Annotated in this window: 54 protein-coding genes and 3 tRNA genes; 24 read left to right on the top strand and 33 right to left on the bottom strand. The window is 64.6% G+C overall.

Annotation, left to right across the window (positions count from 1 at the left end):
• Positions 1-68 precede the first annotated feature (68 nt).
• The gene (gene fliJ, locus AC1DEZ_RS04580; protein ID WP_441511925.1) at positions 69-473 is read left to right on the top strand and encodes a flagellar export protein FliJ; all 405 of its coding nucleotides are present in this window, start codon (positions 69-71) and stop codon (positions 471-473) included.
• A 124-nt stretch (positions 474-597) separates the two neighbouring features.
• Here fliJ and AC1DEZ_RS04575 read toward each other — a convergent pair whose 3' ends face one another.
• Positions 598-1,257, bottom strand: coding sequence for a GNAT family N-acetyltransferase (locus AC1DEZ_RS04575; protein ID WP_476778817.1), 660 nt, complete (start codon positions 1,255-1,257; stop codon positions 598-600).
• 28 nt (positions 1,258-1,285) lie between these two features.
• Here AC1DEZ_RS04575 and AC1DEZ_RS04570 point away from each other — a divergent pair, with 28 nt between their 5' ends.
• The 3 genes from AC1DEZ_RS04570 to AC1DEZ_RS04560 all read left to right on the top strand — a co-directional run bounded on the left by AC1DEZ_RS04570 (position 1,286) and on the right by AC1DEZ_RS04560 (position 3,339).
• Positions 1,286-1,711 (top strand): hypothetical protein, encoded by a 426-nt coding sequence (locus tag AC1DEZ_RS04570; protein WP_476778816.1) that lies wholly within the window; start codon positions 1,286-1,288, stop codon positions 1,709-1,711.
• A 73-nt stretch (positions 1,712-1,784) separates the two neighbouring features.
• Positions 1,785-2,159: a CopM family metallochaperone gene (copM, locus tag AC1DEZ_RS04565; RefSeq protein WP_476778815.1), complete on the top strand. Its 375-nt coding sequence runs from the start codon at positions 1,785-1,787 to the stop codon at positions 2,157-2,159.
• A gap of 142 nt (positions 2,160-2,301) precedes the next feature.
• Positions 2,302-3,339, top strand: a complete 1,038-nt coding sequence (locus AC1DEZ_RS04560; RefSeq protein ID WP_476778814.1) for a lysylphosphatidylglycerol synthase transmembrane domain-containing protein — start codon at positions 2,302-2,304, stop codon at positions 3,337-3,339.
• 1 nt (position 3,340) lies between these two features.
• Here AC1DEZ_RS04560 and AC1DEZ_RS04555 read toward each other — a convergent pair whose 3' ends face one another.
• Together AC1DEZ_RS04555 and flhA are read right to left on the bottom strand one after the other, a co-directional pair.
• Positions 3,341-4,261, bottom strand: a complete 921-nt coding sequence (locus AC1DEZ_RS04555) for a DMT family transporter (protein ID WP_476778813.1) — start codon at positions 4,259-4,261, stop codon at positions 3,341-3,343.
• A gap of 79 nt (positions 4,262-4,340) precedes the next feature.
• A complete protein-coding gene (gene flhA / locus AC1DEZ_RS04550) occupies positions 4,341-6,470 on the bottom strand; it encodes a flagellar biosynthesis protein FlhA (RefSeq protein WP_476778812.1) in 2,130 nt (709 codons plus the stop codon).
• A 294-nt stretch (positions 6,471-6,764) separates the two neighbouring features.
• Here flhA and AC1DEZ_RS04545 point away from each other — a divergent pair, with 294 nt between their 5' ends.
• Positions 6,765-8,213 (top strand): MFS transporter, encoded by a 1,449-nt coding sequence (locus AC1DEZ_RS04545; RefSeq protein WP_476778811.1) that lies wholly within the window; start codon positions 6,765-6,767, stop codon positions 8,211-8,213.
• Between the two features lie 122 nt (positions 8,214-8,335).
• The gene (locus tag AC1DEZ_RS04540; RefSeq protein WP_476778810.1) at positions 8,336-8,656 is read left to right on the top strand and encodes a hypothetical protein; all 321 of its coding nucleotides are present in this window, start codon (positions 8,336-8,338) and stop codon (positions 8,654-8,656) included.
• 12 nt (positions 8,657-8,668) lie between these two features.
• Here the strand turns inward: AC1DEZ_RS04540 and flbD are convergent, their stop codons facing one another.
• From flbD to AC1DEZ_RS04500, 8 genes are all read right to left on the bottom strand, one after another.
• Positions 8,669-10,033 carry a sigma-54-dependent transcriptional regulator FlbD gene (flbD, locus tag AC1DEZ_RS04535; RefSeq protein WP_476778809.1) on the bottom strand — a complete coding sequence of 455 codons (1,365 nt, stop codon included), beginning with the start codon at positions 10,031-10,033 and terminating at the stop codon, positions 8,669-8,671.
• A 146-nt stretch (positions 10,034-10,179) separates the two neighbouring features.
• Positions 10,180-10,530, bottom strand: coding sequence for a flagellar motor switch protein FliN (fliN, locus tag AC1DEZ_RS04530; protein WP_441511915.1), 351 nt, complete (start codon positions 10,528-10,530; stop codon positions 10,180-10,182).
• Positions 10,531-10,541: 11 nt separating this feature from the next.
• Positions 10,542-11,111 (bottom strand): FliH/SctL family protein, encoded by a 570-nt coding sequence (locus AC1DEZ_RS04525; protein WP_476778808.1) that lies wholly within the window; start codon positions 11,109-11,111, stop codon positions 10,542-10,544.
• Positions 11,112-11,133: 22 nt separating this feature from the next.
• A complete protein-coding gene (gene fliG, locus AC1DEZ_RS04520) occupies positions 11,134-12,123 on the bottom strand; it encodes a flagellar motor switch protein FliG (protein WP_441512213.1) in 990 nt (329 codons plus the stop codon).
• 104 nt (positions 12,124-12,227) lie between these two features.
• Positions 12,228-13,919 (bottom strand): flagellar basal-body MS-ring/collar protein FliF, encoded by a 1,692-nt coding sequence (gene fliF / locus AC1DEZ_RS04515; protein ID WP_441511913.1) that lies wholly within the window; start codon positions 13,917-13,919, stop codon positions 12,228-12,230.
• Positions 13,920-14,119: 200 nt separating this feature from the next.
• Positions 14,120-14,395 (bottom strand): CtrA inhibitor SciP, encoded by a 276-nt coding sequence (gene sciP / locus AC1DEZ_RS04510; protein WP_038359348.1) that lies wholly within the window; start codon positions 14,393-14,395, stop codon positions 14,120-14,122.
• 107 nt (positions 14,396-14,502) lie between these two features.
• Complete coding sequence (locus AC1DEZ_RS04505) at positions 14,503-15,174, bottom strand: flagellar hook assembly protein FlgD (protein WP_476778807.1); 672 nt, start codon at positions 15,172-15,174, stop codon at positions 14,503-14,505.
• A 15-nt stretch (positions 15,175-15,189) separates the two neighbouring features.
• Positions 15,190-16,659 carry a flagellar hook-length control protein FliK gene (locus AC1DEZ_RS04500; protein ID WP_476778806.1) on the bottom strand — a complete coding sequence of 490 codons (1,470 nt, stop codon included), beginning with the start codon at positions 16,657-16,659 and terminating at the stop codon, positions 15,190-15,192.
• Between the two features lie 246 nt (positions 16,660-16,905).
• On the opposite strand from AC1DEZ_RS04500, the gene mnmA reads away from it, so the two are divergent.
• The 4 genes from mnmA (at position 16,906) to AC1DEZ_RS04480 (ending at position 20,417) form a co-directional block, all read left to right on the top strand.
• Positions 16,906-18,090, top strand: a complete 1,185-nt coding sequence (gene mnmA / locus AC1DEZ_RS04495) for a tRNA 2-thiouridine(34) synthase MnmA (RefSeq protein ID WP_476778805.1) — start codon at positions 16,906-16,908, stop codon at positions 18,088-18,090.
• 31 nt (positions 18,091-18,121) lie between these two features.
• Positions 18,122-18,778 (top strand): class I SAM-dependent methyltransferase, encoded by a 657-nt coding sequence (locus tag AC1DEZ_RS04490; RefSeq protein ID WP_441511909.1) that lies wholly within the window; start codon positions 18,122-18,124, stop codon positions 18,776-18,778.
• Between the two features lie 68 nt (positions 18,779-18,846).
• Positions 18,847-18,923, top strand: a tRNA-Met gene (locus tag AC1DEZ_RS04485).
• 879 nt (positions 18,924-19,802) lie between these two features.
• On the top strand, positions 19,803-20,417 hold the full coding sequence (locus AC1DEZ_RS04480; protein ID WP_476778804.1) for a hypothetical protein: 615 nt from the start codon (positions 19,803-19,805) through the stop codon (positions 20,415-20,417).
• Between the two features lie 20 nt (positions 20,418-20,437).
• Here the strand turns inward: AC1DEZ_RS04480 and AC1DEZ_RS04475 are convergent, their stop codons facing one another.
• The 7 genes from AC1DEZ_RS04475 to AC1DEZ_RS04445 form a co-directional block, all read right to left on the bottom strand.
• Positions 20,438-20,629, bottom strand: a complete 192-nt coding sequence (locus AC1DEZ_RS04475; protein ID WP_372687814.1) for a hypothetical protein — start codon at positions 20,627-20,629, stop codon at positions 20,438-20,440.
• 1,716 nt (positions 20,630-22,345) lie between these two features.
• Positions 22,346-23,578 (bottom strand): HlyD family secretion protein, encoded by a 1,233-nt coding sequence (locus AC1DEZ_RS04470; protein ID WP_476778803.1) that lies wholly within the window; start codon positions 23,576-23,578, stop codon positions 22,346-22,348.
• Positions 23,571-24,023 carry a hypothetical protein gene (locus AC1DEZ_RS04465; protein ID WP_476778802.1) on the bottom strand — a complete coding sequence of 151 codons (453 nt, stop codon included), beginning with the start codon at positions 24,021-24,023 and terminating at the stop codon, positions 23,571-23,573. Before AC1DEZ_RS04465 ends, AC1DEZ_RS04470 begins: the two co-directional genes overlap by 8 nt.
• A gap of 20 nt (positions 24,024-24,043) precedes the next feature.
• Complete coding sequence (ppk2, locus tag AC1DEZ_RS04460) at positions 24,044-24,826, bottom strand: polyphosphate kinase 2 (RefSeq protein ID WP_476778801.1); 783 nt, start codon at positions 24,824-24,826, stop codon at positions 24,044-24,046.
• Between the two features lie 17 nt (positions 24,827-24,843).
• Complete coding sequence (locus AC1DEZ_RS04455; protein WP_441511903.1) at positions 24,844-25,332, bottom strand: hypothetical protein; 489 nt, start codon at positions 25,330-25,332, stop codon at positions 24,844-24,846.
• Between the two features lie 61 nt (positions 25,333-25,393).
• Positions 25,394-25,969, bottom strand: a complete 576-nt coding sequence (locus tag AC1DEZ_RS04450) for a hypothetical protein (protein ID WP_441511902.1) — start codon at positions 25,967-25,969, stop codon at positions 25,394-25,396.
• A 25-nt stretch (positions 25,970-25,994) separates the two neighbouring features.
• Positions 25,995-26,273, bottom strand: coding sequence for a hypothetical protein (locus AC1DEZ_RS04445; protein ID WP_476778800.1), 279 nt, complete (start codon positions 26,271-26,273; stop codon positions 25,995-25,997).
• Between the two features lie 138 nt (positions 26,274-26,411).
• Between AC1DEZ_RS04445 and AC1DEZ_RS04440 the strand changes: the two genes are divergently transcribed.
• The 4 genes from AC1DEZ_RS04440 (at position 26,412) to AC1DEZ_RS04425 (ending at position 30,342) form a co-directional block, all read left to right on the top strand.
• The gene (locus AC1DEZ_RS04440) at positions 26,412-28,286 is read left to right on the top strand and encodes an adenylate cyclase (protein WP_476778799.1); all 1,875 of its coding nucleotides are present in this window, start codon (positions 26,412-26,414) and stop codon (positions 28,284-28,286) included.
• A 197-nt stretch (positions 28,287-28,483) separates the two neighbouring features.
• On the top strand, positions 28,484-28,912 hold the full coding sequence (locus AC1DEZ_RS04435) for a hypothetical protein (RefSeq protein WP_476778798.1): 429 nt from the start codon (positions 28,484-28,486) through the stop codon (positions 28,910-28,912).
• A gap of 64 nt (positions 28,913-28,976) precedes the next feature.
• Positions 28,977-29,600, top strand: a complete 624-nt coding sequence (locus AC1DEZ_RS04430; protein ID WP_476778797.1) for a response regulator transcription factor — start codon at positions 28,977-28,979, stop codon at positions 29,598-29,600.
• A 79-nt stretch (positions 29,601-29,679) separates the two neighbouring features.
• Positions 29,680-30,342: a hypothetical protein gene (locus AC1DEZ_RS04425; protein ID WP_476778796.1), complete on the top strand. Its 663-nt coding sequence runs from the start codon at positions 29,680-29,682 to the stop codon at positions 30,340-30,342.
• Between the two features lie 5 nt (positions 30,343-30,347).
• Here the strand turns inward: AC1DEZ_RS04425 and AC1DEZ_RS04420 are convergent, their stop codons facing one another.
• From AC1DEZ_RS04420 to AC1DEZ_RS04400, 5 genes are all read right to left on the bottom strand, one after another.
• On the bottom strand, positions 30,348-32,021 hold the full coding sequence (locus AC1DEZ_RS04420; protein ID WP_476778795.1) for a SulP family inorganic anion transporter: 1,674 nt from the start codon (positions 32,019-32,021) through the stop codon (positions 30,348-30,350).
• Between the two features lie 81 nt (positions 32,022-32,102).
• Positions 32,103-33,041: a DUF2950 domain-containing protein gene (locus tag AC1DEZ_RS04415; RefSeq protein ID WP_476778794.1), complete on the bottom strand. Its 939-nt coding sequence runs from the start codon at positions 33,039-33,041 to the stop codon at positions 32,103-32,105.
• A 55-nt stretch (positions 33,042-33,096) separates the two neighbouring features.
• Positions 33,097-34,770 (bottom strand): DUF3300 domain-containing protein, encoded by a 1,674-nt coding sequence (locus AC1DEZ_RS04410; RefSeq protein WP_476778793.1) that lies wholly within the window; start codon positions 34,768-34,770, stop codon positions 33,097-33,099.
• 54 nt (positions 34,771-34,824) lie between these two features.
• Complete coding sequence (locus tag AC1DEZ_RS04405) at positions 34,825-34,965, bottom strand: hypothetical protein (RefSeq protein ID WP_441511893.1); 141 nt, start codon at positions 34,963-34,965, stop codon at positions 34,825-34,827.
• A 119-nt stretch (positions 34,966-35,084) separates the two neighbouring features.
• Positions 35,085-35,360, bottom strand: a complete 276-nt coding sequence (locus AC1DEZ_RS04400) for a hypothetical protein (protein ID WP_441511892.1) — start codon at positions 35,358-35,360, stop codon at positions 35,085-35,087.
• A gap of 321 nt (positions 35,361-35,681) precedes the next feature.
• Between AC1DEZ_RS04400 and AC1DEZ_RS04395 the strand changes: the two genes are divergently transcribed.
• Complete coding sequence (locus AC1DEZ_RS04395) at positions 35,682-36,542, top strand: DUF4118 domain-containing protein (protein ID WP_441511891.1); 861 nt, start codon at positions 35,682-35,684, stop codon at positions 36,540-36,542.
• 23 nt (positions 36,543-36,565) lie between these two features.
• Here AC1DEZ_RS04395 and AC1DEZ_RS04390 read toward each other — a convergent pair.
• Positions 36,566-36,640: transfer RNA gene (locus tag AC1DEZ_RS04390), tRNA-Gln, on the bottom strand.
• Positions 36,641-36,787: 147 nt separating this feature from the next.
• Here AC1DEZ_RS04390 and AC1DEZ_RS04385 point away from each other — a divergent pair.
• Positions 36,788-36,864: transfer RNA gene (locus AC1DEZ_RS04385), tRNA-Pro, on the top strand.
• Between the two features lie 137 nt (positions 36,865-37,001).
• On the opposite strand, the gene AC1DEZ_RS04380 is transcribed toward AC1DEZ_RS04385, so the two are convergent.
• From AC1DEZ_RS04380 to AC1DEZ_RS04365, 4 genes are all read right to left on the bottom strand, one after another.
• Positions 37,002-37,301: a peptidoglycan-binding domain-containing protein gene (locus tag AC1DEZ_RS04380; protein ID WP_476778792.1), complete on the bottom strand. Its 300-nt coding sequence runs from the start codon at positions 37,299-37,301 to the stop codon at positions 37,002-37,004.
• Between the two features lie 316 nt (positions 37,302-37,617).
• Positions 37,618-38,703, bottom strand: a complete 1,086-nt coding sequence (locus tag AC1DEZ_RS04375; RefSeq protein ID WP_476778791.1) for an acyltransferase family protein — start codon at positions 38,701-38,703, stop codon at positions 37,618-37,620.
• A 52-nt stretch (positions 38,704-38,755) separates the two neighbouring features.
• Positions 38,756-38,950 (bottom strand): DUF4376 domain-containing protein, encoded by a 195-nt coding sequence (locus AC1DEZ_RS04370; protein WP_441511889.1) that lies wholly within the window; start codon positions 38,948-38,950, stop codon positions 38,756-38,758.
• Between the two features lie 312 nt (positions 38,951-39,262).
• The gene (locus AC1DEZ_RS04365; protein ID WP_476778790.1) at positions 39,263-40,213 is read right to left on the bottom strand and encodes a methyltransferase domain-containing protein; all 951 of its coding nucleotides are present in this window, start codon (positions 40,211-40,213) and stop codon (positions 39,263-39,265) included.
• A gap of 446 nt (positions 40,214-40,659) precedes the next feature.
• Here AC1DEZ_RS04365 and AC1DEZ_RS04360 point away from each other — a divergent pair, with 446 nt between their 5' ends.
• Positions 40,660-40,884: a hypothetical protein gene (locus AC1DEZ_RS04360; RefSeq protein ID WP_476778789.1), complete on the top strand. Its 225-nt coding sequence runs from the start codon at positions 40,660-40,662 to the stop codon at positions 40,882-40,884.
• Between the two features lie 735 nt (positions 40,885-41,619).
• Here the strand turns inward: AC1DEZ_RS04360 and AC1DEZ_RS04355 are convergent.
• The 3 genes from AC1DEZ_RS04355 to AC1DEZ_RS04345 all read right to left on the bottom strand — a co-directional run bounded on the left by AC1DEZ_RS04355 (position 41,620) and on the right by AC1DEZ_RS04345 (position 43,428).
• Positions 41,620-42,198, bottom strand: coding sequence for a hypothetical protein (locus AC1DEZ_RS04355; protein ID WP_476778788.1), 579 nt, complete (start codon positions 42,196-42,198; stop codon positions 41,620-41,622).
• Positions 42,199-42,210: 12 nt separating this feature from the next.
• Positions 42,211-42,660: a hypothetical protein gene (locus tag AC1DEZ_RS04350; protein WP_476778787.1), complete on the bottom strand. Its 450-nt coding sequence runs from the start codon at positions 42,658-42,660 to the stop codon at positions 42,211-42,213.
• Positions 42,661-42,747: 87 nt separating this feature from the next.
• Positions 42,748-43,428 carry a transposase gene (locus tag AC1DEZ_RS04345; protein ID WP_476778786.1) on the bottom strand — a complete coding sequence of 227 codons (681 nt, stop codon included), beginning with the start codon at positions 43,426-43,428 and terminating at the stop codon, positions 42,748-42,750.
• 563 nt (positions 43,429-43,991) lie between these two features.
• On the opposite strand from AC1DEZ_RS04345, the gene AC1DEZ_RS04340 reads away from it, so the two are divergent.
• From AC1DEZ_RS04340 to AC1DEZ_RS04320, 5 genes are all read left to right on the top strand, one after another.
• Positions 43,992-44,816, top strand: coding sequence for a hypothetical protein (locus AC1DEZ_RS04340; RefSeq protein ID WP_476778785.1), 825 nt, complete (start codon positions 43,992-43,994; stop codon positions 44,814-44,816).
• A gap of 135 nt (positions 44,817-44,951) precedes the next feature.
• Positions 44,952-46,940 carry a hypothetical protein gene (locus AC1DEZ_RS04335; RefSeq protein WP_476778784.1) on the top strand — a complete coding sequence of 663 codons (1,989 nt, stop codon included), beginning with the start codon at positions 44,952-44,954 and terminating at the stop codon, positions 46,938-46,940.
• A gap of 30 nt (positions 46,941-46,970) precedes the next feature.
• Positions 46,971-49,040: a type I secretion system permease/ATPase gene (locus AC1DEZ_RS04330; RefSeq protein ID WP_476778783.1), complete on the top strand. Its 2,070-nt coding sequence runs from the start codon at positions 46,971-46,973 to the stop codon at positions 49,038-49,040.
• A gap of 153 nt (positions 49,041-49,193) precedes the next feature.
• On the top strand, positions 49,194-50,534 hold the full coding sequence (locus tag AC1DEZ_RS04325; RefSeq protein ID WP_476778782.1) for an HlyD family type I secretion periplasmic adaptor subunit: 1,341 nt from the start codon (positions 49,194-49,196) through the stop codon (positions 50,532-50,534).
• A gap of 323 nt (positions 50,535-50,857) precedes the next feature.
• Positions 50,858-50,995, top strand: coding sequence for a hypothetical protein (locus tag AC1DEZ_RS04320; protein WP_441511880.1), 138 nt, complete (start codon positions 50,858-50,860; stop codon positions 50,993-50,995).
• Between the two features lie 94 nt (positions 50,996-51,089).
• Here AC1DEZ_RS04320 and AC1DEZ_RS04315 read toward each other — a convergent pair whose 3' ends face one another.
• Entirely contained in the window at positions 51,090-51,713 is a 624-nt protein-coding gene (locus AC1DEZ_RS04315; RefSeq protein WP_476778781.1) for a biotin transporter BioY, read from the bottom strand.
• Positions 51,714-51,863: 150 nt separating this feature from the next.
• On the opposite strand from AC1DEZ_RS04315, the gene AC1DEZ_RS04310 reads away from it, so the two are divergent.
• The gene (locus tag AC1DEZ_RS04310; RefSeq protein ID WP_476778780.1) at positions 51,864-52,778 is read left to right on the top strand and encodes an MBL fold metallo-hydrolase; all 915 of its coding nucleotides are present in this window, start codon (positions 51,864-51,866) and stop codon (positions 52,776-52,778) included.
• A 1-nt stretch (position 52,779) separates the two neighbouring features.
• On the opposite strand, the gene AC1DEZ_RS04305 is transcribed toward AC1DEZ_RS04310, so the two are convergent.
• On the bottom strand, positions 52,780-53,556 hold the full coding sequence (locus tag AC1DEZ_RS04305; protein ID WP_476778779.1) for a DUF1499 domain-containing protein: 777 nt from the start codon (positions 53,554-53,556) through the stop codon (positions 52,780-52,782).
• Between the two features lie 172 nt (positions 53,557-53,728).
• Here AC1DEZ_RS04305 and AC1DEZ_RS04300 point away from each other — a divergent pair.
• A partial coding sequence (locus AC1DEZ_RS04300) for a methyl-accepting chemotaxis protein (protein WP_476778778.1) occupies positions 53,729-55,631 on the top strand: 1,903 nt, incomplete at its 3' end.

The following is a 55,631-nucleotide window of genomic DNA, read 5'->3' as shown; positions in this document are numbered from 1 at the left end:
CGGATAGAGTTCAGGCCCGCGCCGAGGGGTCGGCAGAGGCCAATGCGTAATCAGGAGTTGGAAACGACATGAAGTCGCGAGAGACCCTTCTGCGGTTGAAGCGCTTTCAGGTGGACGAGAAACGTCGCCGGGTGAGCCAGATCGAGATGATGATCGCCGACTTCCACAGGATGGCGAACGATCTCGATCGGGAGATCCAGTCCGAGGAAGCCCGCGCCGGCATCACCGACTCGTCTCACTTCGCCTATCCGACCTATGCCAAGGCGGCTCTGGGCCGCCGCGACAACCTGCGCCAGTCGGCCGACAATCTGAAGGGCCAGCTCGACGAGGCCAAGGCCGAGCTGCAGGAAGCCTTCGAGGACATGAAGAAGGTCGAGATTCTCGACGATCGCGAGCGCGCGACCGAGCGTGCCGCGGAAGCCGCCCGCGACCAGGCGACGATGGACGCGATCGGGCTGCGTTCTCGCGCCTGACCCGCTTCAAGAGTTCGAGCGAAGTGGACACCGGTTCGCGTCGGGAAAATGCGATAGAATAAAGATCCTGTAGTTCCCAGGGATTCAGTGAAAAGGGCGGCGTCCTCGCGGACGCTGCCTTTTTTCATGCGATGACGGGATGGTGCTCGACGGCGTCCCTGCGCAGCTTGCCGGTCAGGCGCGGATCATCGTCGACCTCGACCCCGCGCTTGAACACCGTGAAGCCCGAGCGCTGATAGAAAGCGAGCGCGGCCGGGTGATCGAGCGTGCAGGTATGCACCCAGAAGCGCGAGATCGGCCGGGCCCAGGCCAGTTCAAGCGCCCGGTTCATCAGCCAGCGACCCGCCCCCTTCCCGACCACGGGCTCATCGAGCCCGAAGAAGGCGAGCTCCCCCTCCCCCGGCACACGGAAATCCAGTTCCAGCAACCCCGCATCCTGCCCGTCGAAGCGGACGGCAAAGACCGTGACAGCCGGATCGCCGAAGATCGCTTCGAGTTCGGCGCGCGGCTTGGTCAAGCGGCTGAACCACATCCAGCGCTCGCCGAGCCGGCGATAGATGCGCAGATAGCGCTCGATATCCGACCGATCGATCGGGTCGAGCGAGAAGCCCTCGGTCCCGGGCGGATTGGAGCGCTGCGTCGGCCGCTCGAACATCTCGAGCGATGTCACGATCGTCGCGATCTTGCCCGGCGGCAAATCGGTCGTTCCGTTCAGGGTAATGGTCAGGCTCTCGGACATGGAAGGCAGATCGCGGCTCGAAAGAGTGGTCGTCGCCGCGATCATGACATGATCGCGGTCGAAAGAGCATGGCGTGATGATGCATGCCCGGCGTGACACCATGGTTGGATCGGGGCGGCCGCGACGCGGCCGCCCCGCCGGCTGGCTGTTCACGCTGCTGGTGATGTGTTTCGCGGTGCTGCCTCATGTCACGTTGGCGGCCTCGATGATGCGCATGCCGATGGCCACCTCGTCGCATCACGGCGAGACGACAGCTGCAGGCGCGGGCGAGCGGGCCGAGGCTCCCGCCCCCTGTCACGAATCGACCGCGGCCAAGCACCCGGTTTCCGCCGCGCCGCCTTGCTGCATCATCGGCTGCGGCCTGATCGCGCAGGCGCCGTCGGCCCCGATATTGCCGGTGCTGATCGTCTGGTCGCGGACGCACCCGCCGATCGCGATGCTGTCCCGGGGGCTCTCCATCGAGCCGGCAGAGCGCCCGCCACGCGCCCTGGCGATCTGAGTCGAAATTTCCACGGATTATGACGCCGCTTTCCGGCGCGATCCGCGTTTTCCATCGTTCAAGGACAAGACAGATGAATCGTACAGCAATCGCATTGGCCGCCTTCCTCGCAACCGGCACGCTGGGCGGCGCCGCGCAGGCGCAGCAGCATCACGGCCAGCACGGCGCGCCCGCTGCCGCAACGACGGCCGAGAATGCATCGACCAAGGCCTACAAGGCGGCCAACATGAAGATGCACAAGGACATGGACATCGCCTACTCCGGCGATGCCGATGCCGACTTCGTCCGCGGCATGATCCCGCATCATCAGGGCGCGATCGACATGGCGCGCATTGTCCTGGCCCACGGCAAGGACCCGGAGATCCGCAAACTCGCCGAGAGCGTCATTCGCGACCAGGAGAAGGAAGTCGCGATGATGCAGGATTGGCTGAAGAAGAACGGCAAATAACCTAGTCCAGCGCGGGGGCAGGCGTCTTCGGGCGCTTGCCCTTGCCCCCACACGCTGGCACAGAGAACGACAGGTTCGCGCCGCAGCGGTGACGACGTGGGCCACCCGCCACCCGTCACCAGTTCCCAGCCCCGCGGCCTGTATGAAACGTTATCTCGACTATCTCTGGCCGATCATCGGGCTCGTCGCGGTGGTCTGGTCGGTCGAATTGCTCTGGGGCAAGCTCAAGGCCGAAGCCGGATCCGACGCCGCAATCGAAGCGCTGCTCACAGATGCCAGCCTCTGGCAGAGCATCAAGATCATCGCCCAGCGGATCGGCCACAAGATCGCGGTCATCCCGCCGGAGGCCTTCTTCCACGCCGCGCTCGCGACGCTCGTCGCCTATGCCGCCCTCGCCTGGTACGACCGGATCGCCCTGATCCATCTCGGCAAGGAGAAAGGCATCTCCTGGTTCTATATCTCGCTCTGCTCCTTCGTGACCTACGCGCTCTCGCACAATATCGGCGCCTCGGTCTTCTCGGGCGGCATGGTGCGCTACCGGGCCTATACGGCGAAGGGCCTCACGGCCGCCGAAGTTGCAATGCTCGTCGCGCTCTGCTCCTTTACCTTCGCCTTCGGCACCATCTTCCTGATGGGCCTTGTCCTGATCTACGAACCGCAGATCCTGCACCCGCTCGAACGGATGTCGCGGTGGTTCGCAATCAGCGACAACGCGGCGCGCATGATCGGCGTCGGAATGCTCGCCTTCGTCGCGCTTTATACGATCGGCTCGTGGCTGCGCTTCAAGCCGCTGAAGATCGGCAAGTTCGAGATCATCTATCCGCGTCTGCCCATCGTCATCAGGCAGTATCTCGCCGCGCCGCTCGAACTGGCAGGCGCGGCCGGCATCATCTATTTCGCGCTGCCCGATCAGGGCAATCCGGGCTTCCTGATCGTGCTCGGCGCCTTCCTGCTGTCCTTCTCGGCCGGCCTTCTGAGCCAGGTCCCGGGCGGCGTCGGCGTGATGGAGGCGGTCTTCCTTGCCGTCATGCCCGGCGTGCCGGCCCCGGCGGTCTTCGCCGCGCTGCTGATCTGGCGGCTGTTCTATCTTATCCTGCCGCTGGTGTTCTCGCTGCCTATCGTGCTGGCCTTCGAGCGGGCGCAGCTCAAACGCAGCACCCGCATCGCACCGCCGCCCTGAATCAGGCCGTCACAGTCTTCGCGGGCTTGGCTGATGGCCGCTTGAGCGCAATCGCGGCGGCTCCGAACATCAGCAGCGCGCCGGTTGCCTCCGACCAGCCGAACGGCTCGTGCAGGGCCAGGACGCCGACGGCGACGGCGATCGCCGGGCTGATGAAGGCGTAGAGACCGGCCCTGAAGGCGCCCCAGTCGCGCAGCAGCCGCATATAGATGGTAAAGCCCATCAGCGAGCCGCCGATCACAAGGAAGATGAGCGCGGGCAGCACTGGCCACCGCACCAGCTTCGCCAGATCGTCGTAGCCGACCGGCTCTAAGGAGAGCGAAACGGCGGTGAGGCCGACGCCGCCGATCAGGGTCTGCCATCCGGCGAGCGTCAACGTCGGCATCGACCCCGCGATCGGGCGCGCCAGCACCGCGCCGACACAGTAGAGCAAAGTTCCCGCCGCTACGGCCGCAAGCCCCCATGCCTCCAGCGGATCGCCCTGCGCCAGCGACAATCCGCCAAGCGCGCGCGTCGCGAACAGGAAGCCGAGGCCGACCGTGCCGAGCCCGATCGCCGCGAGCTTGCGCCCGTCGATGCGTTCGCCCTCGAAAGCGCGGGTCGCCAGCAAGGTGAAGATCGGGATCGTCGCGAAATTGACGATGGCGGCAAGCCCGCTCGGCGCATGCGCCGTGCCCCAGAACAACAGTGTGTAGTTGCCGGTGTTGAGCAGCAGCGCCGTGCCGATCAATCGCGGCCAGGCATCGCGCGGCACTTTCGGCACGTCGCGCCCGGCCCAGATCAGCATCAGCAACCCGGCGATGGTGAAGCGTGCCGCCGCCAGGAAGACCGGCGGCACATGCGCCGCACCGACCTTGACCGGCAGCCAGGTCAGCCCCCAGACGAGGCACATGACGGCGAAGAGAGCAGCGTTGCGGGACATGGCCTCCGCTTAGCCGCAGCTCCCGGCGCTGACCATTGCGCCGCGGGCATCGGACCCCCGTGGAAAGCGGAGGCGAGCCTCAGACGCTGCCGACGGTCTTCAGGCGCACGCGCGGATGGATCTCGGCCTGCGACAGCACCGGCGTCTCGCGGCGGAAGCGCTCGATGATCTGGCGCGCGAAAGGCCGCGCCATGGCCGAGGTGACGAGTGCCGGCATCTCGCCGATGCGTGCGGCATCCTCGAACTTGTCGCGGACGTGATGCACGAACTCCTGCAGCCGCGAGGGCTGCATGGCGAGGTGCCGGTCCTCGCCCTGTCCGATGACCGACTCGGCGAAGACGCTTTCCCAGGCTGGCGACAGCGTGATGATCGGCAGCACGCCATGCTGGTTCGAGAACTGCGCGCAGATCTGGCGCGCCAGCCGGGCGCGGACATGCTCGGCGATGTCGCGCGGATTGCGAACGCCGGCAGAGACCTCGGCGACGCCCTCGATGATCGTCGGCAGGTCGCGGATCGAGATGCGCTCCGAAAGCAGCAGCTGCAGCACGCGCTGGATGCCGGTGGTCGAGATCTGGCTGGGCACGATCTCCTTGACGAGATCGGCATGGTCCTTCGGCAGCTCGCGCAGGAGCTTCTGCACCTCGCTGTGGGAGAGCAGCTCCGGCATGTTCGATTTCAGCACCTCGGTCAGATGCGTCGAAATCACGGTCGCGGCGTCGACCACGGTGTAGCCACGCAACTGCGCCTCGTCCTGCAGGGCGCCGTCGATCCAGGTCGCCGGCAGGCCGAAGGTCGGCTCCAGCACATTGTGGCCGGGCAGGTTCACCGAGCCGCCCATCGGGTCCATCGCCATGTACTGGCCGGCATAGACGATGCCATGGCCGGCATCGATCTCCTTGATCTTGATGTAGTAGTGGTTGGCCTCGAGCTGGACGTTGTCGACGATGCGAACCGCCGGCATGACGAAGCCGAGCTCGGCGGCAAGCTGGCGCCGCAGCGCCCGCACCTGATCGGTCAACCGGTCCTGTCCGCCCGCGGCATTGACCAGTGGCAGCAATCCGTAGCCGATCTCGATCTTGAGCTCGTCCATCTTGAGCAGGTCGTTCAGCGTCTCCTCGCGCGGCGAGCCGTCCGCCGCCAGCGCCGCGCCGGGCTGCGCCGCCCCGGTGAGCGCCTGCTCGGCCTCGCGCGCCTTGGCAGCCTGGCCGAAGCGCCGGGCGAGGAAGCCCGCGCCACCCGCCAGCAGCAGGAAGGGCAGCATCGGGATACCCGGCAGCAGCGCGATCAGCAGCATCACCGCGGCCGACATGCCGAGCGCCTTGGGATAGCCGGAGAGCTGCTTGCCGAGCGCCTTGTCGGCGGCGCCGCGCACGCCCGCCTTCGAGACCAGCAAGCCCGCCGCGGTCGAGACGATCAGCGCCGGGATCTGGCTGACGAGGCCGTCGCCGACGGTGAGCTGCGTATAATTGGTGGCCGCCTGGCCGAAGCTGAGCCCCTGCTGCGCCACGCCGATGATGATGCCGCCGAGCACGTTGATGAAGGTGATCAGCAGGCCGGCGATGGCATCGCCGCGCACGAATTTCGAAGCACCGTCCATCGAGCCGAAGAAGGAGGATTCGTCCTCCAGCGCCTTGCGGCGGACCTTGGCTGTCTCCTGGTCGATCAGGCCGGCGGAGAGATCGGCGTCGATCGCCATCTGCTTGCCGGGCATGGCGTCGAGGGTGAAGCGGGCCGCGACCTCGGCGATGCGGCCCGAACCCTTGGTGATGACGACGAAATTCACGATGATCAGGATGGTGAAGACGATCACCCCGATCACGAAATTGCCGCTCATCACGAAGCCGGCGAAGGCCTCGATGACGTGGCCCGCCGCCGAAGTGCCCTCGTGGCCATGCGCGAGGATGAGGCGCGTCGAGGCCAGGTTCAGAGCCAGCCGGAACATGGTGACGATCAGCAGCACGGTCGGAAAGGCGGAGAACTCCAGCGGCTCCTCGATGAAGAGCGCGGTCATCAGCACGAGCACCGACAGGATGATCGAAAGCGCCAGCATCAGGTCGAGCAGCACCGCCGGCATCGGGAAGATGAGCACCACCAGGATGCCCATGACGCCGATCGCCAGGAACAGGTCCGGCCGGTTCAGCAGCTTTCCCAGCGCGCCGCGATCCGGGATGCTGAACCCTCTTCCCTGCCCCGCCGTCACATCGGTCATCGACCGCTCCGCCCGCCCTATGCCCGCCCATGGCAGGCCAGCACTCCGAAGCGGAGCGCGACCCGGCAATTCTTGCCGGGTTCATGGTGAATGAATGGTTAAGCCCGGCCTCGGGCACCTGTCCCCGAATGCGTCACCGGAACCTTCGCGGACACGGATTGTTTGCGTCTCGACCCAACGCGCACCGGCTCCGCCGATATCACGCGAAGTCATTCCTGCGCCGGCAGCTCTCCCGTGCCGGTGCCTGCCCTCTCAAAGCGCCGCAAGAGCGCCGTTCATCGTCGGGGACGACCCGTGCAGCATGTTCAATCGCAGGCAGCGGAACGCCCCGTCGTCGAGACCGACGTGCCCGCCCGTCTCGACCGGCTTCCCTGGTCGCGCTTCCACACGCTCGTCGTCGTTGCGCTCGGCGTCACCTGGATTCTCGACGGACTCGAGGTGACGCTCGCGGGCGCCGTCTCGGGAGCGTTGAAGGAAAGTCCGGTCCTCCGCTTCACCAACACGGAGATCGGCATTGCGGGGGCGGCCTATATTGCCGGCGCGGTGCTGGGCGCCGTCTTCTTCGGCTGGCTCACGGACCGTCTCGGCCGCAAGAAGCTCTTCACGATCACGGTTCTCGTCTATCTCTCGGCCACGGCCGCGACCGCCCTGTCCTGGAATGTCGCGAGCTTCATCGCCTTCCGTTTCCTGACCGGCATGGGCATCGGCGGCGAATACACTGCGATCAATTCCACCATTCAGGAGCTGATCCCGGCCCGCGTGCGCGGCTGGACAGATCTCGTCATCAACGGCTCGTTCTGGATCGGCGCAGCGCTTGGTGCGCTCGGCGCCATCGTCCTGCTCGATCCGGCCCGGATCGACCCGGAATATGGCTGGCGCCTCGCCTTCTTCATCGGCGCCGCACTGGGCCTTGCCATCCTCATCCTGCGGCACTGGATTCCGGAGAGCCCGCGCTGGCTGATCAGCCACGGCCACCCGGAGCGCGCCGCCGCCATCGTTGCCGATATCGAGCGCCGCGCCGGCTTCGTCGCGCCGGCAAACGAGGTTCTGATGCCGACCCGGCTGAGGCCGCGGGCCAAGACTCCGCTCGGCGAGGTCTTCCACGCGCTCTTCGTGGTCCATCGCGAGCGCGCACTCGTCGGCCTTGCGCTGATGCTGTCCCAAGCCTTCTTCTACAACGCCATCTTCTTCACCTATGCRCTGATCCTGACCGATTTCTACGGTGTGCCCTCGCAGCAGATCGGYTGGTTCATCCTGCCCTTCGCGGTGGGAAATTTCCTTGGCCCCCTGTTGATCGGGCGGCTCTTCGACACGATCGGCCGGCGCGTGATGATCGCGGCGACCTACGCCCTGTCGGGCCTGCTTCTGACCGGGACCGGCTATCTCTTCTGGAAGGACTGGCTCACGGCCTCCCAGCTCACCTTGTGCTGGAGCGCCGTCTTCTTCTTCGCCTCCGCCGCTGCGAGCTCGGCCTATCTCACGGTCTCCGAAACCTTCCCGGTCGAGATGCGCGCGCTCGCCATCGCCGTGTTCTATGCGCTCGGCACCGGCGTTGGCGGCGTCGCCGGCCCCTGGCTCTTCGGCATCCTGATCGACACCGGCTCGCGCGGCAGCGTTTTTGGCGGCTATCTGCTCGGCGCCGCGCTGATGCTGGGCGCCGCGATCATTGCGGCCCGTTTCGCGATCCGTGCCGAGCGTCGGCCGCTCGAGAGCGTTGCCAGGCCGCTGAACGCCGTCGATTGAAGTGAGCCGTGAGCCATAGGGACGAAAACCGCGCGCTCGGGAACAAAGCATCCTTTAAATGCATTACTTATCGCCGGCTTTCCGGCCTTAAGAATGGATGGGACAACAGCCTGGAGGTCGTCGTGGACAGACGCTCATTCCTGATGACACTGGTCGGAGGCTTCGCCGCAGCCGGCATGGGCGGCATTGCTGCCGTCGAAGCGGCCCAGCCGAAGCCGGACCTGACGCCGGAAGCGGGGCCCGCGAAGGGCGATGAAGCAGTGCCGGCCGATGTGAAGGAGGCGCTGGACAAGACCGACGCCGAATTCAGCCAGTACTACTACTATCGCCGGCCGCGTTACGGCTATTATCGACGCCCCTATTACCGGCCCTATTACCGCCCGCGGTATTACTACCGGCCGCGCTACTATCGTCCGCGCTACTATCGCCGGCGCTATTGGTGAGCCCTGCGCGGGTCAGGCGACGCTGATGCGCGTCTGACCCGGCTCCGCCACGGTGATGCCGGCGGCGGTGTATTCGCCGAGCTTGTTGCGCAGGGTGCGGATCGAGATCCCCAGGATCTTGGCCGCATGCGTGCGGTTGCCCAAGCAATGGTCGAGGGTGTCGAGGATCAGTTCGCGCTCGACATCGGCGACCGTGTTCCCCACTAGCGATCGGGTCACTGCCTCCGCAGTCTGCGCAGCGCGCGCGGCGGAATCGCGCGCAGGCGCCGAAGACAGCACCTCGCCTTCCGGCGTCAGCACGGCTGTCGCTGCGATTTCCGGCCCGCTGGCGAGGAGCACCGCCCGGTGCATCGTGTTTTCCAGCTCGCGGACATTGCCGCGCCAGGCATTGCCGAGCAGCAGCTTGCGCGCATCGGCCGCGATCGGCCGCATCGGCATCCCGTTCAGATCGGCATATTTCTTCGCGAAATGCTCGGCCAGCGCCAGGATGTCGCCGGGCCGCTCGCGCAGCGCCGGCAGGCGCAGATGCACGACGTTGAGACGGTAGAGCAGATCCTCACGAAAGGCGCCCTCGCGCACCGCGTCCGCCAGGTTGCGGTTGGACGTCGCGATGATGCGGATATCGACCTTGACCGGCTGCGTGCCGCCGACGCGATCGATCATCCTCTCCTGCAGGGCGCGCAGCAGCTTCGCCTGCAGGCGCACATCCATCTCGGAGATTTCGTCGAGCAGCAGCGTGCCGCCATGCGCCTCCTCGAACTTGCCGATGCGGCGGGCGATCGCGCCGGTGAAGGCGCCCTTTTCATGGCCGAACAGCTCGGATTCGAGCAGGTTGTCGGGAATGGCCGCGCAGTTGACCGCGACGAAAGGCCGGTCCTTGCGTCCCGACTTCTGATGCAGATGGCGTGCGATCACCTCCTTGCCGGTGCCGCTCTCGCCGGTGACGAGGACCGGCGCTTCCGAACGCGCGATCTGCGAGGCCAGCTGCACGACGCGCTCCATCGCCGGGTCGCGCCAGATCAGGCTGGACTGATCGGCCGCGACCGCTTCCAGCACCGCCGCGATCAGCTCCGGATCGGGCGGCAGCGGCACGTATTCGCGTGCACCGGCCTGGATCGCGGCGACGGCGGCACGCGCATCGGTCGAGGTGCCGCAGGCGATGATCGGCGTGCGGATGCGCTCGGCTTCCAGCGCTGCGACATAGGCCGCGATCGGCTGGACAACATCGATCATCAGGAGATCGGCGCCCTTGGCGCGCAGCACCGCGAGCGTCTGGTCGAGCCCATCGGTGTGGGTCACGGCCGCTCCGTGCGACATCGCGATCTTGGCGGCGGCGATGATCTGTCCCTTGAGACCGCCGGCGATGATGAGGCGCATGGCTCAGGTCCTTCCGCTTGGAGCATCGGACCGAAAAGCGGCATCCGCTTTTCGGATGAATCCGATGCTGAGACAAAGAGATAGATCGCCACGATACGTCCGTTCGGATGCGCGGCGATCTAGCGTCACGATGGCAGGGCCGGTTCTCACCGGTCCGCCTTGATGATTTCGGTCATGGTCACGCCGAGCCGATCCTCGACGACGACGACCTCGCCGCGCGCCACCAGTCGCTCGTTGACGAAGATGTCGATCGCCTCTCCGACGCGCCGGTCGAGCTCGAGAACCGCGCCAGGCACGATCTGCAGCAGGTCGCCCACCGCGACTTTCGAGGAGCCGAGCACGGCCGAGACCGTGACCGGCACGTCGAAGACCTGTTCCAGATCTTCGGCCGTCTTGACCGGGACCGGCCCCGACCGCGCGACCGAGGTCTGGTTCTGGTCGAAGGAAAGGTCGGCCTGGTTCAGCGGCGGCAGGTTGAGGTCATTCTGCTGGCTCATGGCTCAGACTTTCATGGTTCCGCCCGGCCATGGCCGAACACGCGGGCAACCGCCTGTTCGACCAGAGCCGAAAGCTGCTGGCTGTCGAGGACGAAACCGCCCTCGACCCATTCGATGCGCCCGTCGCCGGGCACGATGTCGGCTTGTCCGAGCACCATCAGCTTTCCGGCAAAGCCATGCTCGGCAGCGAGCTTGCGGGTCAGTTCCTCCGCCTGCTCGACCACGGCCTCGTTGACGCGCAGGACGAGATGCGGCGCTGTCCGGGCATGGCTCAAGGCTTCGCGCACGGCTCCGGCCAGCGCCGCCATCGGCTTCTCCGCCAGCGCAGCGCCCGCCAGCGCTTTCGCCGCTACGAGCGCGACATGCGCAGCATGCTCCTCGATCGCCGCGGCCCGCGCCGCTTCCTGCGCGAACAGCCGCTCGGCGGAGCGGGCAAGCTGCCCGGTCAGGCCGGCGAGTTGGGTCTGCGCCTCGCGATGCGCCTGCTCCTGCCCGGCGCGGAACCCCTCGGCGCGCGCTGCGGCGAGATCGGCTTCGCCGGCTGCCTTGCGGCCGCCTTCGCGGAAATCCGTCCCGAACATGAATTTCGTTGCGGAAACCATCTCAATACACCAGTTCGTCTTCGGAACCGCCCTTGGACAGGACGATTTCGCCCTTGTCCGCGAGATCCTTCGTCAGCTGGACCAGTTTGGTCTGGGCCTCGTCGACCTCCTTGAGCCGCAGGGGCCCCAGCCCCTCCATGTCGTCCTTCATATTCTTCGCGGCGCGCTGCGACATGGCCCCGTAGAAGAAATCGCGCATGGATTGGCTCGCGCCCTTGAGCGCGCGCGCCAGCGTGTCCTTTTCGGCCAGGCGCATCAGCGTTTGCAGGCCGGCCGGGTCGAGCTTTCCGAGGTCTTCGAAGGTGAACATCAGCGCCCGGATGCGTTCGGCCGATTCCTGGTTGGAAGCATCGAGCGCCGAGAGGAAGCGGAGCTCCGTCTGCCGGTCGAAGCCGTTGAATATCTCGGCCATCATCTCGTGCGGATCGCGCCGCCGCGTCTGGGTCAGCGTCGAGACGAACTCGGTCCGCAGGGTGTTCTCGATGTGATCGAGCGCCTCCTTCTGCACCGATTCGAGCCGCAGCATGCGTCCGACCACCTCGATCGACAGCTCGTTCGGCAGGTTGCGCAGCACGTTCGCCGAATGATCGGGCCGGATTTTCGACAGGATCACGGCGATCGTCTGCGGGTATTCGTTCTTGAGGAAGTTCGCGAGCACGACGGCATCGATATTGCCGAGCTTCTGCCACATGTTGCGGCCCGCCGGCCCGCGGATCTCCTCCATGATCAGCGCGACCTGATCGCTCGGCAGGATCTTCTCGAGCAGCGAGATCGTCCGGTCGAAGGAGCCGGTGATGGCGCCGGCGCTGGAGAGCTTGCCGACGAACTCCAGCATCAGCCGCTCGACCTCGTCGGCATCGACGGTGCCGAGCTCGGCCATGGCGCGGGTGATGATGCGGATCTCGTCGTCGTCGAATTCCTGCCAGATCTTCTTGCCGTGATCCTCGCCAAGGACGAGCAGGATAACGGCCGCGCGCTGCGGGCCGGTCATCTGGTCGATGGTGGTCGCGCCGAAGCCGCCGCCCTCGATGCCGTCAGGGAGGCCGGTGCTGCGCGTCGCGAGGGAGCGTGTCTCTGCCATGGTTCAGCGGCCCGTCACGCCGGTGACTTCTCGTGGATCCAGCTCCTGAGCACCGCGACCGAATCGGCCGGGTTCTGCGCGACCAGCGCCCCGATCTTTTCCACCGATTGTGCCTTGAGCTGCCCCTTGACCTGCGCGATGGCGAGCATCCGCTCGGACGGCATCTCGACCTCCGCCTGCAGCACCTCCCCGTCGGGACCGACCGTGGCAACGGCGCGGCCGGGCACGCCAGCCGGGTCGCCGGTCGTGCCGTCCGCGAGAACGGCACCGTTGCGCATGAAGGAGGGGATCGCGCGGACATTGCTGTTGTCGGACGCGAGGACCTGCTTCAGCAGCGGCCGCACCACGGTCATGAGCACGACCACCGTCAGCAGCGAGATCACGCTGAGCTCGACGAAGCGGACGAGATCCTCCCGGGTGAAGGACAGCAGCTGCTGCATCAGCGTCTGCTCGGTCAGGTCGTTCGGCGGAGGCGGCGCCTCGGCGAAGCGCAGGTTGACCACCTCGACCTTGTCGCCGCGGCCCTGATCGAAGCCGACGGCGGTCCGCACCAGCTCGCCGATGCGCTCGAGTTCCTCAGTGTTGCGCGGCTGATAGGCGAGCTCCCCGCCGGAGCTGCGGCTGTAGTTGCCGTCGACGAGAACGGCGACCGAGAGCTTCTTGATCCGGCCGCCTTCCAGCACCTCGGTTCGGGTCGTGCGGGAAATCTCGTAGTTCGCCACCTCCTCGTTCTTGGAGGAGTTCTCGCGCTGGGCCTGCTGCGCGCCTTGTGCCTGCTGGGCGCCCGGCAACTCGTTGCCGACTGTGACCGCGCCGTTGCCGCCTTCGTTCGTCGTCGATGCCTCGGTGCGGTTCTGGCTGGAACGCAGGACGCGGCCTTCCGGGTCGAAGCTTTCGGAGCGGCTCTCGACGCGGTTGGTGTCGAGCGCCGCGGAAACCTGCACCCGCGCCCGGCCAAAGCCGACGACGCTGGCGACGATGTCCTCGACCTGCGACTTGATGCGCTTCTCGATCGCGGTCTGGCGCTCCTCGATGCCGAGCCCGATCAGGCCCTGATCGCTCTGGGCGCCATCCGCCAGCAGGCGGCCGCGCTCGTCGACGATCGAGACACGCTCGGGCTTCAGCCCGTCCACCGCCGAGGCGACGAGGTGGCGTACCGCCCGGACCTGCGCCGCATCGAGGTCGCCCGCGAGCTTGAGCGCGATCGAGGCGCGCGGCGCCTCGCGGTCCCGCTCGAACAGCCTGCGCTCCGGAATGACGAGATGCACGCGTGCCGCCTGCACCCGGCTGATCGAGCGGATCGAGCGGGAGAGCTCGCCTTCGAGCGCGCGCAGATGGTTGATGTTCTGGACGAAGCTGGTCGAGGAGAAGGCGTCGCCCTTGTCGAATATCTCGTAGCCGACACCGCCGCCGGCCGGGATTCCCTTGCCGGCGAGATCGAGGCGCAGGCGCGGCACGTCGGCCTTCGGCACCAGCACAGTCTGGCCGTCGCCGCGCAGCTCGTACTTGATGCCCCGCGTGTCGAGATCTTTGAGGATCGCGCTGACATCCTGGCTGGAAAGATCCGTGAACAGCACGCTCATCGCCGGCTGGGACATCTTCAGCATCACGAAGCCGAAGAAGCCGACGAGCGCCAGCGTCACCGCCAGCATGGCTGCCAGCCGTGCCGCGCCGAACTTCGCAAACTGCTCGATCAGGCCGTTCACGCCGCCATCCGTTCCACAGAATCGAAAGGACGGCGCACTTGCCGACCCACTAGGCAAGTTTTTCCCAGCGCATGGTTAGCAGTCGGTTAATTTTTCGGGACGGCTCGTTAAACTTTCCACACCGACGTGCCGTGCAAACGCGAAAGGCGCCGGTCCTGATCGGACCGACGCCTTTGAAAACAAAAGAAAAAACCTGCCGCTTACTGGCGGTAATGCTGAATCCGGGTCGTCCGCAGCCCAGCGAGGCCATGCTGGTCGATTGACATCTGCCAGCTCAGGAACTCGTCGACCGTCAGCGTGTAGCGCTGGCATGCTTCTTCCAGGCTCAGCAGGCCGCCGCGCACAGCGGCCACCACCTCTGCCTTCCGCCGGATGACCCAGCGCCTTGTATTCATCGGCGGGAGGTCCGCGATCGTCAGCGGACTTCCGTCCGGTCCGATCACRTACTTCACCCGCGGTCGCAATGGCTCGGTCATGGTACTCTCACACAACTCAACAGAGCTACTGAGGGCAGCATAGAAGGCCGGCTTTAAAAATTGGCTAAAACGATCGTGTCGTATCTCCACGATTGATTCGCCCCGGCTCATTCGCTGCGCACCACGCTCTTCACCTTGTCGATCGGCACGCTGATCGAACCGATCTTCAGCATGGGGATCGAAGAGGTGAAGTCGACGCCGTCGACGATGCCGCTGATCTGCGTCTTGGCGGTGATGGACTCGCCGGCGACGTTCTTCGCGTCGATCGTGATGGTGTACTCGCCGTCCGGCGCCTTGGAGCCGATCGAGGTCGTGCCGTCCCAGCTATAGGCCTGGTCGCCCGCGACCAGCGTCTTGGTGGCGGTCTGGACGACGTTGCCCTTCGAATCCTTGATGGTGACGGTGGCCGTTCCGGCCGACGGCATGTTGACCTTCCACTCGGCCTTGCCGTCGATCAGCCGTGTGGTGGCACCATCGGCCGTGATCTTGGCGCCGATGAAGCCGACCGCGCTGGTCGCCGTGCCCGCCGCGTTCAGGCTGAGCAGCGAGCTCAGTGTTTCATTGGTCTTGAGCTGCTGTTCGACGCCGGCGAACTGGACCAGCTGCGCCGTGAACTGGTTGGTGTCGAGAGGGTCGAGTGGCGACTGGTTCTTGAGCTGCGTCGTCAGCAGCGTCAGGAACTGGTCGAAATTGTTCGCGATCCCGGTGGTCCCGCCGGAGACGTTGGTGTTGTTGGTGGTCGATGTGCCCGTCGAACTGTTTGTCCCGGAAACCGCCATGGCGCTTGTCCTTGCTCAGATGCTGAGATCGACGCCGCCGAGCCGCACGAGGCGGCGCTGCGGGGCGGGATCGTTGGAAAGGGGGGCTTCGTCAGCCCGCTCATTGCCCTGCGGCAGGCGTGGGCGCTGCGGCGCCTCGTCGTGCTGCCGGTTTTGGCGGAAGGCCGATTGATCTGACGGATCGCGCAGACTGATATCGACGCCTCCGTCGGAGGGCTTCAGACCCGCTTGCTCGAACGCGCGTTCCAGCGTGCGGGCGTCACGCTGCAGGAGATGCAGGGTTTCGACCCGGTCGACGACGAGCCTCGCGCTGACCTCGCCCTTGTCGGAGATCGACAGATTGACGTCGACGCGCCCGAGCTCATCCGGATCGAGACGGATGTCGAACTGCTTCGAACCGGACATCGCGCGCATGCCGATCTCGATCGGCACCATATGGACCGGCGTCGGCTGGCCGCCCGCGACGCCCTGACCCTGACCTTGGGCCGGCGCGGCACCGTTCGCAGCCAGATTCGGATCGAGCGGCTGGAGAAGGCGGTCATGGCCCGGCTTTCCGGGCGCCTGCTGCAGCATGGTCGAGAGATCGAGCGGGCCCAGGGCCTGCTGCAAGCCGTCGAGCAGCTTCGGATCGGCCGCCGCCGGCGCCGCCTCTGCCTTCGTGGGGGCGCCGGCGATGGCCTTCTCGGCCGTACCCTTGGTCTCGGTCACCTGATCTGTCTTGGGAATTGCCTTGCCGTCCACGGACGCCGCATCCTCGGGCGCAACGGTTTCGGCGGCTTTCGCCGCCTTCGCGTCGACCTTGGCAAATCCGGGAAGTGGCAGCGGCGTCGCCTGAGGCTTCGCTCCATCGCCCACGGCGACGGCGGATCCATTGGCAGGCGGAGAGACGTCTCCACCGGCAGCGGAGGCCGAAACCGGCACGAGCAGTACCATCATCGCGACGGGATGAGGTGGCTGGGCTATGGCCTTGGCCTGCTCCGCGCCCGATGCCTGGCTCGCCACGTCGGCTTCGCCGTCATCCGTCTTGGCCTTGGCCGGCTTCTCGCTTTCGGCGGATTTCGCCTGGCCGTCGGCCTTCGGCTTTCCCTCGCCGTCCTGAACCGCGGCGGCTTCGGCCTGAGCCGCCGCCATCGCGATCAGGAAATCGATCCCTGTGGCCGCAGCAGGAGCTTCGGGCTGCGTTCCCGCCTGTTGGGGCTTGGACGGCTTGGCGACGACTTCGCCCGACTTCACGACAAGCTCGCCCTTCCCGTCCGCTGGCGCCGAAATCTTCTCGGCTTGGGAGCCAGCAGCCGCGGCAACAGCCTCCTCGACCGCGCCGGCCTGGTCGGTTGTCTTGCTGGCGATGCCCTTCCCCGCCGCTGCGTCGCTCCCCTCCTGCACCTCGGGCAAGGAAAAGGCATCGCTCTCCCCGCCCTCGGCGCGGCGGCGCGAAGCTGGAGCGTCCGACGCTCGCTGATTGGTGAAGACGGGCTGGATCGACATGAACGGTTCCGCGGCGCGGGCAACAACGCACCCGCCCGTCGCCAGCAAGTTGCACGCCAGAACAGAGACGTTATAAATCAATGCGTTAGAATGTCTTATCGGGACTGCGGCGGCAAGAACCGCCGGCATGAAAGCCGAAGGCCGGCAGGATTTGCCGATCCCGCTGGCAGCAGCCGGCCAAAGCCGGTATAGAGCCGGCAGACGCGCAAATGCCGATCTTCCGAGCCACGGACGCCTCCACAGACGATGACCACGCCCCGCAACTCACTCGACATCGCCAAGCCGCCAGCGGCCACGCGCGTCGTTGCGGCGATGTCGGGCGGCGTCGATTCCTCGGTGGTGGCAGCCCTGCTCAAGCGCGAGGGCTACGATGTCATCGGCGTCACGCTGCAGCTCTACGATCACGGCGCCGCCGTCCACCGCGCCGGAGCCTGCTGCGCCGGGCAGGACATCCATGACGCCCGCCGCGTCGCCGAGGCGATCGGCATCCCGCATTATGTCCTCGACTATGAGAGCCGTTTCCGCGACGCCGTCATCGAGCGCTTCGCCGAGAGCTATCTTGCCGGCGAAACTCCGATCCCCTGCGTCGAGTGCAACCGCACCGTCAAGTTCCGCGACTTGCTCGATCTCGCCAAGGAGCTCGGCGCCGATGCGCTGGCGACGGGGCACTATGTCGTCAGCCGCGACCTCGGCAACGGCCATCGCGGCCTGTTCCGCGCCGCCGACGCCAGCCGGGACCAGAGCTATTTCCTCTATGCCACGACGCAGGAGCAGCTCGACCTGCTGCGCTTCCCGCTCGGCCATATCGACAAAACGCAGACCCGCGCGCTCGCGGCCGAGCTCGGCCTCGCCATCGCCGACAAGCCCGACAGCCAGGACATCTGCTTCGTCCCGAACGGCCGCTATGCCGATGTCATCGAGCGGCTGAAGCCCGGCGCCGCCCGGCCCGGCGACATCGTCCATCTCGACGGGCGCGTGCTCGGCCATCACGAGGGCGTGCTCCACTATACCGTCGGCCAGCGCAAGGGCCTGCGGCTCAGCGCGACCGAGCCGCTCTATGTGCTGCGTCTCGATGCCGACACCGCGCGCGTCATCGTCGGCCCGCGCGAGGCGCTGAGCGTGCGCGAAGTTCGCCTGCGCGATCTCAACTGGCTCGGCGAAACCGCGCTCGACGATCTGCCGCCCGAGGGACTCGAGGTCGCCGTGCGCGTCCGCTCGACCCGCGCACCGCGTGAAGCTCGTCTCTTCCGCGACGCGGAAGGCCTGCGCATCGAGCTTGCCGGCGACGAGGAAGGCGTCTCGCCCGGCCAGGCCTGCGTGATCTACGCCGATGCCGGCCCTGGCTCGCGCGTTCTCGGCGGCGGCACCATCCTGCGCCGGCCGCTCGCCATGTCGGCCACCGCCTCGCCCGCGGCGCTCGCCCTGTCCTGACGGGCTCAGCTTCTCTGCTCGGATTCCTGCCATGCCGGTGACCTACGACCTCGACGGCCAGAAGCGCGTCTACGCGACCTGGGCCAAGTTCTACGACCGGATCTATCAGCGCATGCTGGCGCGCCCGCAGCGCGAGGCGGTCGAGGCGGCCTGCGCATGCGGACGGGATATCCTGGAAATAGGTGTCGGAACCGGCCTCACCCTGTCCTATTTTACCCCTGAAACGCGCGTCCTCGGCGCGGATCTCTCGCTCGACATGCTCAAAGTGGCCCATCGCAAGGTCGCCAGCCAGAATCTGCGGCATGTCCGCGGGCTGATGGTGATGGATGCCTGCCGCCTCGGTTTCGACGACGAGCGCTTCGATGCCGTGACCGCGCAATTCGTCATCACGCTCGTACCGGATCCCGAGCAGGCGCTGACCGAGATGGACCGCGTCCTGAAGCCGGGCGGAGAGATCGTCATCTCGAGCCGCCTCGTCGATGATGGCGGCCTCCTCGCGCCGTTCTGGAGCGCCGTCGCGCCGCTCTCGAAGGCGATCGGCTGGAGCTCCGACTTCAAGGTAAGCCGCCTGACGGACTGGGCGAAGGCGACGGGCCGCTACGAAACCGTCCATGTCGGGCGCGGCTATTTCAAGGTTGTTCGCCTGCGCAAGCTCGTCTCTGCTGATAAGTCGCGATCGAAGGCTTGACGCGGCCATATCGCGACGCCTATATCGCGCCTCGACGACGGGCCGGCCCAGCCGGCTACGATGTCCGTGGCGGGGTAGCTCAGCTGGTTAGAGCAGCGGAATCATAATCCGCGTGTCGGGGGTTCAAGTCCCTCTCCCGCTACCACAACATCATAAGTGATTGAGATCACTTATTGTTTCGCAAGTCCGCGCCTTCAGACCGCTCCCGCTCGGCCTCGCGAGCACATGAGAGCGTTGGGTGGCGGCTTGCGACCTGTTAGCGACATTAGCTGGCCGAAAAAGTCCGCACCCTTTCGGAGACCGGGCGTCCTGGGAAATCATCGCTGTTGTCAAGCGTTTGGTGGCAGAGTTCAATCTGTAGGCCCACGCCAGGAGAAACAGCATGAAGATGCTTGCCGTTACCGTGTGCTGCGCGTTCCTCGCCGGGTGCGCAACCTATGTCCCGCCTCAGCAGGGCTCCGCGGTCCTGGTCACTCGCGACAGCATGCGCACCTATCGGCCACTCCCTCGCGAAGAACGCCAAGTGTCCCTGTGCACCATGTCTGAGAAAACGAAGGCCGTCCTTTGCCGCTAGGCGCCGCGACCGCCCGGAATCAGAAAGGTGTAGTTGCGGCGAGGCCGCTGACGGGCAGATTCCCCGTCAGCGCTGTTTAGGGCCTAGTCAACGCTTAGCCGCTTTTTGGTCAACGCGGATGGGGGGGCGGAGACTTTCCGACCGCTTTCGACCCTTAGCGGTCATTCAAGCCGCTAGGCCCACATGCGCTGCGCTCGCAAAGTGAAGCGGTTTTGTTCTGCTTGGGGGGCCGCGCTGAGACGATCTCCCGCTAGAAAATTCTCCTAAGCTATTGAAATAGATTATGTTTTGGCAGTATTTCTGATACTCATGGCGCTGCCATTCCACTCGGCGGAAATCAGAGTGCCCGGTGCGTCTGCTTTCGACCCGTTGCAGACCTTGGATTGAATTGGCAGAGAATGCCGATCCGGCTAGCGCAAGCCGTGAAAACCGGTTGGGATCAAGGAACAGATGGCCAAGAAGGGAAGCGGAAGCTCAACGGCTGATCGGTTCACCGCAATTCCCTTCTGGTTGTGCCTTCTGTGTTTTCTGCTGGTCGCGTTCAGCCACGAGCTGGAGAGGATATTCAACCTCTGGCTGTTGATTGTTCCTCTTCTGCTTCTTCCTCTTGGCCTCCTTCTTCTGACACTCACGTCGAGTATCATTTGGAACGCCATGGGGGGCCGTTGGCGCCGCGCGGTCTCGGCGGTGATCGCCCCCTTTGCGGCAGCCGCTCCACTGGTCGTGTGTTATCAACTTGGCATCACGCCAACTTGGCTGCGTTTCCAACTCTCGCGAACCCATTTCGAGCGGGAGGTTGCGCTTGCAGCGGCGACAGATGGTGCGCCGCGTATCAGAGCTTTTGCTTGGGGCGAGACAGGCGGGGCCGCTGTCGCGAATATATTTGACACTCTCGTTGTTGATGAGAGCGATGAGATCGGCTTGCCCCCCGAACGGCGCTCAGCAGCTTGGGTGGAGCGTGCTCAGCATCAGCCTCAGTTGTACTCTATCCTGCGAGAGCAAGGGGCCCCCACCGTTCAGCCAATGTCACGCCACTGGTACGTGGTAACGCAGCTTTACCAGTGACCGCTTACGACCCGTTGTGGTCATTCGTCTTCGCCTTGGCGAAGAAGAGCATCAAGGTCATCGGGTTTCATGCGCTTTGCCGCGACCTCGATTTTGCGGTCATACCTTCTGTCGTTTGGTTCCACACCTCGTTGAGCTTTACGTGCGTAAAGCTGGACGAATTTCTGAACTTCGGCCGCTTTGCGTTCGACTGACTTCGGGGTGCGCGCCATGCCTTCACTCTCCTGGGTCGAACCTTCTTACCGTTACGAGTTTCAACTTCTGGTTACGCCCCATTGCGGACGGGGGCTCCGAGCGGGTAGTCAAGCGGCATGACGGACGCAATCTTGACACTGGAGCACATGGACACGGAAGTCGTGTTCTATCACCAAGCAGACGAGCGGGCCTTTTTCGAATGGCTAGAGCGTATCCCGTGTGTCGCAAGCGTTAAAGGCGAAGGCGTTAGAGGGTTGGTTGTTCGACTAAAGCGAAGGCCGGGCCAGGACGATCTGAGACAGCTTGTGTCCCTTGCTCATCGATACAACCTCGATATGCGCAAGTTTGCGAAGTTCGAGACGGACGCAAACAGGGTGTGGTTCCGCGATCCGAGTGCGTATTGGTTCAATGGCGTCTTCGGTTCGCCCGACTGAATAACCGCTTCCAACCCGTTAGAGACTTCGGCCACCCAACCGGCGACGACGCTCTCGAAACCACCCCCACAGCAACACCGCGCCGCAACTTGCCACGAGCGCATACGGCGCTGCTTTGCCAACCATCTGCTTTAAAATCGGATAAACGACCCACCCGACTATCGGAAATACAACGAAATAAAGCCAGAAAATCTGGCTACAGCCGATATTCCGGCGATAGACCGGCAGCGGTGCATCCTCGCGATCGGCCACAATATCCTCCAACCGGTGGAGCCTCAGATATCGCCGGTTCCTGCACAAGCAGCAACGACCGCTTTCGACCCGCTGCGGCCGTTCGCAAAAGCTCTTCGATCCCTTGCAGGGGCAGCGAATTCGCGCAATCTAGAGGTGAGGACCAAATTCAATACAGCCACGGATGCGGATATGCTTAGGTCCACCTGTTACCTTGCGTTGGCGCTAGTGGGGCTGTGTATTCAATCGGCATATGCTCGCGAACAGCGATATTGTAGACCAATGGTAAAAGGTCTTAGGTATGACCCCGAAAAATTGATATCGAGATTTGCTGAACACTGCAAATCTGGGGACATCATTGCAATAGACCGACCTGATTGGGCCGCCCGGTTGTGTGATTTTACTAAACCTTTCGTTAGCGTAGGGACTGCCAACACGCTCGTGTGCACTATGGCAGCACGCGAGCGTTTGCTGCGGCTTCCAAAAGACGGCGAGCCCGCTCCTTGATCGTCGATGGCGGCTGCCGACCCATAGCAGCCGATTGAGCCGCCGGCCCCACGCGCGCCACACTCGCAAAGAAAAACGGCGCACGATCTGTTCTCCTGGTGCGAGCACCCCGAGACGGTCTCGTGCTGCCAACACCCCTCGGTTGTTTCTGGACCGATAAGTGATTGCCGCCGAACCGCTGATCACTCAGCCGGCCGGAGCGGATCGGCCGGAGGCGGCCGGAGGCGATTGTCGTTCGCAAGCGCCAAGGCGATTGCGCCGCAATAGTTTGACCACGTCGCGATGAAGGCGCCGCATCGGCCGCAGACGATTTCGCTCTCTGATTTGAGAACGCGCGGGATCGAAACATGCGGAGAGCCACATGTTTCGCAACGGAACTCGTTCTGATCCATGTCGAAACACCCGGACGAATGTCCGTTTGTCGCGGCAAGTTCCGTGCCGGTTCATTCTCGCCTGCAATGGACGCCGGTCGGCGCCCCAACCCGATGCCAGCCGAACCGCCGCGAGGCCCCGCCTCCCCCGAAAGCTCCGGCGGAGTTGCCTGACGGCCGTGGCTCGCGGTCAATGCCCGCTGAAGACCAGCGTCTGGATCGGGAGCACCAGTGCCTGAATGCGCAGCAGCAGCGCATGAACGAGGCCCACCGCGTCGACGGCGTGGAGGACGATCTTTCGTCCGGTCGAGAGCTTGCCTGACTCGATCAGCTCGTGGTTGCTCGAATAGGCGTTGGCGATGCAGCTGCTGCCCGGCGTCACGCCATCGAGCCCATCGGCATAGAGAGGTTCGAGGAAGGTCAGCAGCGTGCCGGGCTTCGACACCTGCTGGGGATCGAGCAATTGATCGGCGGCCCGCACCTGGCCTGTGGCGATGAAATCCTGAACGCCGGTCACCACCATCGGAATGATGACCCAGGGCTTGGACAGGCAAGTCACCTCGGCGACCATGCCGACCTGCATCACCTGTCCCTCGACCTGCGAGAAACCCGCCTGCAGAATATTCCGCCCGGCTTCCTCGGGGATCAGGACGCCGGCCGGCCGCATGATGGGCGTGACGATGTCGCCGACGCGCAGCGTGAACTGCTCGACCCGGCCAGTGACGCCGGCGCGCACGACGGTCTTGTCGAGATCGGTCTGCGCCTGCGCGAGGGCAGCCTCCGCGCTTGCCTTCTCTGCCGGCAGCAAGGTCGAAATGCGGGTTTCGGCTGAGGATTTTGCAGAGACGGCCACCGCCAGGGCCGCTTCGCGCCCCGCCACCAGATTTTCGAGCCTCTCGATCTCGCGGCGGGCGACGATATCGTCGTTGCGGCGCTGCAGCTCCTGCTTCGTCTCGAGCTCGTCGAGGGCTTGCTTGTGGGCGCTCCCGGCTTCGAGAATTCGGTTCTCATCCGTGAGAAGATCGGCCTTTGCGACGACGATGGAAGCCTCGATTTCCGCGATCTTGCGCCGGGCCGTCTCAACCGCCGCCTCCTCCTTGGAGCTGTCGAGGCGAAAGATCGGGCTGCCCTTCGTGACCGGGCCGCTGACGCCGAGATAGACCTGCGCGACGCGCCCGGTGGTCTCCGAAATGAGCGGGACGGTACGGAACAGCACGGCCGCATTCGTCGTCGACGGGTGATTGTAGAAGATCACCGTGATCAGGCCGATCGTCAGCATGAGGCAGGAGATGATGCCCCATCGCAGCTCGAACCACACCGAATAGAAGGTGATTTCCTTGCCGAACCGCTTTCCCTGCCCGTATCGCCGATAGAGGTAATCCGGCAGGAGCGTCAGCAGGGAGCAGAACAGAAGCTCAAGCATGGCTGCTCTCCCGCTTTTGGAGCGCGGTGTGATCGTCCGCGCCGGATCCCGCTGTGGGCTCCCCTGCCGCGGTGTCCTCGGCGACGGACGCCCGCCTCGGCGCAATCCCGGCGATGCGTTCGAGCGCATGCGCCATTCTGCCGAACAGCCCGGTGAAATCGGGAATATCGATCAAGGCGAGCAACAGCCCGGCGACCCAGAACAGATGCACATGGGTGAAGAGCGCGAGCAAGCCGAGCACCGCGACGATCTCGAACTGGAGCTTCTGGGATTTATGCGCCATGCGCTCCGGCAAGGTGTGCAGCCGAAGGAAGATCAAGCCAACGCCCAGCACCGCCAGAAGCAGGATCACGGCCGCAACGACCATGAGAACGTCCGTCTCTCCCGGCGCAGTGATGAAGGCCGGCAGATGGTGCGGCGCCAGCGGATGAAGTTCGGCTGCCATAAACTCGCTCCAGTCCCCGCTCAGCCTATCCAGTTCCGTGCGAAATCGACGTCTTCGTAGCCATCGGCCTTCTGCCGTTTCGGCAGCTTGATCTTCTCCCGGGACGGCGCCTTGTAAGGAACCGAGCGGAGGATGTGGGAGATGATATTGAGCCGCGCCTGGCGCTTGTCGTCGGAGTGGACCGCATACCATGGCGCCCAGGTCGTATCGCTGGCGCGAAACATCTCGTCGCGGGCGCGCGAATAATCGTACCAGCGCGAATATGATTTCAGATCCATGGGAGACAGCTTCCAGATCTTCCGTGGATCGTTGATGCGCTCCTCCATCCGGCGCGTCTGTTCTTCCTGGCCGACTTCCAGCCAGTATTTCAGAAGGATGGTGCCGGAATCGACGATCGCCTTTTCGACGCCCGCCACGTCCTGAAGAAAGCTCTTCGCCTGCTCCTCCGTGCAGAAGCCCATCACCCGCTCGACGCCGGCCCGGTTGTACCAGCTGCGATCGAAGATCACGATTTCGCCCGCCGCCGGCAGATGCGGCAGATAGCGCTGCACATACATTTGCGACTTCTCGCGCTCCGTCGGCGGCGGCAGCGCAATCACCCGGAAGACGCGGGGGCTGACGCGCTCCGTGATCGCCTTGATGGCACCGCCCTTGCCAGCGCCGTCCCGCCCTTCGAAGACGATGCAGACCTTTGCGCCCGCATGCTTCGCCCACTCCTGGAGATTGACCAGCTCCGCGTGAAGATCGCGCAGCTTCTGCTCATAGGGCTTTCGTTTCAGGGGCTCGCTACTCTTGGTTTTCATCGCCGGCGCCCTCTCCGTTAGGACCAGCTCAGGAAGAACGCGACATCGCCGGGCAGCCCGCCCGGCCAGTCGATGATCATGGCGCGAAGCTTGTACTTCGCGGGCTGGAGGTGCTCCTTCCAGAATTCATAGGCCTGCCGCGGCCGGCCGGTCAGGGAGCTCGGCCAGTCGGCTTCCGCATTGTTGATGGCGCGCCCCCGGTCCGTGCAAAGCTGGCTCGGAAAGCGCATGACGAGGACCTCGGTCTCGCCCCGGCTGGCCGCGGCGCGGGTCTTGGTTGCGAGGCTTTGCTTGATTTCCTCGATCTTCTCCGGCGTGACGGCAATTTCCTCGCTCAACGTCGCGGCAAGCTTGCGTTGCGCGTCCTCGGCCTTGTTCATGGCGCCGGCCAGCTTGGACGCCCGCGCCATTTCGAGATCGGTCATATAGGACCGGAGATCGTCGGCCGACATGAAACTCTCGTCGCCGAGCGTCGCTGCGTTCGGATTTTGATTTGCGGGCGACATCGTTCGCATCTCCTTCATCGATCGCAACCAGCGTCCTCGACGCGGGTTTGAGCCGGCGAATTCAGTACTTCTGGATGTAGACGGCCTCGGCGAAGGTCAGGTCGATCATGTCGCCGCGACGCATGCGCCGGAGATCGTCCTTGATCACGGGATCGGCCACGGTGAGGCTGCGCGGCCCTGCCGGTCCGACGAAGTCCACGACGCCCGTGGCCGGGTCGAACCTCTCGAAACGGGCTGTCAGCGTCAGCGATCGTGTCACGAACTTGTCGGGCAGATTGTTGAAGGATGGCGCACCGACCGTATCGGTATAGACGATGCCGGGCCGGACTCCCTTCCTTGCGCGCCTGGCGCCGAGGATCACGCCTTCGGCCCGCTGGATCTCCAGCCTGTCGCCGACGCGAAGCCCCTGCAGATCGCCAAACACGTCGGGAACGGCGACATCCCAGACAAAGCGCCCTTGGCGCACGGTCACGATGCGCGCATTGGGGTCGACTCCCGCGACTTCGACATTGATCCGTTCGATCTCGACCGGTCCTACGCCGGCCACCATGATGGTCGTGCTGGTGACCGTGGGTGCGCAGGCTGCCGCGCCCAAGGCCAGCGAGATCGCCAGAGCCAGGTATGCACGCTTTGACATCGTCACTCTCCACCCCGGGTTGAAGTCACCGTTCTTTATGCTTGATCGCCCCTTCGGACCGGGCCTGCCATTCGCCGATCGACTGCCGAAGTTCGGATTCGAGGCCGTCGATCAGATGCCGATACTCGACGCATCGCGCAGCCGTTCCGGGAGCGTCGGAGGCCTCCCAACGCCGGAGGGCCTGTTCTGCGTCGGCCAGATCCACGCATAGCGACCGGAAGTTCTGACTCCTCAACACCAGCTCCTCGATCGCCTTCTTGTGCTTCGGCAGCAGCCGAACGGCAGCCAGAACGCCCGGTTCCATTGGAGCGCGCCCCCTGCGAAAGCGAATATTTATGTGGTCGCTCGACTGGATTGGGAGTAAATAACCGTAGTTTACACCGAAAGCGCGACCTAGCCCTGAAGTTTTCACGTGGTTTTCTGGCTTGGGGGAGCCGGTTCCATGGAGAATAGCCGGCTTTTCGAAAACGGTAATTTGGAAGACCGCCCTGAAGGCAAGCTTCAGAGCGATGAAATTCACGCTCAATTGGATAAGATCCTCGCCAGCACTGAATTCAACGTTCCCGAGCGCGTGCGACAGTTCTTGATCTATGTGATCAGCCAGACCCTCGCGGGCCACGCGGACCGGATCAAAGCTTATTCCGTCGCAGTCGAAGTCTTCGGCCGCGACGCAAATTTCGATATCCAGAACGATCCGGTTGTTCGCATCGAAGCCGGGCGGCTCCGGCGTGCGCTGGAGCGCTACTATCTGCTGTCCGGGAGCTCGGACCCCATTCTGATCGAGATTCCCAAGGGCGGCTACGTGCCGCGCTTCCATCGGCGCGAGGCGCCGCCGACCCACATCGTTGATCCCGCCCGCACCGCTGCTCCGGAGAGGCAGGATCTGGCGGGAGCGGATGCACCGTGGTGGGGAAGCCGCTGGTTCGCCTGGGCCATCGTTGTGGCAGCGCTGTGCCTTGCCGTCCCGCTACCCTGGTTGGCCGCCCCGCCAGCGCCGGCGCCCGCCAGCTGGGAGCCGCCGCCACCGCGTGGCCCTTCCCTGATCGTCAGGCCGTTCTCGAACTTGTCTGGGCAGCCGGAAGTCAACGTCTACATCGCCGGTCTCGGCGAAGAATTGCTGACGCAGCTCTCGCGGTTCAAGGAGCTGACGGTTTTCGGCCGGGAAACGTCTGCCGCCGTATCGCCCAGCGCCTCGGCCTCGGAGATCACGAGCCAATTCGGCAACCGGTACATTCTCGAAGGCGGCATCCGTCTTTCCGACGGCAAGCTGCGGGTGACGACCCGCGTCCTGGATGGCGAGAGTTCTGCCATCGTCTGGTCGGGAACCTATGACGCCGATCCGAACGCCGCCGACATCGTCGCCGTGGAAACGACTATAGCCTCGAAGGTCGCGACGGCGATCGCCCAGCCCTATGGGATCATTTTCAGCGCCCCCCCGCGGCCGGCGCGATCGGGAGACGTCCAGAACCTCGAAACCTATCAGTGCACTTATCGGTTCTATCGCTACCGCACCGTGCTCGATCAGACCGAGCATGCCGCGACGCGCGCATGCCTGGAGAGTGTCACGGCGCGCTATCCCGATTTTTCGACCGGCTGGGCGATGCTGTCCTACCTCTATCTCGACGAGGATCGTTTCGAGTTGAACCGGCGGCTAGGCTCGCCGCCGCCCCTGGAGCGAGCGAGAGCCGCCGCAGAGCGCGCCGTTCACCTTGATCCGGAGAATATTCGCGCGCTCCAGGCGCTGATGACCGTCCTTTATTTCAGTAGAGACGCCAGCGAGGCGCTGCGGGTCGGCGCCCAGGCGCGCGCGCTCAACCCGAACGATACCGAGCTGCTCGGCGAGTACGGCAGCCGGGTGGCCCAGGCCGGAGACTGGCAGCAAGGTGCATCCTTGCTCGAAGAGGCGATGGCAAAGAACCCCGGCAACTCCGACTACTATGTCGGGCTCCTGGCCTTGGCCGCCTATATGCAAGGCGACAATGCGCGCGCCGCCGATCTGATCCGCCGCGCAAACCTGCGTCGGTTTTCGATATACCACTTCGTCGCGGCGCTGATATTCGCGCGCCAGGGATTACAGGCCGAAGCGGCGCAATCCCGCGCCGAATTCCTGCGGCTGAGACCGGGTTTCTTCGACAAGTTCGATGACGAGCTCAACAGCCGCAACTTCAATGCGAGAGATCGCGCCATTCTGATCCGCGGCGCCATCGAGGCCGGCTTCCCCGTGCCAAACCGGTTCCTGGCCGAGACCGAACGAACATTCGGTGCTCTCTCGAATGCGGGAAAAGGCGGAACCGGCGGGGACCGTAGCCAACCGTAACCTACTACCCCGGATTTCGTTCGCAGCTTTCTCTTCTTGTCAAAGAGGAAGCGGAGCATGCGGTGCAGCTGCAGGCGGAATGCCGTCGCCTCAGCGGCCGCCATTACGCTTCTGCGGCTTTGTTGCCCCGACACGAGCGTCGCGATCTGTGCCGTTTGTGTCTCGGACAGGCTCACTACTGGAGGTCGATGATCGCCATGGCTTTCCGACCGTATTTGCTCGCTGTCGTCGTCGGCTTTGCAGCGCTCGGCGCACAGGGCGCAGGGGCACAGACGACGGACCTCCAGGGTGCCTGGCTCGAAGAAGGGCAGATCTGCGCCAATGTCTTCGCCGCAGCGGGGAAGGCGCTGGGCTTCAAGCGCCCGGCCAACGCCTTTGCCTCCGCGTTCGTCATTCGGGGCGAGCGGCTGTCCACTCCGCTCGCGACCTGCAGGATCGCTCGCGTCAACCTGCAGGGTGAGCGGCGGGTCCTTCATCTCAGCTGCACCACGACGATCGCGACCGATGCCGCGCGGGCCGTGCTCGCCCTGGGTCAGGATGGCGGCCTCTACCGCTACAGCGCGCCCGAAGGGGGCACCGCGATCAGGTATCGGCGCTGCACACCGGAGGCGCTGAAGACGCCTTGAACCCACGTGCCGCGCGCCGCGTGCCGGAAGCCCCGGCTGTCTACGGAGAGACTGAGGATTGTCCATGTCAGCTCTTGTGCACATCGTCGATAGCGACGCGGCATCTCGGGCCGGTATCGATCGGATGCTTCGCGCTTCCGGGTATGAAACCAGGGCTTATCTCAGCACCGACGAAATCTTGAATCATCGCCCGGATATCGAAAGCGCAAGCTGCGTCGTCATTGATACGCGGGGGCCAGATCAGTCGATCCCCGATGTGGTGAACCTGTTCTGCAAGGCCGGCCTGAATCTGCCCGTGATCTTCGTGACCGATCAGGAGGATGTCCGCCTTGGCATCCGGGCGATCAAGGCGGGAGCCGAGGACTTCTTCACGACGCCCGTCGAGCCCGACGAATTCATCGACGCCATCGGCCGCGCAATCTGCCGCCATCGTCTCGTCAGCGAGCATGAAAGCAGGGTGCGGGTCGGCTTGACCCGGCTTCAGCAGCTGACCAGGCGCGAGCGGGAGGTCTTCGATCTGGTCGTTCGCGGCAAGATGAACAAGCAGATCGCCTTCAAGCTCGGGACGACCGAGCGAACCATCAAAGCCCATCGCCACAAGGTCATGGAGAAGATGCAGGTCCGCTCCGTCGTCGAGCTCGTGACCTGCGCCGAGCGGCTCGGCCAGCTCCGGGTCGACAATCCCTGAAAGTTGTCTCTGGAGCTGGTGCCGACCGGCCCGTCAAGCTCGGGATATCCGCGCAGGCTTCCGAAACGAGGATCGCAACGTGCCGCCTCCTCACCAAGCGCCGGATGGCCTCAAGACGCCGAAGGCGGCCGGTGTAGCCGGTATTCTGTTTTCGGTGCTGCTCCTCTCTGCGCTGGTGCTGGTGCTCCAGACCTTGCGACTCCATCCGCAGGATCCCGGCGATTGGGTGGGCACCCAATCCTGGAAGGTGGCGCTGGCATTGAACCTGATCCCCTTCGCGGGCATCGCCTTCCTCTGGTTCATGGGCGTGCTGCGCGATCGATTGGGGGATCACGAGAACAGCCTGTTCGCGACGGTGTTTCTCGGCAGCGGGTTTCTCTTCATCGGCATGCTGTTCGTCGCGGCCTCCGCCATCGGCGCGATCCTGCTCACGCACGCAGCCCGGCCGGGCGAACTTGCCGGCTCGGTGACGTTCACCCTGGCGAGGTCCTTCGCCTACAATCTCGCCAGCATCTACGCGATGAAGGTATCGAGCGTCTTCCTCATCACGGCCTCGACCATCGTGCTCCGCACCGGAATCACGGGACGATGGACGGCGTTCGCCGGCTATGCCGCTGCGACGGTCATCCTCTTCGGCAGCCACCTCGTCGACTGGACCTTCCTGGTCTTTCCGATCTGGGTGCTGATCGTCAGCTGCGACATCCTGATCCGCGAATACCGGCACGCCGGCCGTCCCGGCTAGGCGAACTATCGGGACATCGTCTCGCCGAGCATCCGGACCGCGTCTTCGAGATCTTCGAAGATCGTCGTCGCATGCGGCCCCTCGAAGAGGCCGGCTCGCTCCAGAATCTCCCGCGGCTCCTTGTGCAGCTCCGCGATGGCGAATGTCAGCCCCATCGCCGCCAGCTCCGCCCGCCATTGCAGCAACATGGTGGCCGCCGTCATGTCGATCTGCGCGACGGCGCTCGCATCCAGCACGAACCAGGATGTACCGGGCGGGGCCTCCTTCGCGACGCTTTCGAGCCGGGAATGGACGTAGTCGGCGTTGAAGAACAGAATGCTGCCCTGGATCATGAAGAGCACCATCCCCGGCGGTGGTGCCGCATTCTCCGTCCGGTGCATCTTGTAGAAGCCTGGTCGGCCGGCAACGAGTCCGAGCAAGGCATCGCGCGGTCGCATTTCCTTCAGCAGGACGTAGAGGAGCGTGCCGGCAATCGCGATGACGACGCCGCTGAGCACGCCCAGGCTGATGGCGCCCCACATGCTGATGAGGGCAAATCCGAACTCCAGGCGGCTGATCCGCCAGGTTTCCCGCAGCCCCTTGAGATCGATCAGACTCAACGCCGCGAAGGCGAGGATCGCCCCGAGCGCCGCATGGGGCAGGACGCGCAGCACATCGTTCAGATAGATAAGCAGAACGGCCAGAGCGGCAGCGGAGATCAGGCCGGCCAGCTGCGACCGGCCGCCTGCCGCCAGATTGATCGCGGTTCGCGAATCCGAGACCGTAATGGGGAAGCCGGTGAACAGGCCGGAACAGATGTTGGCTGCACCCAGCCCGGTCAACTCCCGGTCGGCATCGACCTTGAAGCCGTCCTTTGCCCCGAAGCTGCGCGCCCCGACGAGACCGGAGCTGACGCTGACCAGCCAGATCGCCGCGCCACCGAGCACAAGGTCCGTCATCGGCAAATGGGCGATGTTCGGGATGGCCCATTTCGGCAGGCCGGCCGGAAGGCTGCCGATGACCTTCATGCCCCGATCTTCCAAGCCGAAGGCAGCCGACGCCAGCACCGCCAGCACGACCACGACCAGCGGCCCCGGAACGGGGAAGCGGAGGCGAGCCAGTATGACGAGAAGCGCGAACATGGCCGCACCGAACCAGACCGTAAGCCAATGGATCTGCGGGGCCTTCCGGATGATCTCGAGCAGCGGCATCACCAGGCCGTCGGACTCGATGCGCACGCCGGTCAGCCGCCCGATCTGCCCGATGAGGATCGATATCGAAATGCCGCTGATGAAACCGATCAGGATCGGCCGGGACAGAAAGGACGCCACGACGCCGAGCTTGAGCACGCTGGCCAGGATGCAAAATATCCCGGCGATCAGCGCCAGCGCGCTCGCTGCAGCGACGCGATCCGGCGGATCGCCGAGAGGCAGGGTGGCGAGCGTGGCTGCGAGAACCGTCATCGTGGCGGCGTCCGGCCCGACGATCAGCTTGCGCGATGGGCCGAGAAGACCATAGCCGACGAGAGACAGAATGCTGGCGTAGAACCCGACCTCGACCGGAAGCCCCGCGATGGCAGGGTAGGCGACGGCGCTGGGAATGGCGACGGCGGCGATCGCCAGCCCAGCGGTGACATCGAAGCGCAGCCATTCCCACCTGTAGGGAAGCAGCCCCTCCGCAATCGGCAACCAGCGCTTCATCGCCCCCACCATCCCGAGCTGTCGTCGGCGCCTGCGGAACCGCCGTTCAGCCTCGCACGTGCCGTGGGGCCGTCCGCTCCGCTATTGCGTCTTCTCCGGTGTGACTTTCTCCCAACCGTGATCGGGATTGAAGCTGTTCATGCGCGACGCGATGACACGCGTATTGGGGCCAAGGTCCTTCTGAAAGACAGTGCCTGCGTGGTTGACGAGGAAGCTCGTGATTCCCGATCGTGCGTAGGTTGCGGGATAAGCGAGAACGGCGAAACCGCCGATCATATTGCCGCCTGCGACATAGTCGACCGCGCCGCCGGCGGCAGCCGGTCCCTGCCTCCTGAGAATCTTGAAGTAGTAGCCGTGATAGGGCTGCGGCGTGTCGCTTGCCTTGTAGCCTTCAGTTGCGGCCTGGGCGGCGAGTTCGCCGAGAGGGCTCTGTTCCTCGCCCGGCCCGGTCGGCCAATACAGGCCGTCGTGCTTCTCTGGTTGGCTGACGATTCTCTGCGCGTAGATTCCTGGATTTCGGCCATCATGCCCCTTTGCGGCGTACTCGAACTGCGCGTCGAGGATCGCCAGGCTTGTCTGAATGGCATCCAGTTCGTTCTTGCCGATGCGGCGGGCCAGGAGTTCGCGGCGCCCAGCCTCGACGAGGAATTTCCAGCCGCCGCGTGAACGAACGATGGGGATCGGAAACGGGAATGCGTCCTCCCCGACCAGCAACGTAGCGGTCCGGCCCGTTTCGACGATCGAATGCCGGGCATCATAGGCCGCGATGAAGCGCTTGCGGCTATCGGCATCGCGCACGGCATCGCCCGAGAACAGGATGTCCCGCCCGGACATCCCGAAGACCGAATACAAGCGCGTGGAGCTTCCCTCGCGCGCCGCGGCGACAAGCGCCGCCGCAGCCTCCTCCGGAGTCTGGAACAATTCCTGCGCGCTCGCGGCCGTCGAGGCGGCAAAGACGCCCACGGCAATCCCGCAAAGCAGGCGAACAAGCAGATGCGCCGCTGGCCATGTGATGATCATGGAACTGCACCCTCAGTTGCGAAACGCACCAGCAGATGACGACGCCATTTCATTTTCAGAGCTTCCCGGCAGGAACCCGCGAGCCCGAGGCCCTCCAGTGGTCGAAGGTTTGGAAGGGAACCCCGATCTGGCGGTAGTCGACCCGCAGATAGCCATCCGCGCCGCGATGCACCGCCGCTGGCGCGACACCCTGCACCTCCTGCGCGATCACGCCGACATAGGTGGTGCGGGAGCCGTTATAGGCGAAACGGTAGAAGCCGAGCCCGTTCTCCATCACGCCCAGAAGCACGACGTGGTTCTTGAGCTGGATGTCGGAACGGCGCCCGCCACCGCCTCCGCGACCACCGCCGCCGCCCATTCGCCCGCCACCGCCCACGCGCCCGCCGCCGCCAAATCCTCCGCCTCCCATGCGCGCCCCGCCCGCATGCATCGCTCGGCCGCCACCTGCGGGCATGCGCGCCATGCTGGCGCGTCCGCGCTGGGATTGAAGGCTCGCGGCCCTACCCGGCTGCATGTTGCTAAAGGCGCTTTCGCGCGCCGGTCCCGGACGCCCTGCTCCGGATTGAGGACGACGCGGCTGAGTGTTCGCCCGCGGCGGTGCCGAGCCCCGGCCACGGTCCGCGTTCTGGCGCCCGCCGCCGGGGCGTGTCGCCCGGTCCCCACCGGCTGGCCGATTGCCTGCCGCGACCCGATCGCCGCCTGGACGGTCAGGTCTGGCACCTGCTCCGGGACGATCCCCCGGTCTCGCGCCGGCACCAGTTCCCGCCCCGCCGCGCCCGCCCTCGGGGCGCAGAACCTGCTCGCCGCTGCGTCCGCGGAAGTCCATCCGGCCTTCGGCGCCGGCGCGGATATTGCTGTTCGAGAATTTCTGCCTGACCGCATCATTGCGATACTGCACGCCGTGGCGATGCTGCGGATTGTGCTCCCAATGCGTCACCCGATTGCGGTCGATATTGATGCCCCCGCCGACCCAGTTGACGTTTCCGCCCCAGTATCCACCCGAGGCCCAGCGCCCCAGGGCGTAAGCGGTGCCGAAGGCGAGGCCCGTCGCGAGAACGCCGGTGGCGATATAGCCCGGCGCAGGGAAATAATAGGGTGGGTATGCGGGATAGGGCCACGCGCCGTAGACCACGGCAGGATCGTAATAGGGCACATAGACCGTGTCCGGATTGGTCGGCTCGATCACGATCGTCTGCTTGCTGCTGCCGGTGGCCGGCTGGACCGTCACCTTTTGCTGGGAGCCGGACGACAGCTTCTTGGCATCGTATGCGCGCGTCCGCATCCGCTGGACGCCGTCCATCACATCCGGCTGCTGCGCCAGGACCGCGTCGCCGAGCTTTTGTGTCCAGTCGAGATTCTTGCTCATCATCGCCAGCACGGAGGGCGTGGCGATCAACGCCTTTACGCTGGGATCCCAGGGCTGCTTGTCGGTTGCGGCCTTGAGCTGGTCGCCCTTGAGCTTCTTGTTGCCCGCGACCCATCGATCCGCCTGCACCACCTCGAGCGGATAGGTCGAAGCCATCAGCACTTGCGCCAGCAGGTTGTCCGGATAGAGCGCGATCGGCGCGACCAGCGCATCGAGCTCGGCGGCGGAGAGAGGCTGCTCGCTCTGCACCGCCTGCGTTGCGGCGGGCGCTTGAGGTTGTGGCGGCGGCGCGGCCGTCTGCGCGAGCGCCTGGGAGGCGAGCCCACTGACGATGACGCTGACGAACACAATTGGCAGATGCATGGCATGACCTCAACAGCTCCGAAACGCCATCTGGGTTTCGCGCCGCAGTGACGCTCATTTGCTTGTCGGCGGCACTCGATCGACCACTGCCACCGCCGAAATCTGAATGTCTTCTCGGGCCATGCGCATATATACGGCCACGCGCGCGTCCAGCATGGTATCGTGGCCTGTGCGGACCACGACTTCAATCGTCATCACCGGGAAATTCTCGCTGACCAGACGATTACTATCATCCCGCAGGGCCGACACCTGTCCCTAAGGACAATACGCCGCCCCGCGACGGATCGCCGTGGCCGCCGGCACGAAGCTGGATTTCAACCCGAAGCGGGTGGGTCCGGCTGTGGTCTTTGTGCGCCCCCTCGCCCTTTCGCCAGGTCATCCGCATTGCGGGCCGGCCGCGCTCCCTGAGAGAACAGGCCGCGCACGAAGCCTCGCGAAACCGCGCGATCGGCATCGGCGAGGACCGCTTTCAACATCTGGTATGTCGCCCGCAAAGCGGCCCGCTCGGTTCCATACTCGTCGACGAGCTCGACGATCTCCCATTCGAATTCGTCGGCTTCCGGCGGCTCGCCAAGCGGCTCGGCTGTCATTGCTCTCATCCTCGAAAAGAGAACATTAGAAGAACAAACCAAGCGACGGAGTCAATCGACCCGGGGTTGCACATGTCGGCGTCGCCGCTGATCCCGGCCCGGCCCGATGCGCCGACGGACGGATCTCGGGCGTTTCGAGCCTGCCCTGACAGGCCGTCCCAGCATTCTCGCCGATGGTGGCAACCACCGGACCTGCTCAACCGAATTCCTATTTCCGATAAGGCTTTCTCACATGGAAACTCTATGCGCCCCATCCTAAATCCAAGAGCGCGGGCTCGGTGGCGGCCGCCAGCGGCAGCCCGTCATCGTGGGAGGCTTGCCATGGCGAACCCGGAAGGCATGCAGGACGCAAATACGCTCCCCGTCGATCCCATCGCCGGTGCAGCGTATCGGGGTCGGTCCGATTTTCCGGTCGCGGCCGGCTATCTCGCCGCTCTGGCTTTCACGGCCTTGGCGACGGTGATTGCATCCGCCCTGGAAAGCGTGGCGTCGGTTCCAAACCTTTCGCTTGTCTACGTGCTGCCCGTCATCGTGGTTGCCATCATATTTGGTTTTGGCCCCTCGATGCTCGCCGCTGTGGCAGGCGCATCGGCTTATAATTTCTTCTTCACCGCGCCGCGTTTCTCGTTCCAGGTCAACGATCCCGGCAACATCTGGGCGATCGGATTGCTTCTCGTCGTCGGCGGTATGGCGAGCGGCCTGGCGTCGTTGGCGGCCCGACGGCAAACGGCCATCAATGTGCGGCTCCGGCAGGAACAAGCTTTGCAGGCCTTCAGCTCCGCCGTATCCGAAGCGAGCCACCCTCGAGACATGGCCAACAGAGCCGCGGCGGCGCTTGAAGAGATGTTCCACGTCTCGGTGGCGGTGATGACGCCCGGAGACGGGCGGCTTGAAATCATCTCGTCTCTGGGGCCCATAGCCGCCAGCGCGACCGACTTGGCCGCGGCGCAATCATCGCTCGATCAAGGCCGGTTTATGCGAGCGGGATTGTACCCTTTCGACGCCTCGCGCTTCGATTTCTGGCCGATCAAAGCACCTCATCAGCAGCCTGTGGTGCTGTGCCTGGCATTCGACCCGCAGGAATATCCCGAACGCCCGGACCTGTTCATTGTCGTCCTGGGCCGACTTCTGGCCGCAGCCTTGAGCTCGCGACCGCCCATCTCGCCGGCCGTCCCAAAATGAAAGATGTCATCGTCCAGGGAAGCTGGCTGGGGCGGGAGGATTCGAACCTCCGAATGGCGGTACCAAAAACCGCTGCCTTACCACTTGGCGACGCCCCAACGCGTCGCGCCTTCTAGAACGCGTCGTCGTCATGCGCAACCGCCTCGCGACGGGCATTGGGGGCCTTTGCAAGAAATCATCCCCAACCTGCAAACGAGCTGTTGCGCCGCGCCCGCGTGCTGGCTATAAGCCGGCCACCAGTTAATCGGAGTGTGGCTCAGCCTGGTAGAGCACCTCGTTCGGGACGAGGGGGTCGCAGGTTCAAATCCTGCCACTCCGACCAAAATTCCCGAGAAATATCAAGTAGCTGAGAACGGGGCCGAAAGGCCCCTTTTCAATGCTGGACAGAAACTCAAGCCGAAGCAACAAAAAAGCCGGCCCGAATCCGAGCCGGCCTTTCGCGATCGAGGGTGCCCTGCCCTACGGCGTCCGGCTAGCCCGGACAGCCCGTTCCCAGAGGCGCACGGTTGGCGCCTTGCCTGAGCGCAGGAAGGCGAAGAACTTCGCGCGATCGATGCCGACTGGTTGCAATTGCGGTTTATCGGAAACTGCCGCCCTCAGTTTCGCCTCGGTCCTCGACCCATCGATGCCGTCAACATGCAGGCCATGCGAGACCTGGAACGCCTGGGCGGCAGCCTTCGTCTTCTGTCCTGGCTTGCCGTCGACGACAAGCGAATAGCCGAGCGCGACCAGCGTCCACGGAATGGCGGTCGTGTCCATGGAATTCTCCGGATGTGGAAAAGCCGCCCGGAGGCGGGCGGGTTTAGATCAGCCGGATTGCCGGCTGCGGCGGGCTATTTTCCGTTAGGTCAGACCACGGAATGCGAGGCCGAGACGATGCTGTTCAGTGCCCGAAATTCAGCGGTGTGGTTGTGGACCGCGATCGTGTTCGCAGTAGCCGTTGTCGTCTCGATGCCGCTCGTAATCAGCCGCTAGCCAAAAATCGCTCAATCGGGGCGATCCTTGCCTCAATTTCGGCACGCCAAGTTGGTCCGGCACCACCGACCTCTTTGCTTACGCTGTCGCTGGTTGAGACCTAAGCCGACTCGGCCGCTCTAACGTCGACCGGAGCATGAGCTTTGAAATAGAATCGTTCCGCCAGTTGGTAGGAGATCCAGGCAAAGATCGTAGAGCCCACGAAAGCCATCGCGCCCAAATAAGCAGCATTCACCGCCGGACCTAACCGCTGGATGTACAGTACCCACCACCAGTTGAAGACGAGACTGATAGCAACCGAATGGAGCAAATAGAAGGAGTAGGAGATGCGGCCGAGTTCGGACAGGGGTTTCCAGGCCAAGGTCCGAGCCAACGCGCTTTGCCCATCAATCGCTTTGCAGAGAATAACCGATCCGCACCCAGCGAAGGCCCAAACAAACTGAGATGTCGTCAACAAGCCGAAGGTAAAGAAGCTGGTTATGATCAGATAGAGGGTGATGACCGTGTAGTCGGGGAAAGCCTCGACGACGGCCCTTACGGCCGTTTGGCTAAGGGTTGCGATTAGCGCCCCGGCAAACAGGAACAGGAAAAATTCGGAGTAAAATCCGGCAACCGCAGGCAAGTATGACGCGGCCAGGCCGGCGAATATAATGGCTGGCAGAACGGGAACGCTGGCCCAGCGCGCCGCCATAATGACCAAGGGGAAAACGAGATAGAAAGACATCTCGTAGAAAAGAGACCAAGTGACGTTGTTAAAGACAATTCCGGCGACGGCCAGTGATGGCACCCCGTTCAGAAACAGAAGGTTCATGCCCACTGTTTGCCACGTCGCAGGCGGGATATGAAGAAACGGCCCCAGCGCAGCGCAAACGATCAATGACAGCAGGAATGCGGGGTAAACCCGCACCATTCGCTTGCCGACGAATGCGCCATACCGGAAGGGCTTCTTAAGCGCGATGCGGCAGATGAGAAAGCCGCTGAGCATAAAGAAGATATAGACGCCATGATGGGAATGAAAAAGCCAATACAGCAGCCGGTCCGGCGCCTTCTCCCACTCGGCAAAACGAACAATGTTTGGGTTTCCACCCCGAAAAGTCGCCATATAGGTCCCACAAAAGTGGACCAAGAATGTGAGAATTACCGCAAAGCCTCTCAGGCCGTCGAGGCTACGATTGCGGCTTAGCATTTGTTTGCATCGCTCCCGGCCCTTTCTGAGGCTTTGAGCAAAATGATGCTTCTCATTTGTCCGGAAGTAAATCGGCGAAAGCCGCATCGACCTCGGCCATGGTCGTGATTGTGCCAGCCTCGATCTCGTCCTTCACAACCGCGCAGGTGGCGAAGTCGCCATTCACATGTGCCTGGACCGCATCGCTGTTGGCAACCATGGCAACCGCGTCGACGGGATAGGTGCCGCCATCCGCGACCCGGCGCATTGCTAAATGATTTCCGAGCATGGGCCGACAAATCCCACAAGCCGGCATCGCCAGCGCCGAATGTGAGAACGCCGCTGGCAAAAGTGCTGCCACCCTGGAACGATGAGCTGACAGAACAGTAGCCGGTTACGCGGGTGATAATGCTGTCCCGGTGAGTTGGCTCGACCCGCCTCGCTCTGCGGTGACCTGGGACCGCTTGACGTTGAGGGCTGCGGGCCGCGACAGCGACATGATCTGTAGCTTATCGGTCGTTGGGTTGTAGATCACTGCGTGGGGAGCTGGGCGAGGATGGCCCGCGCACCGCTCGGCGGCCTAGTCGCCAGAGCGCACCGAGAGCACGATGCCACCTATACGCAGATCGCGTTCGGCGTAGCCTGCGAATACAGGATCGAGGATGCGCGGCAGCGGAGCGTCTTCTCGCACGAACTCCCACAGAATCTCAACCTGCGCAGCTGGCAGTGATCGGAAGATGCTCAACCAGTCTGACGCGCGCAGACGATTGCCGCGCGCATCAGCGTCTCCCTCCCGCCAGTCCGTGTCCGCAGCGAGAAAGGCAAGCGGATTGTGCCGGAAATCGAGATGGTCCTCAAGATGGATGGCATGTAGGGCAACGCCACCGGGGCGCAATGCGGCCTGCGTGTTGGCGACGATGGCCCTGCTGTCAGCGAGCGGAAGATGCTCAAGCACGGAGGCGGAGTGGATGAGGTCGAAGGCGCCGGCAAATTCCGTCGCCCGGGAAAAATCAGCCGGGGCAACATAGTCGATCCCCAGCTCTGAAAGCGACTCCAGAGTCCAACGGCCGAGTTGATCGAGGCGGGCGATCCGTTCCGTAACGGTCGCAGCCGGCGCCGCCGGCGCCAGGGCCGCCAGCAGCGCGCTGCGGTCGGCCAACGTGAAGGCGCGGCGCGCGAAATGCAGACGCAAGAGGGGATAATAGTCGACCGCTGCGACCCGTGTCGCCCCGGCCAGCCAGAAGACCAGCGCCTCCGAGAGCAGGTGCCCGCTACCGAATTCAAGGCAGGACAGCCCATTGACGGAGCCGCAGGTGTCTCGGATCAGGGCGGCGAGCCCGGGAGCTATGCGGTCGACACGTTTGTCACCCCGGGCCCGGTGCCAAGCCCAGAGAGCGTGTGTCCAGTGCTGGGCATGGCCCTGGCCGCCGATGGCGCGCCGCAACGCCTTACGAAGCGGCGCCGGCAGGCGACCCACCAAGTGAGCAAGAGATTGCACAGGCACGGCCCACCTCTCGATCGCGCCGCTCACCGTTACCCTGCCAGTCCGCGCGATCTCGACACGCACCAACAGCGGCCCGGCGATGGCCGCCTTCGTCTCCCTATTTGGTATCGACTCTCGGAGGAAAGTCTTGCTAATTCACGCTAGCCACTTCGACTTGGTACGTCTGCATTCCCCCGTCTCGGCCGCAACGCCGTATGCCTGTCGAAATCGCAAAGGAAGTCGGCTCGTTGTTTTTGAAGGCCGGCGTCGGCGCGCTGGCCCTGGCGATTGACACCCGTCTGCGCTCTGCGTGAGCCGCTGGTGTCGCAGGTAGTTCATTGGTCCCGGCCTACGCCGAGTTCGCACGGGTATCGCTGCGACGCTCTTGCCGAGTTGTGCCGGATATTGGCTTCGCAGCGGCGGGAAGATGCCGCGCCTTTGACTCCGAGGACGCAAGCGGTGGATTGTCACGTCTTCGGAACGGGAGAAAATCCATGGCTGAAAGCAATGAGATTCCTGCAGTTCGGGTGGCCGGATTCCAAGTCTTCCGAGGGCCGGACGCCATCGCAGTTCGCTTCGAATTGATGACCGCGCCGGGCACTACGGAGTCGGTCACCATCGCCCTGACACGGACTGGGGCGCAGGAGTTGGCCAAACAGCTCGCGCAGGAACCTACTGCGGGAACCACGGGAACAACGCCCGACAGCTCGCGCCAGTAACCGCAGCTCCAGTCGAAATCGTCGATCCCGACGCGACCGGTACATCTGCAGCCGGGCCGATTCCGTCACTGAGGCCAGTTTGTCGCCGGCAAATCGGCGATGATCTCCGAAACGCTCGGCTGTGGGCACGTTTCCTCGAACGCCCGCCAGGCGGCCTTCGTCTTGGTCTAGGCTTGCCGTCTACGTCGAGCGTATAGCCGAGCGCGGCCAGCGAGCCCGCTGGATGGCGGCCGTGTCCATGGAATGCATCTCGGCAGCGTCTATGTCGTCCTCGACTGCAGCGAAGGCGGCGAACCCCGCGTTGATGCGCGACTCTGCTGCGCCGCTGATCGCGAGCATCGTAGTCGCAGCAATCGAGTATGCTCGCCATCGGTATATGCCCGACCGTTGACCAAATCGGATCAGACATTGCGGCAACGCCGGCGCCGACGAGCGTGATCTTGGAGCAGTCATCGGCGGCGGCGGGCACGCCGCCGACGACGATACCGGCAACTTCCTTGCGCCAACATCTCTGGGCCGCATAGGCGATCAGGTGGGTCTTCGTCTGGACTGCGCTTGAGGCTCGCTGAGGCCGTCAGCTTCCGACCAACTCCAGCTTGGGGCAGCGTCCTCGGCGACGAAGTCGCCGATCTGCCGGTCGGCGCCGTCGCTCTTCTCGGCCTGTTGCCGAGCGTCGAGACGTTGGCGTTGATCGCCGTATCGGTGTTGATTGCCGCAACTACCCCGACTCGACGGCTATTTGTCGGCCCGCGTGGCAACTTCCAGGATCGGCATCAGATCCCAGATTCGCCGGTTGAGCGCATGAAGCTCCCGGATCGTGCGGGAAATTTCGTCCAGCCTGGCCTCATCGACGGCCCGTCGGACGCCGAAGCGCAGATTGCCCCGGCTTTCCTCCACCTTCATGTGCTGGGTATGCGTGATCTCGCCCTGCGCATCGAGAACGAAGGTCGCGTGGCTGAGATCATTGCGCATCCGCGTCGCCGCCGAAAACCGTTCGACGATCTCATTGAGCTCGGCACGCACGCCCTTGTCTGCGAGCGCGATTTTGGCCAGGCGCTGAACCAGATCCAGCCGCGCGCGCGTGGTGTTGAGTGTGGCGAAGACAATCGCCGCGACCTTTTCGTCACTGCCCAGCAGCCACATCAGCACATAGATGAACAAGCTCTCATTGTTCGACCAGGCGAGATTCAGATCGCCTACGAGGTTCATGAAGGCTACCCTGCGGCTGGAGGACGGGCGCGCGGCCGCAGCTTCAAGCGCTCGGAAATCCGGCCGGGGGGGCAAGACAGCCTGTCCTCGGGAGAACTTGCGCATCGGATGTTTCCTTTAGGCTTCGCTCAGAGCGGAGGCGCCATGTTCGAATTGCTCAAGATTCGCAGGGCGCGCCGCATGGCCCATGCCGCGATCGATCCGTTCCTTCACCGGGACCACGGCGGAACGGCAACCTTGCAGGCCGGCGATTGGCTTCATCCGCAGATCATCGGCTTCCTCGCGACGCTCGTTACATTGATCGCCCAGCGCCATTGCGGGCCGATGCGCACGCATGCGCTGGCTGCGGTTCAGGCTCGTGTCCTGAACGCCGTCACAGGCATCGGCCCGGAGTTGATCGGGGAGGAAATCTGCCTGCTGACCAGCCACGAAGATCCCGCCTTCGCCGCTGGCGCGCGCGGCGCCGTTGCTTTTCTTGAGATGCTGCGCCCCTCGACAGCGCTTGACGAGCCCGATGCCCCCGTCAGATCGCTCGACCCCGCGCTGCAGAAGCTTTGGGAAGAACATGTCGATCAGTGCCTCCGCCGCAGTCCCCGGCCGCAATGATCGGCGCCGCGCGGACGATGAAGGCGGCTCGCGCCAGCACCCTTGTCGTCAACGCAGCCCCTCATCATCGGCGCCGCCCTCTCCTCCTGCGGATTCGTCGAACAGACTCAACTCCAGCTGTTGTTCCAACCTCTCGCTCGCCGGATCGGCGCCTGTGCCGCGGCTTCTCAGCAGCTTGTTCAAGGCCGCCAGGAAAATGGTGTCGTCGAGATGCTGCGCCGCGCCCGCAGTCGCCGCAAGGAAGCGTTCGTAACGCGCCTTGCAGACGGCCTGCCCGGGCTGGAGCGGCGCAGGGCTGTCGGGAAACGGCTCGCGCAGGACTCGCTTCATCGCGCTTTCGCCGAGCCACGAGCCGGGCAGCTCCTTCGCGGACTCCAGGCCGGCACTGATTTTCGTTTTGAGATGCCAGGCGGTCCGGACGGACACTCCGAGAATTTGCCCCAGCCTCTGTGAACTGACGCGCTCTCCGGTCGCCGTCAACAGATAGAGCGCTTGTAGCCAGACATGCATGGGCACATGGCTGTTCTGGAAGATCGTGCCGTGCCTGACGGTGAAGGGCTTGCGGCAGGCATAGCACTTCCACATGCCGATCGGTGTGCTGAGCCCGCTCAGCCGGCCGAGCCGGCTGCTTTCCGCGCAATGGGGACAGACCGGCGCACCCCTCCAGACCAATGCCTCGAGCGAGAGGAAAGCAGCCTGTTCGTCGTGCATTCGGACGGCGTTCGGCATAGCCAATCTCCGGCACACAAGGCCGCAAGCGTCACGAGGCCACCTCCTGGGTCACTAAAATTCAAGGATTCGATAACGCAGGGTAACGATTCGTCACATTGACCCATAAGCCCCTTCATGGCTGTTTATATACAGTAGAAAGAGCTTAGGAAAGAAAAATAATACTCGTTCGACAAAACGAACTTCAAGAAAAAATACAATCATAACGCAATTAGATAAGAATAAGCAGAATTAATTACAGTTTTACGTTCTGAAGCACGAATATTACGGCGAGGCATCCGGAAATATACGACCTCCTCCGAATTCAAAAGATCACACAAGATTTTGACGACGCCATAGATATCTATTTATTTCAAAATCAAAATAATGAAAGGAAAAACAATGAAATAAACTCCAGTAACAAGCGGCTCAAAATTCAAAATTGAGCACCATCTTCCATGTATCGCGTAAGATATCCAGTGCTCGATCATCCTCACTGACATCGCTCAAATCCGTGCCGCGCACCGCAGAAGAGAGGCGTAGCCGGACCCAATCGATGTCTCCCGAATGCGCAGGAGCATGTCATGGGTCAGTCCAACAATCAGCGTAGCCGCTACGACGATCCGACGCAGGGCCAATTGCAGGGCCAAGCTGAACTGCAGGCTCAGCTGCAGGGTCAGGGGCAAGGCCAGGGCCAAGGGCAAGGGCAAGGCCAGTCACAGGGTCAGGCTCAGTATGCAGCTCAGGCCGTCGACACCGATGTCTGGAACTCCGCCAGCAATTCGAGCGAAAACGGCAATCTCAACCTGAACGGCAACGGAAACCTCAACGCCAACGGCAACCTGAACTTCAACGAGAACGTCAACCACATCGAGAACCAGGTCGACAATCACGTGAACAACTGCGTGAACGTCGATCTTGACCTCTCGGGGGCCCTCCTTCCGCCATCGGACAATGATGTCATCGATATCGACACGATCCACGATATCAGCGAATCGATCATCATGCCGGACGTGGTCACCCAGACCCTCGAAAGCGGCAACAACTTCAATCTCGATCAGGTCAACAACCTGGCCGACAACGATACGCTGAACAACCCGTCCGTGAGCTACAGTGCAAGCGGTCTGGCGGGTGGCCTGGCCGAGACGTCCTGCTGGGATCCGAGCTCGAGCGACCCGGGCGGCGTCGGCGACTTCACGATGATCGCGCGGGCCGTCGGCGGCTCGGCCGAGTCCCATCTCGGCTCGATCACCGGCGACGACGGCACCTTCAGCGGGATCGGCGCAGCTTCGGCGGCCGCCAACCTCACGCAGGAGGCCTTCACCCAGTCGATCGTCATGGGGGCCAACATCCAGTTCAACTCGGTCGACCTGACAATGGTCGGAGGGGACGCGAACGACGCGTTCTGAGGACCGGCACAATCAGCGACCGCGCGGGGCCATACGTCCCGCGCGGTTTCCGCTCCGGGTCCGCCATGTCCCTGCGCGACATGCGCCTGAAATCTTCCCGCCCGATGCGAGCCTGATGCGGGGGAGGATCGTGCCATGCAAGCCGGCGGCTTTACCGAGACGATCTGGCAGTTCATTGGCTATCTGCGTCTGTCCAACTCCGTCGCGCGGACGTCGGGCTTCTACGATGGCGAGACGCCGTCGCCGCTCCCTCCTGACGTCGACGACCTTCTGCGCGAGCCGCGACGTGGCCTCGATTTCGACGAGCTCGCTTCGGCCCCGACAACGATCAGGGAAACATCGAGCCCGGATCCGCATGCGCGCTTCGCGCTGGTATCCATGCCGGATCCTCATGGTCTTCCGAACAAGGAACTGCCCGCATTCCGGCCTCCTTTGAAGCCATTTCCTGCCGATCCCTACGAGCAGAGCCTGCCGTACCATGCCGCCCCGCGGGCGATCACGGTCGAGTATCGACAGGGCGGCGACGAAGCCCTCCTGCAACTCAGGCAGGTCAATCTCGCCGATGACCGCGATCTCGTGACGTCGAACGCCGTGACCAATGCCGACGGCAGCCCGGTGATCCCGCCGGAACTGCATCTCGAGGGTCAGTTCGCCAGCCTCATCCACCAGGCCAACGACATCGTGCCGGATGGCATCCCGAATATGAGCGAGGCGCTCGAGGCTGGGCCGGGCGAGATCATCGCGATGGTTTCGGCGCGCGACGCCCTGTGGGCGCAGACCGGGAATCCGTATCCGGAAGGCACCGCCGTTCCTGCGGCTCCGGAAGGCCGGATCGTCGACGGCGTCGCCGGCGCTCCCGATCCCGCCATGCCGACCATCCTCGACAGCGCCCCCTGGCGGCTGGAGGATCCCCCCGCCCAGACGGTCACCGAGGCGAAGCTGGAAGTCGCAGCTCCGACGGGCGGCGTCGCGACGCTGGCCGAGACCGGGCTCAACACGCAGATCAACGCGGCCGCCATCGTCGACGCCAATGAGGCCGTCGGATCGTTGATGGTCGGCGGCGACTATTTCTACAGCCGCGGGATCGTTCAGATGAACATCCTCGTCGACAACGACCACGTCGATGTCGCCGTCGCCGGTACGCTTTCCCCCGTCATCGAGACCCATGGAAACGAAGTCCACAACATCGCGGAATTCGTGACCCATCACGCGACCATCGACGTCAAGGGCGCGGCATCCACGCCCCATTGGAGCGTCGACGTCGTCTCTGGCGACTTCTACGACGTCAAATCGGTCGTCCAGTTCAACAGCCTGGATGACAACGACCGAACCGTCCAGGCGGAAGCCGGCACCTACTTCAATCTCGGCACCGGCGGGAACGAGCAGCTCAACCTCGCGAAGATCCAAGGCATTGCCGACTATGACGTCATCGTCATCGGCGGAAACTACCATCGCGCCGACTGGATCTATCAGTACAATATCGTGCTCGATCCGGACTATGCCAAGCTCTACAGCACAGGCAACGCGGATGACGACACCACCGTCACCACCGGCTTCAACAGCCTCATCAACAAGGCATCGATCGAGACCTACGACGCGGCGGCCTTCAAGCCGATGCTCGACGCTCATCACGAATTGATGGACCAGTTCGCCGCCGGAGCGACCTCTCTCACGCCGAATTCCGACTGGCATCTCTACGGCAGCGCCACCGGCACGCTGAAGATCCTCTACGTGGCCGGCGATTACTACGATGCGAACGTCATCACTCAGGTCAATTTCTTGGTGGATGGCGACCAGAGCATTCAGGCCAGCGCCAGGGAAGGCACCGAGCAAGGCATAGCCGCGGGCGGCAACAGCGCCCTCAACGAGGCCTTCATCGTCGATCCCGGGCTGATGTCGACCTCCAACTACCTCGGCGGCCACGCCTATGAGGAGGCCGTGCTGATCCAGGTCAACATCGTCACCGACAGCGACACGGTGAAGATCCACGACACCAGCACGCTCGTGCCGGAGCTCATCGCCTTCGCCGAGCACGCCACGCAGGAGCCCGAACCGCACTGCCGGCATGCGCCGGTGCAGGATCCGGCCCAGCACGATCATCTGACGTCGAACATCATGACCTGAAAGCGAGAACGAGAGAGACGGGGCAGGGGCATGACCGAGAAGAGCGAAGCAACCTCCGCAGCGCGGCCTTCTGCCGTCTCCAAACCGCTGCGCGTGATCGGCCTGCCCCCGACGATTGGGCTGTCGGCGGTCACGGTCGACAGCACGGCCAACACCAACAGCCCGACCGTTTCGCCTAGGATCGAGACGCCGCTGCCGCGCGTGAATGACCACGTCCGTGCCGATGCGCGTGGTGACGGCCAGCCGGCGCCCGAGGCGCTCACGCCGCGTTCCAAGGCCGACGCAGACGCCCTGAAGCAGGCCCCTGACGGCGGCAGGGGCCGAGGCGGCGGCAATGGCGGCGGTGGCGGCGGTGGCCCGGGCGGCGGCACGCCGATCGAACAGCGCCTCGGCGATCGCGACTTCAAGCAGGTTCTCGGCGTGGGTCTCGCCGGGGCACGGCACAACCTGATGGTCGTGGCTGTGTTCTCGGTCGTGGTGAACACGCTCGTGCTCGCCGTGCCGATCTATCTCTTCCAGATGTCGGACCGCGTGCTGACGAGTCGCAGCCTCGACACGCTGGCAATGCTCTCGATCATCGTCATGCTGGCGATCGGAGCACATGTGCTGCTCGACATGGTCCGCCGCTTCATGTTGATGCGCGTGGCCGTCGATGTGGAAAGCCGGCTTGGCGGCCCGGTGCTCGCCGCGGCTGCCAAGGCGGCCCAGGCAGGCTCCAACCGTGAGTTCCAGACGCTGGCCGATCTCCAGCAGATCCGCAACTTCCTGACCGGCCCGGTCATCCTGACCATGCTCGACGCGCCGACCGCGCCGATCTATCTGCTGGCGGTCTATCTGATCCATCCGCATCTCGGATACATCGTCACCGTCGCAGCGATCGTGCTGTTCCTGATCGCCTATCTCAACCAGCAGTTCACGGCGGCCCCTTTCGCGCGCTCGAGCGCCTTCTCGACCAGGGCGAATCTGCAATCGGAGGCGATGTCCCGCAACGCGCAGGTCATCAACGCCATGGGCATGATCCCCGAGGGCGTCGTGATGTGGGGCCGGGAGACGGCGGAATCTCTCAAGGCTCAGGTCAGCGCCCAGGACCGCAACATCGTGATGACCGGCGCTTCCAAGTTCTTTCGCCTGGGGACGCAGGTGGCGATGCTGGGCTGGGGGGCGATGCTCTCGCTCGAAGGCCAGCTGACGGGCGGCATGGTGGTCGCCTCCTCCGTCGTCGCCGGCCGCGCGTTGGCGCCGCTCGAAGGCACGATCGAAGGCTGGCGCAACTTCATTCATGCGCGGGCAGCCTTCCAGCGCGTCAAGGCGTTGCTGCAGGCCTCCCCGCTCAACCTCGATCGCCTGAGGCTTCCGAGCCCCAAGGGCCGCCTCGATGTCGAGCGCATCCTCTACGTGCCGCCGCCGACCAAGAAGGTCATCCTCAACGGCATCAGCTTCAGCCTGGAGCCCGGAGATTCGCTCGCCATCGTCGGCGCCTCCGGCTGCGGCAAGTCGACCCTGGCGCGCATGCTGGTCGGCTCGATCACGCCGACCGCCGGCACGGTCCGCCTCGACAGGATGGAGCAGCGCAACTGGGATCCGCGCCAGTTCGGCGAGAATGTCGGCTATCTGCCGCAGGATGTGCAGCTCTTCCCGGCGTCCATCAAGGCCAACATCGCCCGCATGCGCGAGGACGCTTGCGACGCCGACGTTTTCGAGGCTGCCGAGATCGCGGACATCCACGARATGGTCGCGCARTTCGYCCATGGCTACGAGACGCAGATCGGCATCGATGGCRSSCCGCTMTCCGGCGGSCAGAAGCAGCGGCTSGGKCTGGCGCGCGCCTTCTTCGGCAATCCGCGCCTTGTCGTGCTCGACGAGCCGAACTCCAATCTCGACGTGCTGGGCGAAGTGGCGCTCGCGCGCGCCTTCGAGCGGGCAAAGGCGCGCGGCATGACGATGGTGGCGATCACGCAGCGCCCTGCCCTGCTCCGCAGCGTCGACAAGATCATGATGATCAAGGACGGCGCCGTGCAGGCGATCGGAGCACGTGACGATATTCTGCCGCTGATCGTCGGGCGGCGCAGCATCGACGGTGCCGCACCGACCTCGCGCTGACGGGAACCCGCGACGGCAATCGCCGCGAGGCTGGAGCATTGCGAGCGGGACGGGACGCCGGTTCGCGCATAGAAGACACGACAAAACAAAGAGATAGAGCATGCCCGAGAAACGGATGAACGCGGAAATGCTCTAGGAGACGGGAGTGGGCTCATGGCAAGGCAATTGATCTCGCAGCCCTGGTATGCGGACGTGCCGCGCAGCACGCGCATGGCCACGTTGAGCGGCGTCGTCATCGTCGCCGTGACGGTCATGGGCTTCGGTGTCTGGGGCAACACCGCTCCGATCGCGGGCGCCGTCATTGCCACCGGCGTGTTCGTGACCACCGGCCAAAACAAGACGATCCAGCATCTCGAAGGCGGGGTGATCCGGGAAATTCTCGTCCGCGAGGGCGATGTCGTCGAAAGCGGCCAGCCCCTGGTCAAGCTCGACGACACCTCCTCGCGCGCCGAGTTGCGGCGCCACGAACTCAAGCTCTTTCGGCTGGAGGCGATCGAGGCACGGCTCCGGGCGGAGGTCGCCGGGCGCAGCGATTTCTCCTTCCCCCAGCATCTGACCGAAAGGCGCGGTGATCCCGACATCGCCGCATTGATGGCAGCGCAGAGCATCGCTTTCCGGGCCCGTCAGAACAACACCGCAAGCGAGATCGCCGCTCATCAGAAGAGCATCGACGCGCTGGAGGAGAAGATCACCGGCAGCAGGGTGCAGTTGGCCGGCGTCCAGCAGCAGTCGCGATTGCTGAAGGAGGAGCTCGAAGGCAAGCAGGCGCTGCTGCAGCGCGGCTACATCCGCAAGCCCGAGGTGCTCTCGCTCCAGCGCCAGGCTGCCAATCTGGGCGGTGAAGCCGGGCGCATCACCGGCGATATCGGCGATTCCCGCGAGCGTATCGCCCGCTCCCTCGAGCAGATCGACGGCGTGCGCAAGAACGCTCAGAAGGTCGCCTCCGACCAGTTGCAGGACATCAGCGCCGACCTCAACGACGTGCGCGAGCGCATCCATACGGTAAAAGGCATCCTCGATCGGTCGACCATCGCCGCGCCGGTCAGGGGCACCGTGGTCAAGCTGCGCTACCATACGCCCGGCGGCGTCATCGAGGCCGGCAAGAACATCATGGAGATCGTCTCGCTGCAGGACGAACTCATCATCGAGGCGCGCGTCCGGCCCCAGGACATCGACAAGATCAAGCACAGCCAGCTCGCCACCGTGCGGCTGACAGCCCTGAACCAGCGCACCACGCCGATGGTCAGTGGCCGCGTCATCTATATTTCCGCCGACGCCCTGCCCGATGAGAAGCAGCGAGCCTATCCCGGCGTGCCGGATCTCTATGTCGTGCGTGCCCGGCTCGACGCCAAGAGTCTCGCCAGCGTTCCCGGCTTCCAGCCGACCGCGGGCATGCCGGCCGATGTCTACATCCAGACCGCCGAGCGGACCTTCTTCGAGTACCTGCTGCAGCCGCTCAAGGACAGCATGGCGCGGGCCTTCCGCGAAACCTGACTGCGAACGTCGACCGGCGAGATCGCCCTCGGCGGTCGAGACGGCGGTTTCCCCGGGCTCCCAGGCACCGGGGAAACCGTCACCTCCCCGTTAAATGGTATGACTATTGCATCGGCTCCCGCGACGGAGTCGAAACATGCACCATCATTGGCCGAGCGACGCGAAAGCAACGATCGCCCTGATCGCCGTGTCGGCGTTCTGCATCCTGGGCTGGCTGGCGGATATCGGCCACTGAGCCGCGCGATCATCGGTCGCCGCAGCCACTGTCGCGCGCGGCCGTCCCGTTCTAGATTGCGGCCCGGATCGAATCGAACGGTTGGGCCATGAAGCGCATCATCCTCCTCGCCGGCCTGCTTGGGCTCGCTCTCTCGCTCTCGGGCTGCGACAAATGCGGGAACTTCCCCCCGCTCTTCGGCCCCTATGACGGCAAGACCTGTGGTGGCGGCCAGTCGACAAGCTAGCGCGAGCGCACGAGCATGCAGCAAACGAAAAGGCCGGGGCGCGAAACCCCGGCCTTTCTTCTTGAGGATTTTGCTCTCTTGAGAGGCAGGCAGCTCAGCCGCGCCGCCCGATCAGCGACCAGCCCGCCCCGGCCACGCAGACCGTGAGCGCGATCTTCAGCGCTTCGCCGAGAAGGAAGGGCTGCACGCCAAAGGCAAAGGCCTTGGCGAGGCCGACGCCCGTCGCGCCGCCCGCCATCTGGGCGCCGAAGGCGAGCCACAGGCAGCCGATGGCCAGGAGCGCCAGATCGGCCAGAACCAACCCGCCGACGAGCCGCAGCAACGAGGCACCGCGCTCAGCCGCCCAGCCGGCAATCGCCGCCGCGACGATGAAGCCGATCAGGAAGCCGCCCGTCGGTCCGACGAGATAAAGCGGGCCTGCCGCCACCGGCGGCGTATTGGTGAACACGGGCAGCCCGGCCAGTCCATAGGCGATGTAGAGCGCCATGGTCGCGGCGCCCAAGCGCGCGCCATAGGCGGCACCGAGTCCGAGCACCGCGAGCGTCTGCAGCGTCATCGGCACGGGCCAGAACGGCACCTTGATCTTGGCCGCCGCGACGAGAAGCAGGCTTCCGGCAAAGGCGAGCGCCACATTGCGCAGCATGGCGGTGCGCTTGCCCATAGCGGGAAGCAGCGTGCCGGCGAGCGTCGAAGCTTGCATGGGGAACATGTCGGCCATGGGCTTGTCGTCCTTTCCCGAAAAGACCGCGCGCCGCGGCCGCTATTGCGTCTATAGAAAATGCAACGGAGCCTCACAAGCGAGCAGGCTTTGCAGGAATGGGTAACCGGCCTGGCGAAATCGGCTCAGGCCCGGGCGAGGCACGGCAAGATGGCGGACGAGATCGAATTCGACAGGAGCGCGACGACGCCGGCCGGCGAGGTCGCGAGGCTGTCGCCGCTGGTGCGCCGCATCATCGCCCGCAACAGCGGGCCCATGACCTTCACGGGCACCTGCACCTACATCGTCGGCCATGGCACGGTGGCGGTCATCGATCCCGGCCCCGATGACCCGGCCCATGTCGAGAGCGTGCTGACCGCGCTCCGCGGCGAGACGGTGAGCCATATCGTGGTGACGCACACCCATCGCGACCATTCCCCCGCCGTGCCGGCGCTCAAGGCGGCCACCGGCGCGCGCGTGGTCGGCTGCGGGCCGCATCGCCCCTCCCGCGAACTCGGCCCCGGCGAAGGCCGCGTCCTCGATGCCGCAGCCGATACGGGTTACGAGCCGGACTGGCTGATGCGGGACGGCGATACGGTTTCAGGAGCGGGCTGGAGTCTCTCCGCAGTCGAGACGCCCGGCCATACCGCCAATCACCTGGCCTTCACGCTGGCCGAGGAGGCGACGCTGTTCTCGGGCGACCACGTCATGGCCTGGTCGACCTCGATCGTGGCCCCGCCGGACGGCTCGATGGCCGCCTATATGGCCTCGATCGAAAAGCTGCGCGGCCTGGAGCATGCGCGCTACTGGCCGGGCCATGGCGGCCCCGTCACCGAGCCGCAGCGTTTCCTGCGCGGGCTCGTCCAGCATCGCCGCCAGCGCGAGGCGGCGGTCCTCAGCCGCCTGGGTCAGGGCGACGAGACGATCGCCGCCATGGTGCCCGCGATCTATCAGGGCCTGGCTCCTGCCCTGCATGGCGCCGCGGCGCTCTCGGTGCTGGCGCAGCTCGAGGATCTGGTGCTGCGCGGCGCGGTCCAGGCCAGCGACGCCGTGCCGGCCCTGTCGAGCCGCTACCGTCTCGCCTGATCTAGCGATTATCCATCAACAGCTCCACCTCATCCGCGAAGGCAGCGATGCGCGCCGCATTGGCGCCGAGATCATGGCTGCCCAGCCGCGAGGCCGAGCGGATGTCGATGCGGCTGCCGTCGACGCGCGGCCTGACGCGGATGGTAATGTCTTCCGAGAAATGCAGGAAGCGCCCGCGCGCCACCGCCTCGATCCGCCCCGCCCCGCTGCGTCCGCCGGGCCGAGTGGCCTCCAATACCTGCCAGCCGAGCCCGTTCGCGGCACGACGCGCGACATCGAAGGCGCTCTCGGCCGGAATCTCCAGCAGGATGGGCACGACCTTGGGATAGGCTTGGCGTTGCACACGCCGGCGCAGGGGCGGCACGTCGGGCGGCACGCGCCCGCCGCGCGCCGTCAGCGCGGCTTGCGAGCGGCTGAAGGCTGGCGGATCGTCGATATCGGTCGAGACGTCGGACAGAGCCGGCTTGGTCACCAGCTTCACCGCGACATAGCCGAGCGGCACCAGCAGGACGAGCGACAGCAGCATCGCCCAGGCCGCCATGCCGGCGCCGCGATGACCGGACTGCCAGATGCGGATGAAGGCCAGGATCGCCAGGCCAAGCGCCGCAAAGACGAAGAGATAGGCACCGGCGACCGGCGCGAGCCCCTCGACGCTCGGCTCGCGCAGACGGACGAGCAGCAGCGACAGGATCAGCACCGCGAGCGAAAACCACGCCAGCCGCCGGCTCCAGATGGCGGCGCGCGAAACCGGTTCCTCGAAGACCAGGCGGCGATGCATCGCCTTTAGGTGACGCCGGACGAAGAGGAAGGCAAGCGCCGGCGGAAGCTAAGCGCAATCTTAATCAAATTGGCGATAGCTGAGCGCGAAGAGTGGCCGGCTCGCGCCGAGGCGTCTCTTCGGCCTGCGTAAACCGCCTTCCCAGCCGCACGTCGCTCCCCGAGTCCCCGCCGTGAAATTCTTCCCCTCATCGATCCAGAACTATCTCGTGGCCACCATGGCCTGCCTGTGCGTGCCCGGCATCGGCGCGCTGACCTACATGGCGGCGCAGTCCATCGTGGAGGTGCGCACAAATTTGCAGCTGTCGGAGCTGGTCGAGGCCGACAAGGCCTTGCTCCTCGCCGGCAACATGATCCGTTCCGCCCGCGGCCAGGCGCAGACCAGCATCCAGGTCGCGGATGATCCGGTCCCTGCCCTCAAGCAGATCGAGGAGACCAGCCGCAGCCGCATCGCCGAAGCGATCTTGCAGCTGCAGGACACGGATTTGCCGAGCCGCAAGGAGCTGATCGCCGGCATCCAGCAGGAGCAGAAGCTCTCCGACGCCAAGATGGCCGACCTCTATGCCGAGGCCGGCAAGCCCAAGGCCCAGCGCAGCCTCGCCGCGACCATGCCCTGGTACAACAGCGTCGGCGCCATCGAGACGGCGATCGTCAAGGCGTCGGACGAAACCTCCAACGCCACTCGCCTCGCCGACCCCGTCCTGGCCGATCTTCAGGGCTTCAAATCCACAGGCTGGGATGTTCGCGCCAATTACGGCACGCAATGCTCGCTGCTGCGCCCGGCCTTCGGCTCGGGCAAGGCGCTCGATGCCGCGCAACTGCGCCGCCTCGGTGAAATGCGCGGCGTCTCCAACGCTTCCCTCGATACCTTGAAGCAGCTCGCTTCCCGGCCGGGCGTGGGCAGCGAACTCTCCCGGAAGATCGGTGTCATGACCGCCGAGGTCAACGCCTCCAATCGCAAGATGGACGAGCTGATCGGCAAGCTCGGCCAAGGCGCGGGCCCTGTCATCGCGGCCGAAGACTGGACGAAGCAGTGCAACGCGCCCTTCGAGCCGATCGTGTCTGCGGTAACCCAATCGCTCGACGATATGAGCGCCAGGACGAGCGAGAAGCTCAATCATGCCTGGGTAAAGCTCGGCATGGTCGGCTTCCTGCTCGCGGCGCTTGTGATCATCTGCGTGCTGAGCTGGCGCGGCGTGCAGCGACGCGTCGTGCGTCCGCTCATCTCGCTGAAATTCGCGTTGGACGGCATGCAGCAGGGCGATTTTGCACAGGCCATCCCTCCGGCTCCCTCGCCGGACGAGATCGGCGCACTCAGCGGCGCGCTCGAGACCTATCGCGAGAACGCGCTGGCGCTCGAACAGAACCGGCGCGACCGCGAGCTTGCGATGCTGGCCGACGCCGAGCAGGCGGCTCATGTCCAGAAACTGCTCGGCGAAGTCGCCAACATCGTGGCCGACGCCCGCGACGGCAATTTCTCCGGTCAGGCCCGGGTCGGCAATATGGAAGGCCCGCTCAAGGAGCTCGTCGAGGGCATCAACGAGATCAACCTCGTGGTTGATTCGGCGACGACGGAGTTCGCGCAGGCATTGTCGGCGATCGCTGGCGGGGATCTGACCAACCGGGTCGAGACCGCCTATCGCGGGCGCTTCGCCGACCTGAAGGGCGCGATCAACGAGACGGTCGACCGGCTCTCGGCCACGGTCGCGACGATCCAGACGACCTCGGCCGATGTCGGCCTGGCCGCCCGCGAGATCCATATGGGCTCCGACGATCTGTCCAAGCGCACCGAGGAGCAGGCCTCCTCGCTCGAGGAGACCGCCGCCACCACCGAGGAGCTCGCCGCTTCGGTCAAGGCCTCGGCCCAGGCCTCGAAGGACGCCGCCCGCATCGCCGACGGCGCCATGCAGGCCGCCCAGAACGGGGGCGCCATCGCCGGCCAGGCGGTCGAGGCCATGGCCCGCATCGAGAGCGCCTCGCAGAAGATCTCCGACATCATCCGCGTCATCGACGACATCGCCTTCCAGACCAACCTGCTGGCGCTCAACGCCGCGGTCGAGGCGGCCCGTGCCGGCG

Source organism: Allobosea sp. 10L422 (assembly GCF_056395345.1).
This window is presented reverse-complemented; position numbering and strand designations above follow the sequence as displayed.

Excerpts from the sequence above, each read along its gene's own strand:
- AC1DEZ_RS04405 (WP_441511893.1), bottom strand. The coding sequence starts at position 34,965 with ATGACGATTGAAGTCGTGGTCCGCACAGGCCACGATACCATGCTGGAC.
- fliN (WP_441511915.1), bottom strand. The coding sequence starts at position 10,530 with ATGAGCCAGCAGAATGACCTCAACCTGCCGCCGCTGAACCAGGCCGAC.
- AC1DEZ_RS04395 (WP_441511891.1), top strand. The coding sequence starts at position 35,682 with ATGGCGAACCCGGAAGGCATGCAGGACGCAAATACGCTCCCCGTCGAT.
- AC1DEZ_RS04370 (WP_441511889.1), bottom strand. The coding sequence starts at position 38,950 with ATGCGCCGGGTCGCGGATGGCGGCACCTATCCCGTCGACGCGGTTGCC.
- AC1DEZ_RS04400 (WP_441511892.1), bottom strand. The coding sequence starts at position 35,360 with ATGACAGCCGAGCCGCTTGGCGAGCCGCCGGAAGCCGACGAATTCGAA.
- fliG (WP_441512213.1), bottom strand. The coding sequence starts at position 12,123 with ATGACCGGCCCGCAGCGCGCGGCCGTTATCCTGCTCGTCCTTGGCGAG.
- flhA (WP_476778812.1), bottom strand. The coding sequence starts at position 6,470 with ATGACCGATGTGACGGCGGGGCAGGGAAGAGGGTTCAGCATCCCGGAT.
- AC1DEZ_RS04360 (WP_476778789.1), top strand. The coding sequence starts at position 40,660 with ATGGCTGAAAGCAATGAGATTCCTGCAGTTCGGGTGGCCGGATTCCAA.
- AC1DEZ_RS04465 (WP_476778802.1), bottom strand. The coding sequence starts at position 24,023 with ATGGCAGCCGAACTTCATCCGCTGGCGCCGCACCATCTGCCGGCCTTC.
- AC1DEZ_RS04525 (WP_476778808.1), bottom strand. The coding sequence starts at position 11,111 with ATGTTCGGGACGGATTTCCGCGAAGGCGGCCGCAAGGCAGCCGGCGAA.
- AC1DEZ_RS04475 (WP_372687814.1), bottom strand. The coding sequence starts at position 20,629 with ATGGCGCGCACCCCGAAGTCAGTCGAACGCAAAGCGGCCGAAGTTCAG.
- AC1DEZ_RS04435 (WP_476778798.1), top strand. The coding sequence starts at position 28,484 with ATGGCTTTCCGACCGTATTTGCTCGCTGTCGTCGTCGGCTTTGCAGCG.
- AC1DEZ_RS04310 (WP_476778780.1), top strand. The coding sequence starts at position 51,864 with ATGGCGGACGAGATCGAATTCGACAGGAGCGCGACGACGCCGGCCGGC.
- AC1DEZ_RS04455 (WP_441511903.1), bottom strand. The coding sequence starts at position 25,332 with ATGTCGCCCGCAAATCAAAATCCGAACGCAGCGACGCTCGGCGACGAG.
- AC1DEZ_RS04445 (WP_476778800.1), bottom strand. The coding sequence starts at position 26,273 with ATGGAACCGGGCGTTCTGGCTGCCGTTCGGCTGCTGCCGAAGCACAAG.
- AC1DEZ_RS04420 (WP_476778795.1), bottom strand. The coding sequence starts at position 32,021 with ATGAAGCGCTGGTTGCCGATTGCGGAGGGGCTGCTTCCCTACAGGTGG.
- AC1DEZ_RS04320 (WP_441511880.1), top strand. The coding sequence starts at position 50,858 with ATGAAGCGCATCATCCTCCTCGCCGGCCTGCTTGGGCTCGCTCTCTCG.
- AC1DEZ_RS04380 (WP_476778792.1), bottom strand. The coding sequence starts at position 37,301 with ATGGACACGACCGCCATTCCGTGGACGCTGGTCGCGCTCGGCTATTCG.
- mnmA (WP_476778805.1), top strand. The coding sequence starts at position 16,906 with ATGACCACGCCCCGCAACTCACTCGACATCGCCAAGCCGCCAGCGGCC.
- AC1DEZ_RS04575 (WP_476778817.1), bottom strand. The coding sequence starts at position 1,257 with ATGATCGCGGCGACGACCACTCTTTCGAGCCGCGATCTGCCTTCCATG.
- AC1DEZ_RS04430 (WP_476778797.1), top strand. The coding sequence starts at position 28,977 with ATGTCAGCTCTTGTGCACATCGTCGATAGCGACGCGGCATCTCGGGCC.
- AC1DEZ_RS04415 (WP_476778794.1), bottom strand. The coding sequence starts at position 33,041 with ATGATCATCACATGGCCAGCGGCGCATCTGCTTGTTCGCCTGCTTTGC.
- AC1DEZ_RS04375 (WP_476778791.1), bottom strand. The coding sequence starts at position 38,703 with ATGCTAAGCCGCAATCGTAGCCTCGACGGCCTGAGAGGCTTTGCGGTA.
- AC1DEZ_RS04335 (WP_476778784.1), top strand. The coding sequence starts at position 44,952 with ATGCAAGCCGGCGGCTTTACCGAGACGATCTGGCAGTTCATTGGCTAT.
- AC1DEZ_RS04560 (WP_476778814.1), top strand. The coding sequence starts at position 2,302 with ATGAAACGTTATCTCGACTATCTCTGGCCGATCATCGGGCTCGTCGCG.
- AC1DEZ_RS04490 (WP_441511909.1), top strand. The coding sequence starts at position 18,122 with ATGCCGGTGACCTACGACCTCGACGGCCAGAAGCGCGTCTACGCGACC.
- AC1DEZ_RS04305 (WP_476778779.1), bottom strand. The coding sequence starts at position 53,556 with ATGCATCGCCGCCTGGTCTTCGAGGAACCGGTTTCGCGCGCCGCCATC.
- AC1DEZ_RS04350 (WP_476778787.1), bottom strand. The coding sequence starts at position 42,660 with ATGTTCTTCCCAAAGCTTCTGCAGCGCGGGGTCGAGCGATCTGACGGG.
- AC1DEZ_RS04480 (WP_476778804.1), top strand. The coding sequence starts at position 19,803 with ATGGCCAAGAAGGGAAGCGGAAGCTCAACGGCTGATCGGTTCACCGCA.
- AC1DEZ_RS04505 (WP_476778807.1), bottom strand. The coding sequence starts at position 15,174 with ATGGCGGTTTCCGGGACAAACAGTTCGACGGGCACATCGACCACCAAC.
- AC1DEZ_RS04345 (WP_476778786.1), bottom strand. The coding sequence starts at position 43,428 with ATGCCGAACGCCGTCCGAATGCACGACGAACAGGCTGCTTTCCTCTCG.
- AC1DEZ_RS04325 (WP_476778782.1), top strand. The coding sequence starts at position 49,194 with ATGGCAAGGCAATTGATCTCGCAGCCCTGGTATGCGGACGTGCCGCGC.
- fliJ (WP_441511925.1), top strand. The coding sequence starts at position 69 with ATGAAGTCGCGAGAGACCCTTCTGCGGTTGAAGCGCTTTCAGGTGGAC.
- AC1DEZ_RS04355 (WP_476778788.1), bottom strand. The coding sequence starts at position 42,198 with ATGCGCAAGTTCTCCCGAGGACAGGCTGTCTTGCCCCCCCGGCCGGAT.
- AC1DEZ_RS04500 (WP_476778806.1), bottom strand. The coding sequence starts at position 16,659 with ATGTCGATCCAGCCCGTCTTCACCAATCAGCGAGCGTCGGACGCTCCA.
- AC1DEZ_RS04315 (WP_476778781.1), bottom strand. The coding sequence starts at position 51,713 with ATGGCCGACATGTTCCCCATGCAAGCTTCGACGCTCGCCGGCACGCTG.
- AC1DEZ_RS04450 (WP_441511902.1), bottom strand. The coding sequence starts at position 25,969 with ATGTCAAAGCGTGCATACCTGGCTCTGGCGATCTCGCTGGCCTTGGGC.
- AC1DEZ_RS04410 (WP_476778793.1), bottom strand. The coding sequence starts at position 34,770 with ATGCATCTGCCAATTGTGTTCGTCAGCGTCATCGTCAGTGGGCTCGCC.
- AC1DEZ_RS04340 (WP_476778785.1), top strand. The coding sequence starts at position 43,992 with ATGGGTCAGTCCAACAATCAGCGTAGCCGCTACGACGATCCGACGCAG.
- copM (WP_476778815.1), top strand. The coding sequence starts at position 1,785 with ATGAATCGTACAGCAATCGCATTGGCCGCCTTCCTCGCAACCGGCACG.
- AC1DEZ_RS04555 (WP_476778813.1), bottom strand. The coding sequence starts at position 4,261 with ATGTCCCGCAACGCTGCTCTCTTCGCCGTCATGTGCCTCGTCTGGGGG.
- AC1DEZ_RS04470 (WP_476778803.1), bottom strand. The coding sequence starts at position 23,578 with ATGCTTGAGCTTCTGTTCTGCTCCCTGCTGACGCTCCTGCCGGATTAC.
- AC1DEZ_RS04440 (WP_476778799.1), top strand. The coding sequence starts at position 26,412 with ATGGAGAATAGCCGGCTTTTCGAAAACGGTAATTTGGAAGACCGCCCT.
- ppk2 (WP_476778801.1), bottom strand. The coding sequence starts at position 24,826 with ATGAAAACCAAGAGTAGCGAGCCCCTGAAACGAAAGCCCTATGAGCAG.
- flbD (WP_476778809.1), bottom strand. The coding sequence starts at position 10,033 with ATGCGCCTCATCATCGCCGGCGGTCTCAAGGGACAGATCATCGCCGCC.